48 protein-coding genes (2 of these 48 cut by a window edge) are annotated in these 56,827 nt (G+C 73.8%); 23 read left to right on the top strand and 25 right to left on the bottom strand.

What is annotated here, in order from left to right; genetic code table 11:
- Positions 1–1,399 carry the 5' portion of a glycosyltransferase family 2 protein gene (locus OHS33_RS33765; RefSeq protein WP_330334222.1) on the bottom strand. The gene continues 311 nt to the left of window position 1, outside the view, so 1,399 of the gene's 1,710 nt are visible here — the first part of the coding sequence; its start codon is at positions 1,397–1,399; its stop codon lies off the left edge, out of view.
- A gap of 388 nt (positions 1,400–1,787) precedes the next feature.
- On the opposite strand from OHS33_RS33765, the gene OHS33_RS33760 reads away from it, so the two are divergent.
- The 7 genes from OHS33_RS33760 to OHS33_RS33730 all read left to right on the top strand — a co-directional run bounded on the left by OHS33_RS33760 (position 1,788) and on the right by OHS33_RS33730 (position 12,566).
- Positions 1,788–1,982 carry a thiazolylpeptide-type bacteriocin gene (locus OHS33_RS33760; RefSeq protein ID WP_330334221.1) on the top strand — a complete coding sequence of 65 codons (195 nt, stop codon included), beginning with the start codon at positions 1,788–1,790 and terminating at the stop codon, positions 1,980–1,982.
- Positions 1,983–2,128: 146 nt separating this feature from the next.
- Positions 2,129–4,867: a lantibiotic dehydratase gene (locus tag OHS33_RS33755; RefSeq protein ID WP_330334220.1), complete on the top strand. Its 2,739-nt coding sequence runs from the start codon at positions 2,129–2,131 to the stop codon at positions 4,865–4,867.
- A gap of 47 nt (positions 4,868–4,914) precedes the next feature.
- Complete coding sequence (locus tag OHS33_RS33750; protein ID WP_330334219.1) at positions 4,915–6,099, top strand: lantibiotic dehydratase C-terminal domain-containing protein; 1,185 nt, start codon at positions 4,915–4,917, stop codon at positions 6,097–6,099.
- Positions 6,096–7,937, top strand: coding sequence for a hypothetical protein (locus OHS33_RS33745; protein WP_330334218.1), 1,842 nt, complete (start codon positions 6,096–6,098; stop codon positions 7,935–7,937). Before OHS33_RS33750 ends, OHS33_RS33745 begins: the two co-directional genes overlap by 4 nt.
- Positions 7,934–9,877 carry a TOMM precursor leader peptide-binding protein gene (locus tag OHS33_RS33740; protein ID WP_330334217.1) on the top strand — a complete coding sequence of 648 codons (1,944 nt, stop codon included), beginning with the start codon at positions 7,934–7,936 and terminating at the stop codon, positions 9,875–9,877. The genes OHS33_RS33745 and OHS33_RS33740 overlap by 4 nt, the downstream gene beginning before the upstream one ends.
- 15 nt (positions 9,878–9,892) lie before the next feature.
- Positions 9,893–11,641: a thiopeptide-type bacteriocin biosynthesis protein gene (locus OHS33_RS33735; RefSeq protein ID WP_330334216.1), complete on the top strand. Its 1,749-nt coding sequence runs from the start codon at positions 9,893–9,895 to the stop codon at positions 11,639–11,641.
- A gap of 145 nt (positions 11,642–11,786) precedes the next feature.
- Entirely contained in the window at positions 11,787–12,566 is a 780-nt protein-coding gene (locus OHS33_RS33730) for a class I SAM-dependent methyltransferase (RefSeq protein ID WP_330334215.1), read from the top strand.
- Here OHS33_RS33730 and OHS33_RS33725 read toward each other — a convergent pair.
- Complete coding sequence (locus tag OHS33_RS33725; RefSeq protein WP_330334214.1) at positions 12,520–13,605, bottom strand: glycosyltransferase; 1,086 nt, start codon at positions 13,603–13,605, stop codon at positions 12,520–12,522. The two genes, OHS33_RS33730 and OHS33_RS33725, sit on opposite strands and share 47 nt — an antisense overlap.
- Positions 13,606–13,824: 219 nt before the next feature.
- Here OHS33_RS33725 and OHS33_RS33720 point away from each other — a divergent pair, with 219 nt between their 5' ends.
- Together OHS33_RS33720 and OHS33_RS33715 are read left to right on the top strand one after the other, a co-directional pair.
- Positions 13,825–14,727 (top strand): hypothetical protein, encoded by a 903-nt coding sequence (locus OHS33_RS33720; RefSeq protein ID WP_330334213.1) that lies wholly within the window; start codon positions 13,825–13,827, stop codon positions 14,725–14,727.
- Positions 14,728–14,882: 155 nt separating this feature from the next.
- Entirely contained in the window at positions 14,883–15,293 is a 411-nt protein-coding gene (locus OHS33_RS33715; protein ID WP_330334212.1) for a hypothetical protein, read from the top strand.
- Positions 15,294–15,344: 51 nt separating this feature from the next.
- On the opposite strand, the gene OHS33_RS33710 is transcribed toward OHS33_RS33715, so the two are convergent.
- Together OHS33_RS33710 and OHS33_RS33705 are read right to left on the bottom strand one after the other, a co-directional pair.
- Positions 15,345–18,794: a tetratricopeptide repeat protein gene (locus tag OHS33_RS33710; RefSeq protein ID WP_330334211.1), complete on the bottom strand. Its 3,450-nt coding sequence runs from the start codon at positions 18,792–18,794 to the stop codon at positions 15,345–15,347.
- A gap of 69 nt (positions 18,795–18,863) precedes the next feature.
- Positions 18,864–20,168 carry an MFS transporter gene (locus tag OHS33_RS33705; RefSeq protein ID WP_330334210.1) on the bottom strand — a complete coding sequence of 435 codons (1,305 nt, stop codon included), beginning with the start codon at positions 20,166–20,168 and terminating at the stop codon, positions 18,864–18,866.
- Positions 20,169–20,259: 91 nt separating this feature from the next.
- Between OHS33_RS33705 and OHS33_RS33700 the strand changes: the two genes are divergently transcribed.
- Positions 20,260–20,703: a MerR family transcriptional regulator gene (locus OHS33_RS33700; protein ID WP_330334209.1), complete on the top strand. Its 444-nt coding sequence runs from the start codon at positions 20,260–20,262 to the stop codon at positions 20,701–20,703.
- 34 nt (positions 20,704–20,737) lie between these two features.
- Here the strand turns inward: OHS33_RS33700 and OHS33_RS33695 are convergent, their stop codons facing one another.
- The 4 genes from OHS33_RS33695 to OHS33_RS33680 all read right to left on the bottom strand — a co-directional run bounded on the left by OHS33_RS33695 (position 20,738) and on the right by OHS33_RS33680 (position 22,780).
- The gene (locus OHS33_RS33695) at positions 20,738–21,088 is read right to left on the bottom strand and encodes an ArsR/SmtB family transcription factor (RefSeq protein WP_330334208.1); all 351 of its coding nucleotides are present in this window, start codon (positions 21,086–21,088) and stop codon (positions 20,738–20,740) included.
- Positions 21,085–21,531: an SRPBCC domain-containing protein gene (locus OHS33_RS33690; RefSeq protein ID WP_330334207.1), complete on the bottom strand. Its 447-nt coding sequence runs from the start codon at positions 21,529–21,531 to the stop codon at positions 21,085–21,087. The genes OHS33_RS33695 and OHS33_RS33690 overlap by 4 nt, the downstream gene beginning before the upstream one ends.
- A 135-nt stretch (positions 21,532–21,666) precedes the next feature.
- Entirely contained in the window at positions 21,667–22,071 is a 405-nt protein-coding gene (locus OHS33_RS33685; RefSeq protein WP_330334206.1) for a DUF4440 domain-containing protein, read from the bottom strand.
- Positions 22,072–22,123: 52 nt separating this feature from the next.
- Entirely contained in the window at positions 22,124–22,780 is a 657-nt protein-coding gene (locus OHS33_RS33680) for an HAD family hydrolase (protein ID WP_330334205.1), read from the bottom strand.
- 85 nt (positions 22,781–22,865) lie between these two features.
- On the opposite strand from OHS33_RS33680, the gene OHS33_RS33675 reads away from it, so the two are divergent.
- Entirely contained in the window at positions 22,866–23,636 is a 771-nt protein-coding gene (locus OHS33_RS33675) for a maleylpyruvate isomerase family mycothiol-dependent enzyme (RefSeq protein ID WP_330334204.1), read from the top strand.
- 34 nt (positions 23,637–23,670) lie between these two features.
- Here OHS33_RS33675 and OHS33_RS33670 read toward each other — a convergent pair whose 3' ends face one another.
- Positions 23,671–24,150: a ricin-type beta-trefoil lectin domain protein gene (locus OHS33_RS33670; protein ID WP_330334203.1), complete on the bottom strand. Its 480-nt coding sequence runs from the start codon at positions 24,148–24,150 to the stop codon at positions 23,671–23,673.
- A gap of 271 nt (positions 24,151–24,421) precedes the next feature.
- Complete coding sequence (eno, locus tag OHS33_RS33665; RefSeq protein ID WP_330334202.1) at positions 24,422–25,729, bottom strand: phosphopyruvate hydratase; 1,308 nt, start codon at positions 25,727–25,729, stop codon at positions 24,422–24,424.
- Positions 25,730–25,892: 163 nt separating this feature from the next.
- On the opposite strand from eno, the gene OHS33_RS33660 reads away from it, so the two are divergent.
- Positions 25,893–26,318 (top strand): MarR family winged helix-turn-helix transcriptional regulator, encoded by a 426-nt coding sequence (locus OHS33_RS33660; protein ID WP_330334201.1) that lies wholly within the window; start codon positions 25,893–25,895, stop codon positions 26,316–26,318.
- Positions 26,319–26,364: 46 nt separating this feature from the next.
- Here the strand turns inward: OHS33_RS33660 and nadE are convergent, their stop codons facing one another.
- Positions 26,365–27,207 carry an ammonia-dependent NAD(+) synthetase gene (nadE, locus tag OHS33_RS33655; protein ID WP_330334200.1) on the bottom strand — a complete coding sequence of 281 codons (843 nt, stop codon included), beginning with the start codon at positions 27,205–27,207 and terminating at the stop codon, positions 26,365–26,367.
- A gap of 159 nt (positions 27,208–27,366) precedes the next feature.
- On the opposite strand from nadE, the gene OHS33_RS33650 reads away from it, so the two are divergent.
- Positions 27,367–29,025 carry a lantibiotic dehydratase C-terminal domain-containing protein gene (locus OHS33_RS33650; RefSeq protein WP_330334199.1) on the top strand — a complete coding sequence of 553 codons (1,659 nt, stop codon included), beginning with the start codon at positions 27,367–27,369 and terminating at the stop codon, positions 29,023–29,025.
- 93 nt (positions 29,026–29,118) lie between these two features.
- Positions 29,119–29,694, top strand: coding sequence for a hypothetical protein (locus OHS33_RS33645; protein WP_330334198.1), 576 nt, complete (start codon positions 29,119–29,121; stop codon positions 29,692–29,694).
- Positions 29,695–29,733: 39 nt separating this feature from the next.
- Here OHS33_RS33645 and OHS33_RS33640 read toward each other — a convergent pair whose 3' ends face one another.
- Positions 29,734–30,207, bottom strand: coding sequence for a VOC family protein (locus OHS33_RS33640; RefSeq protein WP_330334197.1), 474 nt, complete (start codon positions 30,205–30,207; stop codon positions 29,734–29,736).
- 228 nt (positions 30,208–30,435) lie between these two features.
- On the opposite strand from OHS33_RS33640, the gene OHS33_RS33635 reads away from it, so the two are divergent.
- The gene (locus OHS33_RS33635; RefSeq protein ID WP_330334196.1) at positions 30,436–31,722 is read left to right on the top strand and encodes an acyltransferase family protein; all 1,287 of its coding nucleotides are present in this window, start codon (positions 30,436–30,438) and stop codon (positions 31,720–31,722) included.
- Positions 31,723–31,750: 28 nt separating this feature from the next.
- Here the strand turns inward: OHS33_RS33635 and OHS33_RS33630 are convergent, their stop codons facing one another.
- The gene (locus OHS33_RS33630; protein ID WP_330334195.1) at positions 31,751–32,158 is read right to left on the bottom strand and encodes a hypothetical protein; all 408 of its coding nucleotides are present in this window, start codon (positions 32,156–32,158) and stop codon (positions 31,751–31,753) included.
- A gap of 65 nt (positions 32,159–32,223) precedes the next feature.
- Positions 32,224–33,693, bottom strand: coding sequence for an MFS transporter (locus tag OHS33_RS33625; protein WP_443065382.1), 1,470 nt, complete (start codon positions 33,691–33,693; stop codon positions 32,224–32,226).
- A gap of 101 nt (positions 33,694–33,794) precedes the next feature.
- Between OHS33_RS33625 and OHS33_RS33620 the strand changes: the two genes are divergently transcribed.
- Complete coding sequence (locus OHS33_RS33620; RefSeq protein WP_330334194.1) at positions 33,795–34,667, top strand: helix-turn-helix transcriptional regulator; 873 nt, start codon at positions 33,795–33,797, stop codon at positions 34,665–34,667.
- Between the two features lie 72 nt (positions 34,668–34,739).
- Here OHS33_RS33620 and OHS33_RS33615 read toward each other — a convergent pair whose 3' ends face one another.
- On the bottom strand, positions 34,740–36,596 hold the full coding sequence (locus OHS33_RS33615) for a serine/threonine-protein kinase (RefSeq protein WP_330334193.1): 1,857 nt from the start codon (positions 36,594–36,596) through the stop codon (positions 34,740–34,742).
- Positions 36,597–36,852: 256 nt separating this feature from the next.
- Here OHS33_RS33615 and OHS33_RS33610 point away from each other — a divergent pair, with 256 nt between their 5' ends.
- Entirely contained in the window at positions 36,853–38,022 is a 1,170-nt protein-coding gene (locus tag OHS33_RS33610; RefSeq protein WP_443065381.1) for a serine hydrolase domain-containing protein, read from the top strand.
- On the top strand, positions 38,019–39,611 hold the full coding sequence (locus OHS33_RS33605; RefSeq protein WP_330334192.1) for an alpha/beta hydrolase: 1,593 nt from the start codon (positions 38,019–38,021) through the stop codon (positions 39,609–39,611). The genes OHS33_RS33610 and OHS33_RS33605 overlap by 4 nt, the downstream gene beginning before the upstream one ends.
- Here the strand turns inward: OHS33_RS33605 and OHS33_RS33600 are convergent.
- The 5 genes from OHS33_RS33600 to OHS33_RS33580 form a co-directional block, all read right to left on the bottom strand.
- Positions 39,595–40,323 carry a HEAT repeat domain-containing protein gene (locus OHS33_RS33600; protein ID WP_330334191.1) on the bottom strand — a complete coding sequence of 243 codons (729 nt, stop codon included), beginning with the start codon at positions 40,321–40,323 and terminating at the stop codon, positions 39,595–39,597. The two genes, OHS33_RS33605 and OHS33_RS33600, sit on opposite strands and share 17 nt — an antisense overlap.
- A 96-nt stretch (positions 40,324–40,419) precedes the next feature.
- Positions 40,420–41,670, bottom strand: coding sequence for a vWA domain-containing protein (locus tag OHS33_RS33595; RefSeq protein ID WP_330334190.1), 1,251 nt, complete (start codon positions 41,668–41,670; stop codon positions 40,420–40,422).
- Positions 41,670–42,914, bottom strand: coding sequence for an AAA family ATPase (locus OHS33_RS33590; protein WP_330334189.1), 1,245 nt, complete (start codon positions 42,912–42,914; stop codon positions 41,670–41,672). Before OHS33_RS33590 ends, OHS33_RS33595 begins: the two co-directional genes overlap by 1 nt.
- A gap of 55 nt (positions 42,915–42,969) precedes the next feature.
- Positions 42,970–44,379 carry a hypothetical protein gene (locus tag OHS33_RS33585; RefSeq protein WP_330334188.1) on the bottom strand — a complete coding sequence of 470 codons (1,410 nt, stop codon included), beginning with the start codon at positions 44,377–44,379 and terminating at the stop codon, positions 42,970–42,972.
- Between the two features lie 165 nt (positions 44,380–44,544).
- On the bottom strand, positions 44,545–45,648 hold the full coding sequence (locus OHS33_RS33580; protein WP_330334187.1) for an amidase domain-containing protein: 1,104 nt from the start codon (positions 45,646–45,648) through the stop codon (positions 44,545–44,547).
- Positions 45,649–46,015: 367 nt separating this feature from the next.
- Between OHS33_RS33580 and OHS33_RS33575 the strand changes: the two genes are divergently transcribed.
- The gene (locus tag OHS33_RS33575) at positions 46,016–47,260 is read left to right on the top strand and encodes a hypothetical protein (protein WP_330335306.1); all 1,245 of its coding nucleotides are present in this window, start codon (positions 46,016–46,018) and stop codon (positions 47,258–47,260) included.
- Here OHS33_RS33575 and OHS33_RS33570 read toward each other — a convergent pair.
- Positions 47,253–48,425 carry an FAD-dependent monooxygenase gene (locus tag OHS33_RS33570; RefSeq protein WP_330334186.1) on the bottom strand — a complete coding sequence of 391 codons (1,173 nt, stop codon included), beginning with the start codon at positions 48,423–48,425 and terminating at the stop codon, positions 47,253–47,255. The two genes, OHS33_RS33575 and OHS33_RS33570, sit on opposite strands and share 8 nt — an antisense overlap.
- An 87-nt stretch (positions 48,426–48,512) precedes the next feature.
- Here OHS33_RS33570 and OHS33_RS33565 point away from each other — a divergent pair, with 87 nt between their 5' ends.
- On the top strand, positions 48,513–49,139 hold the full coding sequence (locus tag OHS33_RS33565; RefSeq protein ID WP_330334185.1) for a TetR/AcrR family transcriptional regulator: 627 nt from the start codon (positions 48,513–48,515) through the stop codon (positions 49,137–49,139).
- Here OHS33_RS33565 and OHS33_RS33560 read toward each other — a convergent pair.
- The gene (locus OHS33_RS33560; protein WP_330334184.1) at positions 49,136–50,323 is read right to left on the bottom strand and encodes a cytochrome P450; all 1,188 of its coding nucleotides are present in this window, start codon (positions 50,321–50,323) and stop codon (positions 49,136–49,138) included. The two genes, OHS33_RS33565 and OHS33_RS33560, sit on opposite strands and share 4 nt — an antisense overlap.
- Positions 50,324–50,657: 334 nt before the next feature.
- Here OHS33_RS33560 and OHS33_RS33555 point away from each other — a divergent pair, with 334 nt between their 5' ends.
- On the top strand, positions 50,658–51,494 hold the full coding sequence (locus OHS33_RS33555) for an undecaprenyl-diphosphate phosphatase (RefSeq protein ID WP_330334183.1): 837 nt from the start codon (positions 50,658–50,660) through the stop codon (positions 51,492–51,494).
- Positions 51,495–51,519: 25 nt separating this feature from the next.
- On the opposite strand, the gene OHS33_RS33550 is transcribed toward OHS33_RS33555, so the two are convergent.
- Positions 51,520–52,461, bottom strand: coding sequence for a M56 family metallopeptidase (locus OHS33_RS33550; protein WP_330334182.1), 942 nt, complete (start codon positions 52,459–52,461; stop codon positions 51,520–51,522).
- Positions 52,458–52,829, bottom strand: a complete 372-nt coding sequence (locus OHS33_RS33545) for a BlaI/MecI/CopY family transcriptional regulator (protein ID WP_330334181.1) — start codon at positions 52,827–52,829, stop codon at positions 52,458–52,460. Before OHS33_RS33545 ends, OHS33_RS33550 begins: the two co-directional genes overlap by 4 nt.
- A 179-nt stretch (positions 52,830–53,008) precedes the next feature.
- Between OHS33_RS33545 and OHS33_RS33540 the strand changes: the two genes are divergently transcribed.
- Positions 53,009–53,587 (top strand): hypothetical protein, encoded by a 579-nt coding sequence (locus OHS33_RS33540; RefSeq protein WP_330334180.1) that lies wholly within the window; start codon positions 53,009–53,011, stop codon positions 53,585–53,587.
- Between the two features lie 322 nt (positions 53,588–53,909).
- Complete coding sequence (locus OHS33_RS33535) at positions 53,910–55,904, top strand: amino acid transporter (protein WP_330334179.1); 1,995 nt, start codon at positions 53,910–53,912, stop codon at positions 55,902–55,904.
- Positions 55,905–55,950: 46 nt separating this feature from the next.
- On the opposite strand, the gene OHS33_RS33530 is transcribed toward OHS33_RS33535, so the two are convergent.
- Positions 55,951–56,827 carry the 3' portion of a transglycosylase domain-containing protein gene (locus OHS33_RS33530; RefSeq protein WP_443065380.1) on the bottom strand. 1,337 nt of this gene lie beyond the right edge of the window, so the window shows 877 of its 2,214 coding nt (coding positions 1,338–2,214); the start codon falls outside the window, past its right edge; its stop codon occupies positions 55,951–55,953.

The raw sequence follows: 56,827 nt of genomic DNA, 5'->3' as shown, positions 1-56,827 counted from the left end.
CGGTGGCCGCCGCGCCGTTGGAGAGGACCAGCCAGAGGAGCGAGACGGCGACCACACGGCGGGCCATGCCGCCCGACTTCTTGGGGCCGCGTACGCCGGTGGGCACCCAGGCGGCGCTGCGGCCGCGCAGCGTGTGCAGGAAGGCGGTCGCCGCGGCCACGCTGGTCAGGACGTTCGCGCGGATCACCTCCACCCGCCAGCGGGTCCGGCTGATGCGCGGCAGCAGCACGTGCCACAGCCACAGCGGGGCGAGCAGCGGCAGCACGTGCCAGGGCCGGATGTCGTCCGGGTACCAGAACATCATCACCAGCGGCGGCAGCGGCGCGGCGAAGGTGTTCACCACCGTGGTCAGATAGCCGACGACGCCTTCGTAGAAGCACAGCCGCATCCGCCAGGGTGCGCGCATCCGGCCCAGCACCGGTGTGCCGACCAGGTGCAGGTTGCCCATCGCCCACCGGTACTGCTGGTTGATGAAGGCGGTGGCCTCGTCGGGCGAGGTGCCCTTGGCGACCAGGACCGGTACGTACAGGGTGCGGAACCCCTGTTCGTACAGGGCGAGTCCGGTGTACAGGTCCTCGCTGTGGTCGAGCCGGGCGAAGCCCCCGGCGAGGTCGATCGCCCGGCGCCGGTAGACGGCGTTGCTGCCGCAGCAGATGGCGGCGTCGCTGGCGTCCCGGGACGGCTGGATCCAGCGGAAGAACCACTCCTGGGCGCTGCCGGCGGCGCGCTGGATCCAGCCCATGGACTCGTCGGTGTCGAAGCACTGCGGGCTCTGCACGATGCCGATGGCGGGGTCGGCGAGGTAGGGGACGAGGTGGCGCAGGAAGTCGGGCCGGGGCGCGAAGTCCGCGTCGAGGATCGCGATGAACTCGGCGCCGCTCAGGGTGAGCGCGTGGTTGAGGTTGCCCGCCTTCTTCAGGTGGCCCCGGTCGGGGCGTACGACGTACTCGTAGCCGTGCGCCGCGGCCAGGGAGGCGACTTCGGGCCGGTCGGCGTCGTCCAGGACCCACACGGTCAGCGCGCCCGGCCAGTCCACCTCCGCGACCGCGCGGTAGGCGTTGGCGAGGACGTCGAGGGGTTCGCCGCAGGTCGGGAGGTACAGATCGACGCTCGGCAGGGCGGCGGGCCGCCAGGCCCGGACGAGTATCTCGTGCGACTGCCGGGTCAGCCGGCGCTGGCGCAGGCTGTTGACGGAGGAGAGGACCAGAGCCACGACATTGAGGCCGAGGACCGCGAGGAACGCCCACAGGGCGGGCGTCCGCAGCGCGAAGGTGAACATCGTCGCCGCGGTGAAGGTGAAGGCGAGGGAGGTGCTGATCAGGACCCAGCGACGCTGCGGGCCGAAGTACCAGTACAACTCGTCGTCGGATGGCGGCTGCGGAAGATGATGCACGGTCATAAAGCCCCCCACGGCTGTTTATGTGCCGGTTTCAGGTGACCCACCCTACCGTCAAAGGTATAGACCACTTCCCCGAAACGGGGTCAACGCGGCGATCGACACATGGATTTGGCGCGAATGAAATGGTCCAGACCTGTTTACGGTCCCATTCGAACGGCTCGTCCGGCCTGTCCGGAAAGCCGCAGGTCACGGGCGGGTGAACAGAGCCCGAAGTCTTGAGGCCGCCGGTCACCCGACCGGTATGCACCCCCAGCGTTCCCGGACCGCGTCCGGACCGCGTCCGGACCGCCTCTCCACCGTTCCTTGAGCGCCGTCGACCAGCGTGGGTACCGCCGCACAAACGGCAGACGGAGACACGAACCCCCACCACACACTCAGGGAGACGCGTATGTCCGACACCACGCACACCTCGCACACCACCGAGTTCGAACTCCAGGACCTGGCACTGGACCTCGGCGACCTCACCGTGACCTCGATGCGCGACACCGTCGCGCTGCCCGAAGGCGGAGCCTCCTGGGGTTCCTCCTCCTGCCAGGGCTCCTCCTCCTGCGCACACCCGCAGGTCGACACCCCCGACGTGTAGCCGGGCCCCGGGCCCCCGCCACCGCACACCCAGGCCGCGAGTCCGCCCGCCGTACCCCCGTACGGCGGGCGGACCGTGGACCGCGAACCGTGATCCGTGGACCGCGCAGGACGACCGACCGACCGGCAGGGCGGGGAGGGAGCACCATGGCGCAGGAACAGACGCAGCCGCAGTCGCGGGGGACCGCGACGGCGACGGCCGAGTACCGGGTGCGCTCCGCACCCGGCGCACTGGTCCGCGCCACCGTGCTCGCCCATCCCGCCCAACTTCCGCCCGCGGCGGCCTTCCGCACCTCGCTCGGCCGCCTGCACCTCATCGACACCCGGCTGCTGCGGATCACCGGGCCCCTCGGTGACGCCCTGTACGCCAGCCGGGACGGCCATCCGCCCGAGTTCCACCGCGACACCGTCCTTCCGCTGCGCCGCGCCCTGCACAACGGCCGCGAACCGCGCGGCGCCCTGCTGGACCGCCTCGGCGGCCTCCCGGACCGGGTGCCCCTGCTCGCCGCCTGGCTCACGCTCCGCGCCCGGCGCGCCGAGGTGCTCGCGGAGCTGGGCGCCGCCGCCGAAGCCGCGCTCACGGGCGAACGTACGTCCCTGGCGGCCCTGTGCCGCGAACCGGCCCTCGGCAAGGCCGTCGCCCTCACCAGCGCCGACCTGCTGCGCGCGGTCGAGCGGGCGGGCACCGGCGCGGCCGACCGCCGGGCGCGCAAGGAAGAACCCACCGTGCTGCGCTACGCCCTGCGGGCCAGCACCAAGACCAGCCCGCTGTCCTGGTTCACCGCGGTCGGCTGGGGCGAACTCACCCCGCCCGAGAGCATGTCCGGGCCCGCACCGGCTCGCCCGGTGCCCGACTGGGGCGCCGCCCCGCTGTTCGACGGCCCCTTGCGGGCGGTCGTGAAGGTCAACCGGACGCTGACGAGCGCCCTCGCGCTCGCCCTCCAGGCCGCGCCGCACCGGCGCGCCGCGCTCCCCCACCGCATCACCAGCACCGCCCGGATCACCGGCGGACGCGCCGCGTACGCGCGCGACCGGACCGCCTTCGCGGGCGGCCGCTTCCTCGTGGCCGAGGAGGACGAGGTGGAACTCGCCCTCGGCGGTCCCCTGCGCCTGATCACCGGGCGCGCCGAAAGCCCCGTACCCACCGCCGAGTTGACAACTCTCCTGGCCGCGGCACTCAAGGGGACGGGCGACGGCCGGGCCGCCGCCGCGGCCTTCCTCGACCGTCTCGTGCGGGCGGGGCTGCTCGTACCGGGCGATCCGGTCGCGCCGCAGGACACCGACCCGCTGGAACGGCTCGCGGCCTGGCTGCGCGGCTTCGCCCCGGCGCACCCCGAGGACGCGGCGCGCGCCGAGCGGATCACCGAACTCGACCGGCTGACAAGGGACTTCGGTGGCACACCCGCCAGCGGGCGCCCCGCCGTGCTCGCCGCCCTGTCCCGGGGCTGGACGGCCGCCCTGGCCGACGCCGGGAGTCCCGTGCCGTCCGTGTCCGCCCCGCTCAACGTGCTCTCCGAGGACGTCGTCGCGCCCCGCCCCCTGGCCGTCGACTGCTTCCTCGACGGCGCCGACCACGAGGCGCTCGGCGAAGTCACCGCCCTGGCGGAGCTGTTCGACCTCGGGCACGTCGTGCGCCGCCTCGTCCGCGACCGCTTCGTCGAGCGCTACGGCTCCGGGGGCACCTGCCGACACCCATGGGAATTCGGGGCGGAGGTCGCCGGCGCGTGGGAGGCCGCCGGACGGCCGGCGGCCCTCGCCCCCGAGGACCGGAGCGCCTTCCCCACGGGGGTCGGGGAACTCGCCGCCCTCCGCGCGGAGGCCGTCCGCACGGTGCGCGGCGACCTGGCGCACGGAGGCACCGCGGACGCCGGGGATGCCCACGAGGCCGTCATACCGCCGGACTTCGTCAAGGGGCTCGGCGAACGGCTGCCCGGCTGGGCCGTCGAACGGCCGCTCAGTTACGCGTACTTCCTCCAGCGCTCCCCCACTCCCCTGCCGGGAGGGGGACCCGGGCCCGGCCCGCTCTGCGTGAACCACGTGTACGGCGGGTGGGGCAGGTTCACCAGCCGCTTCCTCGACGCCCTGGACCCGCGCGCCGCGGACGCCGTGTCCCGGCAGATCCGCACCGGGCTCGGGCCGGGCGCACGGGCCGCCCAGATCCGGCCCGTCGGCGGGTTCAACGCCAATCTCCACCCGATGCTCGTCCCGGACGAGATCGGACCCGACCGCCGCCGGGCCTCGATCGGTGAAGCCGACCTGGACCTCATCCACGACGAGGCCACCGACCAGGTGCGCTTGCGGCTGCGGAGCACCGGGGAACACCTCGACGTCCTGTACCCGGGCTTCCTCGCCCCCGTCCTGCTGCCGCGCCGCATCGGGGCCCACCTGGCCGACCACCCGCACGGCGCCGTCGACTTCGGGCCGCTGGTGCCCCGGCACGCCCTGCCCGCGCCGGGTGGCCCGGTGACGCGTACCGCCCGGCTGCGCCACCGCCACGTGGTGCTCCGCCGCCGCCGCTGGCTGCTGCCGCCCGAGGTGGTGCGGGCCCTGCGCGCCGACCTCGGCGCCGACACCGTCCCGGCCGCGGCCACGGCCCGCTGGCGCGCCCTGCTGGACCTGCCCGAGCAGGTCTTCCTGCACCCGGCCGCCGCCGCGCCCGGCGCGGGGACCACGGCCGACTTCCTGCACCGGCTGAGCCGCCCCAAACCGCACCTCGTCGACCTGGGGAACGCCCTGCACCTGCGCTGCCTCGCCAAGTGGCTGTCCCGGCACACCGACACCGGCGCGGTCCTGGAAGAGGCTCTCCCCGCACCCGGGGGCCGTCCCGCCCCGGCCCGCGCGGTGGAACTCGTCCTGGAGGTCTACCGGTCCGGACGGCTCCGATGAACCCCACTCCCCTCATCGACACGACAGCGGAAGAGAGCGTGTGCACCGTGCGACCCCCCGACGCCGACTTCCCCGCCGCCGACTCACCCGCCGCCGACTCACCCGGCACCGCGGCCCGCGACGTGGTCACCTACTACCACCACCCCGTCAAGGCACCGCTGCTGCGCGAGGTGCTGCTGCCGCTCGCCGAGTCGGCCGCGGCGGACGGGCTGGCCGCCCATGTCGAGCGGCACTGGCTGTACGGGCCCCACCTGAGGCTGCGCCTGGAGGGCCCGGCCGCGCGGGCCGACGCCGCCGCCGCGTCCGCCGCCGCCCGGATCCGCGGCTGGCTCCGCACCCACCCCTCGCACGGCGACCTCACGGACGCGCAGTTGCTGGAGCGGGCCGCCGAGGCCGGACGCGCCGAACTCGTCGCCCCGCCCTACGGGCCGATCGTCGCCGACAACACCGTCCGGGTCGCGCCCGTCGACCGCACCTCGCTGCGCGGACTGCTCGGCGACGACGGCGCCGACCTGCGCGAGGCGCTCCTGCGCGCCGGTCTGGACGCGCTGCGTGCGGGCGCCGGATTCCTGGCCGACCACGGCGACACCCCGCAGGCCCGGGTCCAGCTCGCGGTGACCGCCCTGGCCGCGCATGCCGGCGCCCACCCCGGCGGGCTGGCGGGCGGCCACTTCTCGTACGTCTCCCACCTGGAGGACTTCCTCTTCCACGAGGATCCGGACGGGCGGCTCCGGGACTGGTTCGAGCAGCACGGCCAGCGCGCGGGCGAGGCCGTCACCCGCCTCGTCGGACGGATCCGCGACGGCGGCGCGCAGGGGTGGGAGCGGGCCTGGACCGCCTCGGCGGAAGGCGCCTGGGAGCTGGTGCGCGGGCGGTACGAGGCGGGCGCCGACCTGCACGGCGACCCGGACGCCTACCGGGCGCGCGCCGCGGCCACCGGGGACGCCTCGGCGGCGCGGCGCTGGAACCCCGAGGAGCGGACCGGCTACAGCGCCTTCCACCACCTGCTGCGGCGCTCCGACCCCGGGGGGACGATGTGGAGCCGCCCCGACTACCTGGTGTACCGCACCTGCACCAACGCCCTGTACCGGCTCCTGGCCATCTGCGACGTCCGCCCGCTGGAGCGGTACCTGGCCGCCCACCTGGTGATCCGCTCGGTGCCTGCCCTGACCGGCTGCGACTGGCGTACGGAGATGCACGCGGCCGTCGACGCGGCGGAGGGAAGGTCATGACCGGCGACGCCCCCACCACCCGGCGGCTGCGTGCGGGGGTCGCCGTCACCCCGTTGCGCGGCGGCCTCCATCTGCGCGGCCGGCGCGGAACCCTCACCCTGGAGGGCAGCGCGTCACTGCCCGCGCTCTGGCGGTTGCTGGCGGAGCCCCTGCGCGAGGGGAAACTGGAACAGTTCCTCGACGGCATGGCGGCGGGCCCGTCCCTGCGCTCGGCCGTGGACACGCTTCTCGGGCAACTGGACGCGCACGGGCTGCTGGTGGACGGGATGCTGGTGGACGGGCCCGCCGGCGCACCGGACGGCGGCCCGGTGGCCGACTGGACCGAGGCGACGGCCGACCGTCCGGGAGCCGCGGCCGCCGCGCTCGCCGGAGCGCGGGCCGAGGTGGTGGCCGCCGCACCGGACGAGCCACTGGCCAGGGCCGCCGGGCGCGCGCTGGCGGCCGGGGGCCTGCCCGTCGTCCACACCGCCGACCCGGATCTGCCCGCCGGGCGGGTCCTCCTTTCCGTGCGCGGCACCGGCCCGGAGCGGTGCGTCGCGGTCGGCCGCCACAGCGGGACCGGCTATGCCACGGCACCGGGCAGCCCCGCGCAGGTCCGGTCCGAGGCCACGGCCCTCGCGGCGCGCCTCGGCCGCCCCGGCCCGCCGGGAGAACCCGGGCCGGCGGCCGGGGACGTGCCCGCCGCGTTCCTCCCCCTGCTCGCGGGCGCGGCGGCCCACCGGCTGCTGTGCGCGGCCGCCGAGCTGCCGGACCCGGCCCGCGAAGGGGAGGACGAGCGGCTGCCGCCGGGGCTGCCCGCGGTGCTGCTCGCGCAGGCCCGTCCGCTGCGGGCCGACTACCGCATCTGGCTGGGGCCCGACCGCATCGATGCCGACCGGCGGGTGCGGACGGCTCCCGCCGAGACCCTGGGCGAGGCGCTGCGGCGTGTGAGCGCCCTCACCGACGCGCGGTGCGGAGCACTGCCCGAGCCGCTCCCGGCGGACCTGAGGCAACTGCCCGTACCGCTGGCCCGTTGCGCCGTGCCCCTGGACGGGAGCGGTACAGGCAGGGGAGCTTCGGGCGGCGGTTCCCGCGCCGGGGCGGTGGTACTGGTCGCCGGTGCTGCGCGGCTGGACCTGGCTCGCCTCGACCTGTTCTGCCGCAGCGCCGAACTCCTGCTGGGTGAAGATGACTTCACCGTCGGCGCCACTCCCGGGCACGCCCGGGGGCGCGCCCTGCGCGCGGCCGTCCTGCGGCGACCGGCTCCCGTGTCCACGCATTCCGCCGTGGCCGCCGACCGGTGGTCCGGGCACCCCCAGGTCCGCCACTGGTGGACCACACTGACCGCCCGCCTCGGGGTGGCCGCTCGGCTGGAGGTGTTCCGGCTCGCTCCGCACGAGGAGGTGTACCGGGCCGTCGTACGTCCCACCGCGCCCGGAACCCCGATGTCCCCGATGTCCCCGACGGCCCGGACGGCTCCGGCGCCCGCGCCGCTCGGCGACGCCGTCGAGGCGACCCCCGGAGACGCGGCCGCCCTCGCCGCGCTCGCCGCCGTCGTCCGCGTCCGCGCCGCCACCGCCGAGCCGTCCGCCACCGCCGTCCGCGTCCCGGACGGCGCGCTCGCGCCACTGGCCGCCGCCGGAGCGCGGACGGCCGCCTGGGAGGACACCGGCTGGACCGGCCGCTGGCTGGCCGACCTGGCCGGACGCGAGGAGGCCTTCCAGGACGCGCTGCGCCGGGCGGCCGGAGCCGCTCTCCCCGCGCGGGGGCCCGTACAGCCGCCACGGAACGCGGAACTCGCCTCGCTGTTAAGGGCCTTCGGGTTCACCGTACTGCCCACCCCGCGGGAGGTCCGGTGAACGCGGTGAGCGCGGTGAGCCCGGCCACGGTCACGCTCCCCTTGGGGGCGCTGCCGGTGCCGGTCCTCGACGCCGGATCCGCGCTGGCGCTGCCGTCCGGCCCGGCGGTGGTGCTGCTGACGCGCTGGACGCTCGGGCTCGCCGAGGAGCTGAGCCGCCGTGCGCTCGGGCATCCCGTGACGCTCGTCCCGGTGCGCTTCGACGGCGCCCTGGCCGTGGTGGGGCCGGTGCTCCGGCCGGGGGCGGCGGCCTGCCTGTGCTGCGCGGAGTACCAGCGGCTCGCCACGGCGGGCGGCCGGGTGCCGTGGCGCAGCCCGGAGCTGGCGCTGGGCGGCGTACCGTCTCCGGCCCTGTCGGAGGCCCTCGGTACCCTCGCGGTCGGCCTGCTGGAGCACGCCCACACCCACGCCCCCTCCACCGCACCGGACTCCGAACCGGCCGTCGTGTACGTCGTCCACCAGGGCCGCGGCACCTGGTCCACCCACCACGTGCGCCCGGTCGGCGGCTGCCCGGTGTGCCGTCCCCTGCCGCCGGACTCCGCGTCCGGTGTCGCCCCGCTGCCGTCGGCGCCGCGCCCGCTCCCCGACCCGTACGTCCTGCGGGCCCCCAACTCCCGTACCACGTCCGCCCTGTTGCGCGAGGCCCTGCACGACGAGCGGTTCGGCCCGGTGCGGCGGCTGCTGCGCTCCGAGGACTCGGCGTTCTGTCTCACCAGCGCGTTCGTGAGCGACGGGCGGCCCGTCGACGACGGCGGCTACGGCCGGTCCCTGGACTTCGGCGACAGCGAGCGGATCGCACTCTTCGAAGGCATCGAGCGGTTGGCGGGAATGCGCCCGACCGGCAAACGGACCGCACTGCGGGCCTCCTTCGCGGAACTCGGGCCCGAGCGGGCCGTGGACCCGGAACGGCTCGGCCTGCCCGACCCCCGCCACCACGGACACCCCGCGTCGCCGACCGTCCCCTACACCCCGGACCTGGAGATGGACTGGGTGCACGGCTGGTCGCTCACCCGGCGGCGCGCCACGGCCGTCCCCGAGCACGTCGCGTACTGGGACGTGCCGGGGAACACCGGACCGCGCGTGGTGTACGAGTCCTCCAACGGCTGCGGACTGGGCAACAGCCCCGAAGAGGCCCTGCTCTACGGCCTGTTCGAGGTGGCGGAGCGCGATGCCTTCCTGATGGCGTGGTACGCGGCGACGCCCCTGCGCCGCATCACGCTGCCACCGCGGGACCGGGACACCGCGCTGCTCGCGGACCGTGCCGCGCTGGCCGGCTACCGGCTCGTCCTGCTCGACGCCACGAACGACTTCGGTATCCCGGCCGTCGTGGCGGTGTGCCGCTACGAGGGGTCCCATCCCGACGCACCCCGGATGTTCCTCGCCGCGGGCGCGCACCACGATCCGCGCGCGGCGATCCGCTCCGCGGTGGCTGAGGTCGTCACCAACGTCGTGGAATCGGGCCCCCGTTCACACGCCGAGGGCGGCCCGCGCGACCCCCGTCGGCTGCGGCCGATGCTGGAACGGCCGGAGCTGGTGACGACCCTGGACGACCACGTCGGCCTCAACACCCTTCCCGAGGCGGGCCCGCGCCTGGAGTTCCTCTACGCCGACACTCCGTGCGCGGCGGTCGAGGACGCCTGGCCGGGTGCGCCCGCGCCGGTGGGGGACATCGGCGCCCTGCTCACCGCGACCGTGGAGCGGCTGGCGCGGGCCGGACTGGAGGTGATCGCCGTCGACCAGAGCGAGGCGGGGCTGCGCGACCGGCTCGGGCTGCACTGCGTGAAGGCCATCGTGCCGGGCTCGCTGCCGATGACCTTCGGGCACGTCAACCGGCGCGTCCGGGGCCTCCCCCGACTGCTGGACGTCCCGTACCGGCTGGGCCGCTCGGACCGGCCGCTGCGCGACGAGGACCTCACGGTCCACCCGCACCCCTTTCCCTGACGCGGAGGACCCCAGATGACGACGACCGGCACCGATTCCGACGCCCACTCCGGTGGCTGGCACGGCCATCACCTGTTCCTGCACTCCACGGCCGAGGACACCGACGCGTTCCTGCTGCGGGAGGCGGCGCCCTGCCTCGACGGGCTGGTGGCGGCCGGGGAGGCGGCCCGGTGGTTCTTCATCCGGTACGGGGAGGACGGCCCCCACCTGCGGATCCGGGTCCGCGGCCTGGACGCGGCGGGCGCGGCGCGGCTGTCCGACCACCTCGCGCACGCCGCGAAGGAGGTCCCGGCGGTGGCGGGTCCCTGGCCGTCCGCGCACGGGGAGGTCCGTACCGTGCCCTATGTTCCCGAGACCCAACGCTACGGCGGGGCACGGGCGTTGCCGGTCGCCGAGGAGGTCTTCGCCGCCTCGACCGAGGTGACCCTCGAAGCGCTGCGGGCCCTGGACGGCGCGGGCGGCTCCGCGCGGCTGGCGGTCGCCGCCGACCTGGCGCACGCGACGGCGTACGCCCTCGGCATGGACCCCCTCGCGGCCGCGCGCTGGCTGCGCGGGCACGCGGCGGGCTGGCGGTGGGTGACGGAAGTGCCCCTGCTGCCGGGCGCGCCGGTCCACGCGCGGGTCAACTCGGTCTACGCGGCGCAGCGTTCGACACTGGTGCGGCGCGCCGCGGAGCTGCGGCAGCGGCTCGCCGACGGCTCCGCGGCGCCCTGGCTGAACCGCTGGACGGAGCGGGTCCGCGAGGCCGACGCGGCACTGCGCGCCCTCGGCTCGCCGGACGCGCCGGACTCGCGGGAGGACGCTCCGGCCCCGTACGCCTGGGTATGGGCCTCGCAGCTGCACATGCTCTTCAACCGGCTCGGGGTGATCCCCGACGAGGAACGGGCGGTGTGCAGGCTGGCGGCGCGGACCCTGCTGGAAACGGCGGAGACGGCGGAGGGCTCCGAAGCCGCGCCCTCGTACTTCCCGTCCTCGCACACCGCGCCCGACGTCCAGTACCTGGAGCGGAGCAAGTTCCAGATCGGCCGGGGCGAGGACACGGCGCTGCGGCCGACGGCGCCGCTGCCGCGCCCGGCCGTGCGGCCCGCCGGGCCCGACATCCCGCTGCCGACGGGCCCGTTGCCGGACGTACCGCTGGGCGCCGTCCTCGCGGGCCGGGCCTCGGCGCGCGGCGCGCTCGGCGGGCCGCTCGACGCGGAGACCCTCGGTGCCCTGCTGTGGCACTCCCTCGCCGAGAGCGGCCGCTCCGCCCAGCTCCTCGCGGACGGCTCGACCCGTACCCTCGCCCACCGCCCCTACCCGAGCGCGGGCGCCCTCTACACGGCCCGGGTGCGGCTGCTGGTGCTCGGTACGGACGGTGTCCCCGCGGGGACGTACGACTGCGTGCCCGAGTCCCGGACGCTGCGCCCCGTCGGGCCGCTGCCCCCACTGGAGGAGGTCAAGGCACTGTCGACGTACCTGTCCCGGCCGGCGAGCGACCCGGACTGGATCGGCATCGACGCCGCGCCCGTGGTGCTGGGCGTGTACGCGGACGTCGGCCTGCTGCGGCGCCGGTACGGGCTGCGCGCGCTGCGCCTGGCCCTGCTGGAGACCGGTCACCTGACCCAGACGCTGCTCCTCACGGCGTCGGCGCTGGGCCTGGCCGGGACCCCGCTCGGCGGCTTCCACGACGACCTGGCCCAGGAACTCCTCGGCCTGGACGACCTCGACCAGCCCCTGCAGTACCTGCTGCCGCTGGGGCGGCGCACGGGGAACCCCGGGTGACTCCGGGCGAGTCCGGGTGAGTCCGGGTGAGTCCGGGTGAGTCCGGGCGTGGCACGCCCTGGCCCGTGACCCGTTGTGGAAGGGTCGCTTCCGCCGGATCGGCCGCGGTGAGCCGGCCACGGCGCTCCCGATCGAGGTGATGCGGATGTCGATGCCCCGCGACGACGCGTACGGCGCGTGGTTCTACGAGAGTCAGCAGGACGGCTCGGCCCGCTCGGCCGGGCGGGTGCTGCCACTGGTCTTCGATCTGGTGCGGCCCTCCAGCGTGGTCGACCTCGGGTGCGGCACCGGTTCCTGGCTGGCGGCCGCCCGCGCACTCGGCGTGGAGACGGTCCTCGGGGTCGACGGGGACTGGGTCGCCGAGAGCGCCCTGCGGATCCCGCCCGACCGCTTCCTGCGGCACGACCTCTCGCACCCGCTCCGGCTGGAGGGGACCCGGTTCGACCTGGCCATGACCCTGGAAGCGGCCGAGCACCTGGACCAGGGCCGCGCCGCCTCCCTGGTCGCCGATCTCTGCGCCCTGTCCGACGTGGTGCTGTTCTCGGCCGCGATCCCCGGCCAGACCGGCAGCGACCACCGCAACGAGCAGTGGCCGACCTACTGGCGCGAGCACTTCGGCCGGTGGGGCTACGAACTCGTCGACTGCCTGCGCACACGGCTCTGGGACGACCCGGAGATCGAACCCTGGTACGCGCAGAACGCCTTCCTGTACGTGAGCGCCGACCGCCTCGCCGCCGACGAGCGCCTGCGCGCGGCCGCGGCGGAGACGGGCCGGATGCCGCTGTGCGCGGTGCACCCCGGGCTGCTGGCCCTCTTCTCGAAGCCCTTCGCCCCCGCGGATCCGGCGCCCCCGGTGCGGCGCGCGGCGCCGCTGCGCTTCACCTCGCCGGCACCGCGAGACGCTCCAGGGCGAATCCGCGGTTGAGCACGGTCTGGCGCCGGTAGGAGTCCGGCAGGTCGGGCAGGGCGAGGAGCCGGTCGCAGGCCCGGACCGACTCCGCCGGCTCGCCCACCCAGTACGCGGTGATGGAGTACTCGAAGAGCAGGCCCCACCGGTACACCCAGGGCTGGGTGAACAGGATGTCGTCCGGCGCGGGCCGGTCCAGGCAGGCCCGCACGACGGCGTGGGCCGCCTGGTACCGGCCGAGCAGCCGCAGCCGCGAGGCCAGTTCGTAGCTCGCCTCCAGCCGCTCCGGCCGGGATTCCCAGGCACGGTTCAGCGCGTCCATCGCGGCGGGCCAGTCGGCCGGGTCCGCGCTGTCCCCGTGCAGCACGCCGACCTGGAGGAGCGACTGGTAGACCTCCTCCGGCCAGCCGCCCATGGCCGCGCGCCGCTCGTACAGGCGGATGGCCTCGGCGCGGTCGCCCATGTCCCGCATGGTCTGGGCGAGGTAGAAGACGGTCCGGCCGTTGGAGGGGTCCCGTTCCATCTCGGCGCCCAGCAGCCGGGCGTCCCGTTCGAACTTGTCGTGCTTGGAGCCGCCGTCGCCGTGGTCCTCGATCACCAGGGCGTCGAGGTGGACCACGTTGTCGCTGAGGTCGCAGGTGATGTACTCGTGGGTCACCCCCTCGTACCGCCACGGCAGTCTGCCGCTGACCAGGCGTTTGATGCGGTACTCGGTGGCGCCCTCGTGCCGGAGCAGGTACGAGTCCGCCACGAGCGGCGGCAGCGGCGCGTCCTCGCGCAGCACCAGGTCCGCGTCGAGCAGGAGCAGGTAGTCGGCCCTGCCGCGGGCGCGGGCGATGTTGAGGCTCCGGTTGTGCCCGAAGTTCACCCAGGGCTCCTCGTGGAGCTCGCCGGGGATCCCGTCGAGGGCACTGCGGATCAGCTGCTGGGTGCCGTCGTCCGAACCGGTGTCGGAGATGACCCAGGTGTCGATGTGGTCCCGTACCGAGGCCAGGCAGCGCTCGATGACTGCGGACTCGTTCTTCACGATCATGCAGAGGCAGATGGTCGGCTTCACGGCCGGACCCTACGGATCCCGCGCAGCGTACGGGGCACAGCGCGCCGTGCGACTGACCCGTGTGGCCCGCGGGAACGCACCCGGGTGGCCTCATGCACTGGGCCGAACAACTGATTGTCGGGCGCGGCAGCCGCCGTCGCCGGTGCCGGATCCCCACGATGGCTGCTGTCACCGGGATTCCAGTGACTATCCGATCAAATGCTTCACGAGGAGCGGTGCATGCGTCCTGAGGACAAACCCCGATCCACGCTGGGCCCGCTGCCCAAGCGATCCGGCTGGCTGACCGGCGGAACGTTCGCCTCGATCGCGCTGGTGCTGGCGGGGATCGCCTCGCCCGCCGTCGCGGCGGGCCAGGCGATCCAGGCGAAGGCCGCCGAGACCGCGGCCGTGAGTCCGCCGGGCGGTGGTGGCGGTGACGAGTGCGAGGAGTCGGGGCCGGACGCCGCGAAGACCAACGGGCACGAGCGGTGCCGCGGCCCCGAGGGCCCCCCTGGCCCCCGAGGACCGAAGGGCAATACCGGCCCGACGGGACCGGCGGGCCACACCGGGGCGACGGGACCGACGGGAGCGACCGGAGCGACGGGAGCGACCGGTGCCACGGGAGCGACCGGTGCCACCGGTGCCACGGGCGGCACGGGCGGCACGGGTGCCACGGGTGCGACCGGAGCCACCGGTGCCACAGGTGCCACGGGCGCCACGGGCGCCACGGGCGCGACCGGAGCCACCGGGCCGTGCATCGACATCGACAGCTATGCCCCCTCCAACAGCGAGTCGTACAGCGCCGCGGTCCGCAACGGCATCGCCTCTGCCGGGCGCGCGGCGCCCCGCGGCACCGGGGTCGCCTGGCAGAACCTCTCGACCATCACCGGCTATCCCAGCGGAGGTGACGCCGGTACCGCGTGCAGCATCTCGATCGAGGCCCAGGGCACCACCGCCTACGTCAAGGTCCTGACCACCACCGGCCGGGTCTACCAGCTGGCCATCGACATCACCGGCGGAACCTTCGTCCCCAACACGACGACGGGATGGGTGCTGCAGGCCGGCCCCGTCCGCAGCCACGGCCGCAGCGTGCCCTTCTCCAGCGAACTGTCCCACGGGTTCGCGCCGAACCGGACCGGCTGATCCGAAGTACCGCCCCAGCTCGAACGCCGCCCGCAGCCCCTGCGGGCGGCGTTCGCGCGACGGCAGCGGAACGTTAGCGAAACGCAAGCGGTGAACGGCAGGCTCGCACGAGTCAGCAGGCTCGCCTGCGCATCGCACCGAGGAGCAACAGGAACATGAAGAGGATCAGGGCCGCCGTTCTCGCGGCCACCATCCTGGCGGGCCTCGTGGTCGCGGCCTCGCCGGCCCAGGCCCTGAGCCACTGCAACGGGGAGGCCGGCGCGATCTACATCTGCGAGTACGGGGTCGCCACCCAGACGGCTCCCGACGGCTCCAAGCACCAGTTCCTCATCGGCACCGACCAGGCCGTGTGGACCCGCGACGCCAGCAAGAAGGGCCGGTGGTCCGGCTGGTACTCCATGGGCGGCGTCTTCACCGACAAGATCTACATCATCGACCGCTTCAGCGGGGGCGACCCCTGGGTGTTCACGCTGAGCATCCGGGGCGATGACGGCTACCAGTGGATCAACATCCGTGACCACGACGGCAACTGGGGCGGCTGGCGCCGTATGCCCGACCCGGACTAACCGGTCGCGGGCCGGGCCCCGCTTCGCGCGCGGCTCCGGCCCGGCGAGTGTTCAGCCCCGGTGGATCTCGACGGCTCGCGCGGTGGCCGCCGCGGCTTCTTCGGGGCGGCCCAGGCTCCGCAGGGCCGCGCCCCGGGCCGAGAGCGCCATGGCTTCCTCGGCCCGGTCCCCCGACTCGCGGGCCAGGCGCTCGGCCTGGTCCAGCGGGGTGAGGGCCTCGGCCGGGCGTCCCGCCCGGAGCAGCGCGGTGCCGAGTTCGGTGAGCGCCGGCGCGAGCAGCCTCGGTTCCCGGGTCTCGCTGAGCACGCCGACGGCGCGGACCGCGGCCGCGACCGCCTCCTCCGGCCGTCCCGCGAGGCCCAGGCAGGAGGCGAGGACGAGCCACGCTTCGCCCTCGCCGGACCGGTCGCCGAGCCCGTGGCGGAGGTCCACGGCGCGCTGGTACACGGCCACGGCCGCGCCGGAGCGTTCCGTGATGCACAGGGCCAGCCCGAGGCTCTTGCACGCCTCCGCCTCCCGGGCGGGGTCGTCGCACTCGCGCAGGATGTCCGTGGCCTCCCGGAGCACACTGACGGCGTACTCCGCCTCGTCCGTCTTGACCAGCGCGCTACCGAGGTTGACCAGCGCGAGCGCCCTGCCGTGGACGTCTTCCCTCCTGCCCAGGGTCACCGCGGCGTCGTGCAGTGGCCCGACGGCCTCACCGAAGCGGCCCGCGGCGTTCAGCACCGTGCCGAGCACGCTCAGCGCGCCCGCCCTGCCGTGCTCGTCCCGCAGCTCTGCGAAGAGGAGGACGGCGTGGCCGGCCGATGCCTCGGCCTCTCCGTAGCTGCCCGTCGCGACCAGGGAGTTGGCGAGATTGCACAACCCCCGGGCCTCGCTCCGCCGGTCCCCGTGCGCCCGTGACAGCGCCACCGTCTCCCGCTGGACGGCGACGGCGGCCTCGTACCGGCCGAGCTGGCGCAGGGCGATGCCGAGGTTGCCCAGGGCCATGCCGAGGAACCGGCCGTCACCCCGGTCCCGGCACAGGCGGACGGACTCCGAGAGGACGGCGATGGCCTCGTCGTACCGGTGCGCGTGCCGCAGGGCGACCCCGAGGTTCGACAGGGCGTTGCCCTCGCCGCCCGTGTCCCCCAACTCCTGGAAGATCGCGATCGCCTCACGGTGGCGGGCGATCGCCTCCGGGAACCTGCGGCTCAGCCGCAGGCAGTTGCCCGACTGGTCCAAAGCCCGTGCCTCAAAGCGCCGTTGTCCCGCGCTCCTCGCCGTGTGGACCGCGCTGTCGGCCACGACCGACCAGTCGTCGAGGTAGCGGTGCCGCTCGAACCATTCCCCGAGGTTGAGCCCGAGCATGAGCGTCCCGTCGGCCGGGCCGAAGGCAGTGCCGGAGGAGGCCACCAGGGTGACGTTGTGCCGTTCGTCCTCCAGCCAGGCCTGCGCCTGCGCGGGCGTGTCGAACCTGTCCGTGAGCGGGCCGTCCGGATCGGGGCGCAGCAGGGTGACGGCCGTCAGTGCCGTGATCCAGTAGTGGTCGAACAGCCGTCGGCGTACGGCGTCCCGCTCGTCCTCCCCCGCGCTCCGCTCCCCCGTCTCGTCGGCGTACAGGCGCAGCAGGTCGTGCATCCGCCAGCGGCCCCACGTCCGGCCGGGCTCGATCAGATGGGCGCGGCCCAACTCCTGCAGGAGCACCGCCGTTTGTTCCTCGTCCAGCGCGGCGAGGCGGGCGGCGGTCTCGGTGGACACGTCGGGTCCGGGATTGACGGGCAGCAGCCGGAAGAGCCGCGCCTGCTCCGCGGTCAGGTGCCGGTAGGACAGGTCGAAGGCGGCCCGCACGGCCCGGTCGCCCAGTTCGAGGCGGTCCAGCCGGGTGTGTTCGGCCTGGAGGGCGCGGCCGAGGTCCGCGGGCGGGCGGGTCGGGAAGTCCACGAGCAGCGCCGCGACGATGTGCAGCGCGAGCGGCAGCCCCGCGCACAACTCGGCGATCCGCAGGGCGGCTTCGGGGTCCGACTCGATCCGGGTGTCCGCGGGGCCGGCGTACCGCAGGGCCTCGCGGAGGAGGTCGACCGAGGTCGGCCCGTCCAGCACCTGGACCGCGAACGGGCGTGCGCCGACGGCCAGTTTGGTGCGCGAGGTGATGAGTGCGGGCGTCGCCGGATCGCCGGGCAGCAGGGGCCGCACCTGCTGCTCGCCGCCCGCGTTGTCGAGGAGCACGAGGGTCCGCAGGCCCCGCGCGGCCCGGGCGGCCAGGGTGCTGCGCAGCAGGGCGGAACGGGCGTCCGTACCGGGCGGGATGCCCTCGGCGGGGACGCCGAGGGTGCGCAGGAAGTCGTCGAGGACGTCGGCGGGGGTGGCGCGGCGCGCGGGGTCGGGGTCGTAGCCCGCCAGGTCGGCGAAGAGGAACCCGCCGGGGAACCAGCCGGGTTCGCGCAGCGCGCGTTCGGCGCTCTGCAGCACCAGCTCGGTCTTGCCGACCCCGGGCATCCCGACCACCACGCCCACCGTGGCCGCTCGCGCGGGGGCGGTGGGAGCCACTGAGGCTTCCGGTTCGGCCGGGGCCGGGTCGCCTCCGGCCGGGGCCGGGTCGCCGAAGGGTGCGAGCAGCGCGAGCAGGGCCTCGACGGCCGCCGCGCGGCCGGTGAAGGTCGTCGAGCGCGCGGGCAGTCCCGCCACGGTCTCTTCCACGGACGGCGGGGGCGGCGAGGACGGCGGGGGCGCCGATGGCGCGGCCTCCCCGGCGTCACCGGCCGTCCCTGCCGCCCCCGCCGCTCCGCCCACCGAGGGGCCGCCGGGGCCCGGGCCGGTCCGGGTGCGCAGGATGAGGCGACGCAGGGTGGTGAAGGTCCGGTGGTCCGCCGTGGTGGCCTTGAGGATGCCGGAATGGTCGCCGGGCAGGGCCGCGGCGTCGGGGAAGACGCTCTGCGCGGAGGCGGGCGACACGACTCCGTCGCTCTCTCCCGCGTAGACCGCGAAGGGGATCGGGCAGGTGCGTTCGGTGACTTCCCGCGCCCCCACGACGTCCCGCAGGACGGTCCTGAGGGTACGGGTGACCTGCTCGTTCAGCGGCCGCAGCTGGCTCTCCTGCGGGTGACCGGAGCCGAACAGTCCGCGGCGCAGCGACAGCATCAGCTCGGAGCCGTTGTTGGGGCAGGCCAGCATGACGACGGCCCGGATCCGGGCCAGTTCCCGCCCCCGCCCGTCGCCGAGCATGCGGGCCAGCAGCCGCTGGGCGACCAGGCCGCCCTGGCTGTGGGTGACCAGCATCAGTTCCTCGAAGCCGCCGGCCTCCGTGGCCAGGTACTCCCCCAGGCTGTCCGCCGCGGTGTCGATGCTCGGGTTCACCCGCAGCGGATGGAGCCGCCCCAGCCCCGTCGCGTACCCGAAGGGGAGCGTGTCCACGAACCCGAGGCCGTCGTCTCCGGCGATCAGCGCCCGGAGCGGATCCCAGGCGCCGGGACCCGACCGGAACCCGTGTACGAGCACCACGCCCAGCCGACGCTCTCCCACCCCGCGCACCCCTCCCCGAAGCCACCGGAGCACTCACGGTAACGGCCGGTGGGGAACCCGGTGCGCGGTTCACCGGAACCCGGTCTCCAGCGGGCCGGAACGGCTCCCCCGGGCCCGGCGGGCGCGCCGTACCCGCCGGTTCGCCCCGAGACCGAGCACGGCGGCGGCCACCGCGGCGAGGACCAGGGTCGCCATCCCCGAGGCGGCCAGGACCAGCCGGGGACCCATGACCGCGGTGAGGGGGCCGCCGAGGGCGGTGCCCACGGGACCGGCGGTGAGCAGGGCCGCGGCCCGGAAGGCCAGGACACCGGTCAGCCAGGGGGCCGGTGTGCGGTCCTGGAACAGGGTGAAGGACAGGGCGGTGAAGGGTCCGTAGATCAGGCCGCCCAGGCCGAAGCAGGCGAGGGAGACCGCCACGGGCACGCCCAGGCCGAAGGGCAGCAGGATCAGACCCCACCCGGCCACGATGGCCAGGGTGACGGGCCAGTGGGGAAGCCGGCGCAGGGCTCCGGCCGCCAGGGTGCCGAGCACGGCGCCCGCGCCGAAGGCGGTCCAGTACAGCCCGAGCGTGCTCGCACCGGCCCGGAGGTCGTCGGTGACGTGCAGCGGGAGGGCTACCTCCACCGGTCCGTAGAGGAAGTTGAAGAACCACGTCAGGGCGAGGGCGCCGAGGAGTTCGGGCCGCCCGCGCAGCATGCGCAGGACGCGGTCGCCCCGCGGGCGGCCGCCGTCGGCCGGGGGCTCCGCCGCCTCGGGCACCTCCGGGATCCGGGCGACCCGGACGGCGAGGAAGGCGAAGGACAGCGCGTCGAGACCGATGATCCAGGCCGGGCCGACGGCCGCCGCGAGGAACCCGGCGAGCGCGGGCCCGACGATGACGGAAGCCGACGTACAGGCGCTGACCAGCGCGTTCGCGGCGAGTCGCTGATCCGGGGGCAGCATGCGGGCGAACAGGGAGTACTTTCCCGCGCTCCCCCAGGCGTGCAGCACCGAGGAGGCGGCCAGGAGGCCGACGTACAGCACCGGGTGCAGCATCCCCAGCGCCCAGGCCAGGGGCACGGCGCCGAGGAGCAGGGCACGCAGGCGGCTGTCCACGGCCATCAGCCGCCGGGGATGCATCCCGCGCAGCCGGCGGCCGAAGAGCAGGGCCCCCGCGGCCCCGGGGAGCGCGTAGGCGGCGAGGGCCGCGCCGACGACCCAGGCGGACCGGCCGGGCGGCGCGATCAGGAGGGCCAGCCAGGCCACGGCGACCATGCTCATCCCGTCGCCGAGGTCGGAGGCCGCGAGTGCGGGCAGCAGGCGCCGGAACCCGGCGTGGGCGAACAGCGGCCGGTACGTGGGGGGCAGCAGGCGGGTCAGCGCGGGAGAGGTCACCCGCGCAGGCTCGCGGTTCAAGCCCGCTTGAAGTCAAGTGACGTCAAGAGGAGAGGATCAGGGAGGATCAGGAGCAAGAAGAGGGGGATCCATGGGGGGATTCGTGGAGGGATCCGCGGCGGGCCCGCTGCGGGGGCCGGTACGGGAGCTGGGCATCGGTGACCTCGCACGGCGGGTCAGGATGCGGGCGTCGGCCCTGCGGTACTACGAGGGCCTCGGCCTGCTGCCACCGGCCCGGCGGGTGGCGGGCCGCCGGGTCTACCCGGTGGGCGCGGTACGGCGGATCGCGCTAATCAGAATGGCGCAGCGGGCCGGGTTCACCCTGGCCGAGATCCGCCAGCTGCTGGACTCCGGCGCCGACCGCGGGGCCACCCGGCAGTGGCGGGCCCTCGCCGAGCGCAAGCTCCCCGAGCTGGACCGGTTCATCGAGGACGCGCGAGCGCTGCGCGATGCCGTCGCCGACTGTCTGGCGTGCGGGTGCATGAACTTCGACGACTGCGGGCTGCTCGCCTCCGGGACGGCCGCCGACGCCTGAGCCCCGGAGCCCCGGAGGGGCCCCGGGGCGGGTTTCAGGCGTCCCGCTCCGCCGCCTCGGCGATCCGCTTGACGTTCGCCAGCCGCCGGTCCCAGTCCGCGGCGAGCGTGGCCATCCAGCGGGCCGTGGCGTCCAGGGCGGCGGGCCGCACCGCGTAGCGCACCTCGCGTCCGACCCGCTCGCCGGAGACCAGCCCGGCGGCGTCCAGGACGGCGAGGTGCTTGACCACCGCCTGGCGCGACACGGGCAGGCCTTCGGCGAGGGTCGTCGCCGTGACCTCGCCGCGCGCCGCGAGCAGGTCGAGCAGTTTGCGTCGCGTGGGGTCGGCCAGGGCGGCGAGGACGCTGTCGACCGCCTCGTCGCCGGTGCGGCGCTCCTCCGTCACGCGGAGGGCTGCTCGGCGCGCTTCCTGAACGCGTCGAGCACCTGCGGCCAGCCGCCGGTGTTGTCCTTGAGCGCGCGGGCGCGCAGTTCTTCGGACCCGGCGAGGGCCGCGAAGCCGCTCTCGACGACGCGGAGCCGTGTCTTGTCGCCTTCGCGGCTGAGCGTGAACTCCACGAGGGTGCTGTTGTCGTCGTTCAGGTCCTGCCCCGGGAAGGCACTGGCCCAGCGGTACGCGAGGTAGGTCGGCGGTTCGACCTTCTCCACCCGTACCGGGAAGTCCCCGTACTCGGCGTTCCTCGCCACGGTCACCTCGCCCTCCTGCGCCGGGCCGCCGGTCGGCTGCGCCTCGTCCGCCACCCAGAAGCCCGGTTCGGCCACGAGCGACCAGACCCGTTCCAGAGAGGCTTCGATCAGGGTTTCGCGTTCGATCCGGTTCTCACTCATGAGTGCATTCCTCACGTCGTCACCAGTAGATGCAACTCCAGGGTTGCACGTGAGCCCGCAGCGACGCAACCGGAGAGTTGCACGAGAGGGTGGACCGGCGGCGGTGGGAGGTGCGGTGGAGGAGTGCGGAGGCGGCTACGCGGCGGGCTGGTCGTACCAGGAGAAGGCCGCGATGCGCCAGCCCTCGGTGGTGCGGACGAACTGGATCGTCTTCGTCCCGCCGCCTTCGAACGGCTCGCCGTCCAGGACTCCGGACTTGCGGTACTCACCGAACCTCGACGCGATGTCACCCGTGATGTCGGTCCGCTCGGAGGTCTCCCACTCGCTGAACTCGACCAGCCGGCCGCCCGTCAGCAGTCGGCGGCGGGGTTCGATGAACTCGTCCACGCTGTAGACCGTGAAGTCCGGTCCGGTCATGACGATCACGCCGCCCGGCAGGACCAGCCGACGGAGACGCTCCAAGTCGGCGGTCTTTCCTGCCCTGTTGTCGAAAGCCCCGAAGAACTCAGCGGTCACCACGTCGATTTCAGCCTTGGACATGGCGCGACACTAACACGGCCGCACGCCCCCTCCCCTGGTCAGGCCACCGCGGTCACCGGCCCTCCCCGGCGATGAGGACGGGCAGCTCGCGCATGTCGTCGAAGACGATGGTGCCGGGGCCCTCCAGCCGTTCGGCCGGGGTGAGTCCGCCCACGTAGCCGAAGGAGCGCATCCCGGCGGCGCGGGCCGCCTGGACGCCGGGCCTGCTGTCCTCGACCACCACACAGGCCGCGGGGTCGACGCCCATCCGCCGCGCCGCGTGCAGGAAGAGGTCGGGGGCGGGCTTGCCGCGCGAGACCTCGGTGGAGCTGAAGATGTGGCCCGCGAAACGCTCATAGAGCCCCGTGACACCGAGGGTGTGGCGCATCTTCTCGTGCGAGCCGCTGGAGGCGACGCAGACCGCCTCCGTGATCCCGGCCAGCGCCTCGGGCAGCCCATCGACCGCTTCGAGCCCGGCATCGACCGCCTCCCGGTGGCGCAGCATGAGCTGCTCCCACCAGAGGTCGGCCGTCTCCGCGCCCAGCCGCTGCGCTATCTGCTCGCAGATGGACTGCTTGGAGCGGCCGATGAACCGCTCGACGACCTCGTCGGGGGTCAGCGGCCAGCCCAACTCCGCACCGAGGTCGACCTGGAGGCGCTGGGCGATGCGTTCGCTGTCGACGAGCACCCCGTCGCAGTCGAATATCACGAGTTCAACCGGCTTGATCATCCGCGCATCATACGGTCGCCCCCGTCCATGACCTGGGCGCCAGGTGGGTTAGCGTCGACGACGACACGACCAGGAAGGACCAGATATGAACCCCACCCAGCACGTCACGGCCGTCGCGGCGGAGAGCGCGCGCTTCGTCGCCGCGGCCAAGGGTGCCGACCCCGCCACCCCGGTGCCGTCCTGCCCGGGCTGGACCCTGGCCGACCTGACCCGGCACACCGGGAGCGTGCACCGGTGGTTCAGCGTGCTGCTGAGGCAGCGCATCCAGCAGCCGCCGACCAGCCGCGACGTGGAACTGTCCCTGCCGGAGACCGCCGCCGACTATCCCGACTGGCTGGCCGAGAGCGCGGCGCGGTCCGCGGAGGTGTTCGCCGCCACCGACCTGGACGCGCCCATGTGGGCCTGGGGACTCGACCAGCACGCCCGGTTCTGGGTCCGCCGCATGCTCTTCGAGACCCTCGTGCACCGGGTCGACGCCGAACTCGCGCTCGGCCTCACACCGCGCATCGATCACGCGCTGGCGGTGGACGGCATCGACGAGTTCCTCACCAACCTGCCGTTCGCCTCTTTCTTCGCGCCCGGGACCGCGGCCCTGCGCGGACCCGACCGGACCCTCCTCTTCCGCTGCACGGACGGCGATGACGGCTGGCTGGTCCGCCTGCGCCCCGACGGCTTCGGCCTGGTGCCCGGGGGCGCCGACCTCACCGACCCGGTGAAGGCGGACGCCACGGTCGAGGGGACGTCCGCCGATCTGCTCCTGCTCCTCTACGGCCGCCTCGACCGCACCAGCGAGGCCTTCCAGCAGCTGGGCGACGAGGACCTGCTCACCCTCTGGTTCACCCACTCGGCCTTCTAGCGCCGAACCGGCCGCGGCGGGGCGGGGCGGGCGGTCAGGCGGCGGCGAGGCTGATCTGGTCGTTGAAGATCACCCAGTGCTGGCCGCGGTCGGCGGTGTCGCACGGCTTGGTCGAGAGGTTCGGGGTGTTCCAGGCGTTGGCGAAGCAGTAGGCCGGAGCGTAGGTGAGGGAGATCTGCTGGCCCGAGACGGTCCAGTACTGGCCCTGGTCCTTGGGGTTGCACGGCTTCACCGAGACGGCCTGGGCGTTCCAGGTGTTGGCGAGACAGTAGCCCCGCGCGTTGCTGAGGGAGATCTGCTGGCCCGAGACGGTCCAGTGCTGGCCTCGGTCGGCGGAGTCGCACGGCTTGGTGGAGATGTTCGGGGTGTCCCAGGCGTTGGCCAGGCAGTAGAGGCCGGGAGCGCGCAGGGACGGGGTCGCGGTCTCGGCGGCCTGCGCCCCGACGGCCGGCAGGACGGAGGCGGTCAGGGCCAGCGTGGCGAGAGCGAGCGTGTGACGCAGTGCGATTGCCATGGGGCGGGATCCATTCGTTCTGCGGGTGGGTGATGCGCGCACGACCACGAGGGGATTCCCCCACTCGGGTTCGAGCGCAGGGCAATTGGTAGCACCACCCGTGTATGGGCCAATGGTTTCTGCGCGGCGCGTTCATTCCAACGAGTTCGTATGAACGATGATCGGACGGGCGTCCCGGCCCTTCCCTCCGCCCGGCGGGCGGACCGCCCCCGGCACGCGAGCGGGCCCCGATCGTGATCGGGGCCCGCGTGGTTCCGCTTCCGCCTGCCGGTTACGCCCGGCGCAGTGCGGAGCGGCCCGCGTAGCGGGCCGAGGCGCCCAGTTCCTCTTCGATCCGGATCAGCTGGTTGTACTTCGCCGTGCGGTCGGAGCGGGAGAGCGAGCCGGTCTTGATCTGACCGCAGCCGGTCGCCACCGCCAGGTCCGCGATGGTGGTGTCCTCGGTCTCGCCCGAGCGGTGCGACATGACGGCCGTCCAGCCCGCCTGGTGGGCCGTGGCCACCGTGGCCAGCGCCTCGGTCAGGGTGCCGATCTGGTTGACCTTGATCAGGACCGAGTTGCCGACGCCGGTACGGATGCCCTCGCGCAGCAGCGTCTCGTTGGTGCAGAACACGTCGTCGCCGGTGAGCTGGCAGCGGTCGCCGACGCGGGCGGTCAGCTCGCGCCAGCCGTCCCAGTCGTTCTCCGCCATCGGGTCCTCGATGGAGACGATCGGGTAGGCGTCGATGAGCTTGGTCAGGTAGTCGACGTTCTCGGAGGGGGTGCGGCGCACGCCCTCGCCCGCGTAGTCGTACACGCCGTCGCGGAAGAACTCCGAGGACGCCGGGTCCATGATCAGGCCGATGTCCGTGCCGGGGCGGTAGCCGGTGCGCTCGATGGCGGCCATCACGAAGTCGAGGGCTTCCTCGGCCGTGCGCAGCGCGGGCGCGAAGCCGCCTTCGTCGCCGACGCCCGTGGAGTGGCCGGCGGCCAGCAGGTCGCGGCGCAGGGTGTGGAAGACCTCGCTGCCCATGCGGACGGCTTCGGCGAAGGTGTCCGCGCCCACCGGCGCGATCATGAACTCCTGGAAGTCCAGCGGGTTGTCGGCATGGGCGCCGCCGTTGACGATGTTCATCATCGGCAGCGGCAGGAGGTGGGCCTCGGCGCCGCCGAGGTAGCGGTAGAGGGGCTGGCGGTGGGCGGCCGCGGCGGCCTTGGCGGCGGCGAGGGAGACGCCGAGGATCGCGTTGGCGCCGAGCCGGGACTTGGCTGCGGTGCCGTCGAGAGCGACCAGAGCGGCGTCGAGACCCGCCTGGTCCGCCGCGTCCCGGCCGCGCACGGACTCCGCGATCTCGCCGTTGACGTGGGCCACCGCGCGGTCGACACCCTTGCCGTGCCAGCGCGCGGAGTCCCCGTCGCGCAGTTCCACCGCTTCCCGGGCGCCGGTGGAGGCGCCGGAGGGGACGGCCGCGCGCCCCAGGGAGCCGTCCGCGAGGACGACGTCCACCTCGACCGTGGGGTTGCCCCGGCTGTCGATGATCCGGCGGGCGGTGACGGTCTCGATGGTGGCGCTGACGGTTCCCACTGCCTTTTCGGACATGGTGGTTCCTCCCCGTTGTCATGTGCCGTGGCCCCGGCTGCGACGACGCTGGCGCTGAGCCCGACGAGACCAAACCTTACAGCAATGCTGTTCAGTTCTGCTGTACAGCATTGCTGTACTGGTCAGGTGCACAGCAATGCTGCACAACGGGGTAAAGTGCCGTATGCCCACCTCGGAAGCCGCCGCCGCCATCGCCGCCGAACTGCGCACCGCGATGGGGAAGCTCACCCGACGCGTCACCCACGAGGACCGCATCCCGCTGGGCCAGGTCGCCGTGCTCGGTGTGCTCGACCGCGACGGCGCCATGACCACCAGCGATCTCGCCACCGATCAGCGCGTACGCCCGCAGTCGATGGCCCGGGCGGTGGGGCTGCTCATGGAACAGAACCTGATCACGCGCCGGGCGCACCCCACGGACGGCCGCAAGTCGCTGGTCGAGCTCACGGACGACGGCCGGGCCGCGCTCGAAGCGGAGCGCGGCCGCCGGGTCGGCTGGCTCGCCCAGGCCATCGAGGCCGAACTCACGGATGAGGAACGGGCGTTGCTGGCGCGCAGCGCCGCCCTGCTGGAGCGGCTCGCCACCCGCTAGCGGAGTCCGGTGAGGGGCGGGGTGCGCGGCTGCGGCTACCGGTCGGTCAGTTCCGCCACCAGTCATCGAGCGGAGTGACCGGGACGGTCCGCTTGTGCCGGGTCGCGAGGAAGATCGACTCCAGCTTCGCCGCAACCCCCGGCGCGACCTCGCAGCCCTCCAGGTAGTCGTCGATCTGCGCGTACGTGAGGCCGAGTGCCACCTCGTCGGGCAGCGCGGGCCGGTCGTCCTCCAGGTCGGCGGTCGGCACCTTCTCCCAGGCACTCGGGGGTGCGCCCAACTCCTGGAGCAGGGCCGCCCCCTGACGCTTGGTCAGACCGGTGAGCGGGGTCACGTCGACACCGCCGTCGCCGAACTTGGTGAAGAAGCCGGTGACCGCCTCCGCCGCGTGGTCGGTGCCGACGACGAGCATGCCGAGCTGTCCGGCGATCCCGTACTGGATCACCATCCGTTCGCGGGCCTTGATGTTGCCGCGCACGAAGTCCCGCAGGGTGGGCTCCTCGCCCAGCAGCTCGCGCAGGCCGAGTGCCGCCTCGGCGGCCACGGCGTCCGTGCTCGGCTTGACGTTCACCGCGATCGACCGGTCCGGCCGGATGAAGCCCAGCGCGATCTGCGCGTCGTGCTCGTCGGCCTGGACCCCGTAGGGCAGCCGCACGGCGACGAAGGTCGCCTCGTGCCCCTCGGCGCGCAGCTCCTCGGCGGCCAGCTGGCACAGCCGGCCGGCGAGCGTACTGTCCTGGCCGCCGCTGATCCCGAGGACGAAGCCCTGGGCCGGGGTCGACCTCAGATAGTCCTTGAGGAAGTCGACCCGCTGCCGGATTTCGACTTTGGGCACGACGTTCGCCTTGACCCCGAGATCGACGAGGATCTGCTCCCTTAGGTTCACCATCCACGTACTGTACTGGCCTGAATCCGGCCGCGGAAAACCGGTCGCCCCGACCACTGAGGGCTCGTACCGGCTCGGCAGGACCGCCGCTCCACCGCGCCACGAGAACCTGCACCTGCGCCCTGACCACTGTTCGCCCGCTCGCCGCCGAGGAGATCCTCCGTGCCGTCCACATCCGGTCCCGAACACCCCTGGCTGAGCCTGCACTTCGTCCTGCGGACCGAGCCGGGGGCGGCCGACGCCTTCCTCGTGGAGGAGGTCGCGCCACTGCTGGACGGCCTCGTCCGTACGGGCGGGGCCTCGGCCTGGTCGTTCACACGCCGGTACGCGGGCGGCGGCGGCCCGCACCTACGAGTACGGGTGCACGCCGCGGAACGGGGCGCGGTGGCGGAGCTGAAGCGATCGAAGTGGGTGTTACCGGGCACGGACGTCCAGGACGTCCCCGAGGCCTCGGAGGTCACCGAGGACTCCGTGGCCGAACCGGACGGGATCGCCGTGTGCGCCTCCCGGATCGCGGTCGAGGTGGTCTCCGCGACGGAGCGCGGCAGCGGGCGGCTGGCCGCGGCGGCCGATCTGACGCACGCGACGGCCTGGGCCCTGGGGATGGACCGCTTCGAGAGCGCGCGCTGGCTGCGCGGGCACGCGGCGGGCGACGCGTCCGGAGAGGTGGCCCGGCTGCCCGGAGCGGTGGTGCACGCGCGGGTGAACGCGGTCCACGCGGCGCAGCGCGAGAGCCTGGCCCGGCGGGCCGCGGCCCTGCGCGAGGACCTGGGGCGCGGCGCCGCCGCGGGTCCGGTGGCGCGCTGGGCGGCGGCGGTACGGGAGACGGACATCCGGGAGACGGCCGTCCAGGAGGCAGCCATCCAGGAGGCCACCGTCCGGGAGGCCGGTCCGGGCATCGGCGGCGGCGCCGACGGCGATGCCCGGGCGCGGGAGCGGGTGTGGGCGGCCCGGCTGCACCGGCTGTTCGACCGGCTCGGCGCGGCGCCCGACGAGGCCCGGGCCGTGTGCCTGCTCGCCGCCCACGCCCTCCTCGATTCCGGGCAGCCGGGCTCGTACTTCCCCGAGGGGCATCTGGCCGCCGACCGTCAGTACCTGGAGCGGAGCGCGTTCCGGATCGGCCGGGAGCACGAGATCGTTCCCCGCCACGCGCCCCCGGAGGAACTGCCCGCCGGGCCCGAAGTGGCGCTGCCCGCCGGGCCGCTGCCGGACATCGCCCTACGGGCCGCCGTCACCGGGCGGCGCACCGTCCGGGGGAGGCTGACCGGGCCGCTGACGGCGGCCGGGCTCGGCACGCTGCTGTGGGGTGCCCACGCGGTCAGCCACACGACGGGCTCGGAGCCGCCCGTCCCGCACCGCCCCTATCCGAGCGCGGGGGCCCTGTACACGGCCGGACTGCGGCTCTTCGCCCTCCGGGTGGACGGGCTGGCTCCGGGCACCTACCACTGCGTGCCCGAGCGGCGTGCGCTGCGGCGCGTGGCGGACGTACCCTCCCTCGACGAGATCAAGGCGCTGTCGGCTTACACGTCCGCGCCGCCCGACGACCCGCGCACGGTGGTCGTGGACGACTCCCCCGCGGTCCTCGGCCTGTACGTGGACCTGGGCCGGCTCCGGCAGCGGTACGGTCTGCGGGCGCTGCGGATGGGGCTGCTAGAGGCCGGTCACCTGGCACAGTCCCTGCTGCTGACGGCATCGGCGCTGGGGCTGGTGACGACCCCGCTGGGCGGTTTCCGCGACGACCTGGCGCACGAGCTGTTCGCCCTGGACGGCCTGGACCGGCCCCTCCAGTACCTCCTCCCCCTGGGCCGCGCGTCCCGATAACGGCTCGCGCCGGGTCGCGCGCGGCGGCTACCGTACGCGGGCCCGTGGCAGGGCCGCGGGGGGGTGCTTCATTCACGTGGAGGGGGACGCGCGGTGAGCGGGGAAACTACGGAATCCGAAGAGACCGAAGAGACCGGGGAAGCCGGGGAAGCCGGGGAAGCGGAAGAGGCCGGGGCGTCCGGCGGACAGCCGGAGCCGGTGTGGCTCGTGGCGGCGAACGTCGTGTGGTGGCGGCGGTACGGGGCGGGCGGGCAGCAGTTGCGGCGCGGGACGAAGTCCTTCCGGGGCGGGGCGAAGGTGTACGTCATGGACTCGCACTGGGGTCCGGGCAGCGAGCAGAGCACCGTCATCGGACGGGAGCGGAACACCGGCCGGTGGATCGTCATCGACATGGCGACCCGGAACCTGCACAGCTTCCGCCCGCGGTACGTGCACACGCCCCGGGTGCTGGAACGCTTCCACGGGTCGAGGCGCCGCCCGCCGTGGGACCAGGAGCGGGCGGCCCAGGTCGCCAAGGCCCTGGAGGAGTGGGCGCGCGAGTACCGGGCCGAGGGGTGGCGCGGCTCCGAGCACCCCGAGCGCTGTCTGTGCCACGCCTGCCTGACCGGCGAGCCGAAGGTGTTCGTGCCCGCGCCCGCCGGGGAGGGCGGGAGCGCGTCGTCCGGCTGATCTCCCCGGCGCGGGCGGGCGGCCCGTCGGCGCGCGCCCTCAGTGCGCGCCGTCGGCGAAGCGGCGCTCCAACTCCCCTTCGGGCAGGTCCTCCAGATGGGTCAGGAAGACCCACAGGTGCCCGAACGGGTCGCGGAGAATGGCGTTCCGGTCTCCGTGGAACTGGTCCTCGGGCTCCCGCACCAGCTCGGCGCCCGCCGCGACGGCCGCCGCGGTGAGCGCGTCCACGTCCGGGACGAAGACGTGCAGCGCGACCGTGGTGCCGCCCAGGCCGTCCGGCGCGACGAACGGTCCTTCGGAGGTGTCGCCGAGCATCAGCACGGCCCCGGCGATCCGGATCTCAGCGTGCAGGACCCCGCCGTCGGGGCGGTCGAGGCGGAACTCCTCGACCGCGCCGAAGGCCCGTCCGTAGAAGGAGAGCGCCGCGGCCGCGTCGGACACCATGATGTGCGGCACCACGGCGGTGCGGTAGCGCTCGGGGATGACGGTCTGTGCTGCCTCGTGAGTGGTCATGTCCGAGACCGTAGGACCTCGACTTTGCTTGAGGTCAAGGGCTGTTGGCGGATGTGGCGGGACCGCCCCGCGCGCGGTCAACCGGCGGAACCGGCCACGCCGGACTTCTTGAGCGGTCCACGAGCGGCCGACGGTACAAAGGCGCTGTACCTGCCGACCAGGGCTGGGCCGTCCCAGGCCGCACCACGCCGGATGCACCGCAGGACCACATCCCAGAACGGAAGCCCCATGGCCACTGACCACGTACTGCCCGGTTCTGCGCCGGCCCGCACGAGCGCGGCGCCACCCCGCGGGAGCACCGCACCGGCCCCCGCGGGCACCGCTCCCGCCCGCGTCACCGCCCCGGCCGCCGCCGCGCCGCAGCGCCCCCGGACTCCCCGGCTGGACTCCCTCACCGGCCTGCGGTTCCCGGCCGCGCTGGCCGTGTTCGCCCACCACGCCTTCCTCCCCATACCCCCGCTGCGGCTGCTGGGCGACGACGGCACCGAGAACCGGCTGGCCCACTGGTTCGCGCAGGCGGGCGGCCTCGGCGTCTCGTTCTTCTTCGTGCTCAGCGGGTTCGTCCTGACCTGGTCGGCCCGGGACCGGGACACCACGACGGCGTTCTGGCGGCGCAGATTCGTCAAGATCTATCCGACCTACGTGGTCACCTGGGCGCTGGCCCTGTCGCTGTTCGCCCTGTACTACACCTCCGCGGGCGTCGCGGTCGCCAACCTGTTCATGGTGCAGGTGTGGTGGCCCGAGTACATGACCAACTTCAGTGTGGACGCCCCGAGTTGGTCGCTCGCGGTGGAGGCCGTCTTCTACCTCTGCTTCCCGATGCTGCTCAAGGCCTTCCGCCGCATCGATCCCGGCCACCTCAAGTACTGGATCACCGGTGCGATCGCCGCGGTGGTGGCCACCCCCGCGCTCGCCTACGCCCTGTTCCCGAGTGACCCGCGGATCCCCAGCGGTCACGACAGCTCGGTCTCCCAGTACTGGTTCAGTTACGTGCTGCCCCCGGTCCGGATGGTCGACTTCGCGCTCGGCATCCTGGTGGCGCTCGCCGTGAAGCACGGGCGCTGGCGCAACATCGGCATGATCTGGTCGAGCCTGCTGCTGGCGGCCGGGTACTGGCTGACCTTCCACGTGCCGTACCTGTACGGGCAGCGCGCCGTGATGATCCTGCCGATCGTGCTGCTGATCGCGGCCACCGCGCTCGCGGACGTCGAGGGCCGCACCAGCCTGTTCCGCAACCGCACGATGGTGTGGCTGGGCGAGATCTCCTTCGCCTTCTACCTGCTGCACTACATCACGATGTGTTCGCTGCGCTGGGCGCTCGGCGCGGACGCGATGTACTCCCTTCCGGTCACCCTCGCGATGCTGGCGGGCGTGGGCGTGGTCACCGTGCTGATGTCCTGGGGGCTCTTCGCCTGGGTCGAGAACCCGCTCGTACGCCGCTTCAGCCGGTCGCGGTCGAAGTCGCAGTCGCAGTCGCAGTCGCAGTCGCAGTCGCAGGGCACGAAGGCGGGCTGAGCCGGCCGGGGCCCCCGCGGCCCTGGCCTCAGGGCATCTCGTCCGGGTCGCAGCTGGCCCGGCGCAGGCCGATGGTCCGCAGGGCGCGCATCAGCCCGTCGGTGTCCCCCTCCCGGACCACGTGCACGGCGCCGTCCACGGCGAGGGCCGCCAGCGTCCCGCCGGCCGATGCGCCCGGCGACGTACGCAGGACCACTCCGCTCGGCGGGTCCAGGGCGCGGACCCCGTGGAAGACGTCCAGGGCCCCGGGATCGGCTTCGAGGCCGGCGGGTACGGCGAGCACGGTGATGTCGGGGAGCAGGACCCGGGCGTGGGCGAGGGCGACGGCGGGGGCGTGGGCGTGGGAGATGACCTGGAAGTGCGGGTTGCTCTGGATCCGCGACCGCAGCCGCTCCAGTTCCGCGCCCTCCGGTACGCCCACCACCAGGACCGTCATCACAGTCCCCATCCTCCGTCCGGGCGCCGCCCCCGGCCAGGCAGGGGCCGGGGCCGGGGCGGGGTTCAGCGCATGACGCGCGGCAGGCGCAGGCTCAGCAGGCACGTCAGCGCGACCATCCCCAGCTGTACGGCGAGGGTGACGGCGAAGGCGTCGCGCATCCCCAGGGACGGGGTCAGGGCGAGGAAGAGGCTGCCCAGGGTCGCGACGCCCAGGGCGAGCGCCGACTGCTGGGTGGTGACCATGACCCCGCCGCCCACACCGGCCCGGTCGGCCGGTACGTCGGAGAGCATCAGCCGCATCAGGACGGGCAGCTGGAGGCCCTGGCCGAGGCCCGCGACGGCGACGCCGGGGGCGATCCCGGCGAGGCCGAGGTCCGGCCAGTCCCGCAGCACCGCCAGGAGCAGCAGCCCCATGCCGACGGCCTGGAACACGCCGCCCGCGGTGACGACGCGGGTGCCGAAGCGGCTGACCAGGCGGGGTCCGGCGAGCGAGGCCGCGAAGAAGGACACCGCCATCGGCACCAGGGCGAGTCCGGCCGCCACCGGTCCCATCCGCAAGCCCTGCTGGAGGGCCACGGCGACGACGAACATGAAGCCGCTGAATCCGATCGAGAACGGCACGACCATCACCAGCCCCCGCCGCAGCGAGTCGAGGCGCAGCAGGCTCGGCGGCACCAGCGGGGTCCGGCCGAGCCGGTCCAGGCGGCGCTCGGTGCGGTAGAAGGCGGTGGCCGCGAACGGGAAGACCGCCAGGGAGACCCACGTCCACAGCGGCCAGCCGGTCGCGCGGCCCTCGGTCAGCGGCAGCAGCAGGGACACCAGCGAGAGCGCGAGCAGCAGGGTGCCGCGCACGTCGACGGAGGCGGGGCGCTCGGAGCGGGTCTCCGGTACCGCGCGGACCGCGAGGACCAGTCCGAGGAGCACGACCGGCACGTTCACCAGGAACACCGACCGCCAGCCGGAGCCCGCCACGTCGGCGGCGACCAGGACGCCGCCCAGGATCTGCCCCGCGACCATGGACAGCCCGGCGGTGGCCCCGTAGAGGCTCATCGCGCGGGCGCGGCGCGGTCCCTGGGTGGTGGCCTGGATGGTGGCGAGCACCTGCGGCAGCATCATCGCGGCCGCGGCTCCCTGGGCGACCCGCGCGCCGACCAGGGTCCAGGCAGTGGGCGCCAGTCCGCAGGCGAGCGAGGTGAGGCCGAAGGCGGCCATGCCGATGAGGAAGAGCCTGCGCCGCCCGGCCGTGTCGCCGAGGCGGCCGCCGAGGACGAGGAGGACGGCGTAGGCGACGCCGTAACCGCCGACGACCAGCTCCAGCATGGCGGGACCGGCCGCGAGGTCGGTGTCGATGGCGGGCAGCGCCACATTGACGATGAAGAAGTCGATCAGTGGCAGGGCGGCGCCCAGCAGCACCGTGAACAGCCCGAGCGGGCTCATGGCCGCGGGGCCCGGGGCGCCCGGGGAGCCGGAGGGGTCCGGCGCGGTGGCGCGGGGGGAGGGGTGGGTCGTCGTACGTACCGTTGTGTCGCTCACGCAGGAGACGATCCTCCGGTCGTGAGCCTGGTACCAGAGTCTCTTTATCCTGGTACCAGGAGCACCTGGCAACCGGATGAGCGGTGCGGCACCCTGGGACCATGACCACTGTGGCCCCCGATACGGACGTACGCCGGCACGAACTGGCCGAATTCCTGCGCAGCCGCCGGGAGCGCATCACCCCGGAGCAGGTCGGGCTGCCGCGCGGCCGCCGCCGTCGCACGCCCGGGCTGCGCCGCGAGGAGGTCGCCCAGCTCTCCGCCGTGGGCGTCACCTGGTACACCTGGCTGGAGCAGGCCCGCGAGATCCAGGTCTCCCAGCAGGTGCTGGACTCCCTGGCGCGGGCGCTGCTCCTGGACGCGAGCGAGCGGACGCACCTGTTCGCGCTGGCCGGGAGCCCCGATCCGACTCCGCACGCGCCGTGCCCGACCGTCACCCCCGCCCTGCGGGCGCTGCTCGACCAGCTGGGGCCGGTGCCCGCGGTGGTGCAGAACAGCCGGTACGACATCCTGGCGTACAACGCGACGTACGGGCGGCTGCTGTGCGACATGGACCGGGTGCGGCCCGAGGACCGCAACTGCATGTGGCTGGCCTTCACCAACGAGGAGTGGCGGGCGACGGTCGTCGACCGCGCGGAGGTGAACCGGGTGATGGCGGCCAAGTTCCGGGCCTCCATGGCGGAGCACCTGGCCGAGCCCGCCTGGAAGACGCTGCTCGCGCGGCTGGAGGCGGCGTCACCGGAATTCCGCGAGGTGTGGGCGCGGCACGAGGTGGTCGGCCAGGGCGGCCGGTCGAAGTACCTCCGCAATCCGCTGGTGGGGCTGCTCCACCTGGAACACACGAACCTGTGGCTCGGACCGGCGGCCGGATCGCGGCTCATCACCTACACGCCGCTGGACCCGGAGACCCGCGAACGGCTGGAGCGCCTGGAACGTGTGGCGTCGGCCGCGCCGGTCCTCGCCGGGCGGAGCTGAAGGGGCTGAGCTGAAGGGGCTGAGCTGAAGCGGTGGTCGAGGGGCCGGGGGGGACGCCCCCGGCCCGGCCGCTCAGCGGTCCTTCGGGTCGTCGGCGTTGCGCCAGACCGTCAGGTCCACGGTGATGTACTTGCTCGGGTCGTCCGGTCCCGACTTGCCACGGTAGGTCGCCACCGCGATGTGCCCCGCCTTGCTCAGCACACAGATCTGCGATCCCTTGGTGAGCTGGTCGAGCCCGATCTTCTCGGTGTAGCGGGTCTCGGCGCGGCAGGTCTCCAGCGAACCCTGCTGCGTGTTGTTCAGCAGGACCAGCTTCCCGTTCGCGCTGCCGAGCTTGTCCTCCCCGAACAGGGTGTCGCTGTAGTAGTAGAGGTCGCCCTTGCCGTACATCACGCCACCGCCGTGGTCCTCGGCCGGGCGCGGCGGGTTGTCGGCGAGCATCAGCGCGTAGTTCCCCGTCACGTCGACGCCCTCGTACGCGGCGGGCTGCGGGTCGGCCCGCTTCTTGGGCGAGGCCGAGGAGCCGCCCGCGCTCGCGCCCGGGCCGTTGCCCGCCTTGGCGTCGCCGCCCTTCCCGGTGGTGTCCGGGAGCAGGTAGCCGATGATCCCGAGCCCGACGACCGCGGCCGCGACGGACCCGGCGACGATCAGCCCGGTCCGCCGGGGGCGCCGCGCCGGCGGCGGGTAGGCACCGGGGTAGGTGTGCGGCCCGGTGGGGTAACCCGGGTTGTGGGCCTGCGGGTTGTACGGCTGCGGGTGGTGGCCGGGCTGCGGGGTCTGGTAACCGGGCGGCGGCCGGTAACCGGGCGGGAGCCCCGGGGCGGCGGGTGCGGCCTGGACACCCGGTGCCGCCTGCGTCGGGGCGGCGGCCACCGCGTGTGCGGGCGGCGTGTGCGCGGGCGGTGCGTACGGGTGCGCGCCGCCCGGCGGCGGAGTCTGCGGGGAGTACTCGGTCGGCGTGGGCAGCGGCGTCGGCGTCGGCGCGGTGGCCGGCTGCTGCGGGGGCGGAGTGGGCGCGGGGGCGGGGAGCTTCAGCCGCTCGGTGATCGAACCGGCGACCGTCCGGGGCAGCCAGTCCTCCCCCTGGCGCAGCGGCTGCGGCGAGATCTGCTGGCACAGCTCGATGATCTCGGTCAGCGCGGGGCGCGCGGCCGGGTCGCGACTGAGGCACCGCGTCACCAGCGGCCGCAGCTCGTCGGGCAGGCCGCTGAGGTCGGGGTCCTCGTGGACGATGCGGTAGAGCACCGCGTGTGAGGGACCGTCACCGAAGGCGGGTGCGCCGATCGCGGCGAAGGCCACCAGCTGGCCGAGGGCGAAGACGTCGGTTGCGGGGGTGATCGTACCGGCCGACGCCTGCTCGGGCGCCATGTACGCGGGGGTGCCGACGCTGACTCCGGTGCTGGTCAGGGAGGTGCTGTCGGCGGCGCGGGCGATGCCGAAGTCGATCACGCGGGGGCCGTCGGCGGCGAGGAGCACGTTCGCGGGCTTGAGGTCGCGGTGGACGATGCCCGCGCCGTGGATGACGTGGAGGGCCTCCGCGACCCCGACCGTCAGCAGCAGCACGCTGCGCAGCGGCAGGGCTCCGTGCAGGGCGACGGCGTGGGCGAGCGAGGGGCCGGGCACGTAGGCCGTCGCCAGCCAGGGCTGCGCGCCCTCGGTGTCCGAATCGATGACGGGGGCCGTGTACAGGCCCTGCACCCGCTCCGCGGAGCGCACTTCCTGCTGGAAGCGCCGCCGGAACTCGGGGTCCTCGCTGAACTCGGAGCGGATCACCTTGAGGGCGATGGGGCGGCCGCCCGGTGTGTACGAGAGGTACACCTTGCCCATGCCGCCCGCGCCCAGGACGGCCGCGAGGCGGTAGCCGCCCACGACGGCCGGGTCGTCCGCCTTGAGCGGTTGGAAGAACTCTGCCGAAGGCGCACTGCTCATGATCAACCATCCCTTGCCTGCGGCGGTTCAGCCCCTGCCGAGGCCGCGAAGTCAACCGAGAGCGTATCCAATCCCGGGACCCTCCCCGGTCATGACAAGGCCCTGGTGGTGGAGTTGACCCCACCACGCATCGGGGGGACAGCCACCGTGAGTAAAGACGGCCGTACTCATAGCGTCTGACACCATGAGATATGTACGGAACAAAGCGAAGAAAACCGGTTTTGGCGGGTGCCGGCCCGGGCGGTCCGTCGCGGCGTTGGCCGTCGCCTCGGCCTTACTGACGCTCGCCGCCCCCGCGGCGCACGCGTCGGCCGCCCCCCGGGCGGCGAACGGCGGGCCCGCGTCGGCCGGTTGCGGCGGGGCGCGGGCGGCGGTCGCCGCCGGGCTGGACGGCCTGGTCACCCGGCACGGCATCCCGGGTGCGGCGGCCGAGGGGAGCGACCCGGCCTGCGGCCGCTGGACCGCGGCCCGCGGCGTCGCGGACCTGGCCACCGGCCGCCCGATGAACGCCGGGGACCGGCTGCGGATCGGCAGCGTCACCAAGACCTTCACCGCCACCGTCGTCGTGCAGCTCGCCGCGGAGGGCCGGATCGGGCTGGACGTCCCGGTCGAGCGGTACCTGCCCGGGCTGATCCGGGGCAACGGCTACGACGGCGGCTCCATCACCGTGCGCCAGCTGCTCCAGCACACCAGCGGCCTTCCCGATTACGTCGAGGCCATCGCCGTCACACCGGTCGACGACTGGCGGCTGCGCCACTTCGAGCCCCGCGAGCTGATCGCGACCGCGCTCCGGATGCCGCACCCGGACAAGACCTGGCACTACGCGACCACGAACTACCTCATCGCCGGTCTCATCGTCGAGAAGGTCACGGGACACGGGGTCGAGGCGGAGGTGAACCGCCGGATCCTGGCGCCCCTCGGCCTGCGCGACACCTACTGGCCGGGCGACAGCACGGACATCCGGGGCCCGCACTCGCACAGTTACTTCCCCACCGGCCCCGGCCCGCTGGCCGACGGAACCGAGTGGAACACCACCTTCGGCGGCGCGGGCGGCGCGCTGATCTCCACGCCCGCCGATGTGAACCGGTTCTTCCGCGCCCTGTTCGGGGGCGAGTTGATGCCCGCGCGCTGGCTCGCCGAGATGCGCCGCACCGTCCCCGCCGACCCCGAACGCCTCTGGCCGGGGGCCCGGTACGGGCTCGGGCTGATCGCCTCGCCGCTGTCGTGCGGCGGGATGTGGTGGGGGCACGGCGGGACGGTGCCCGGCGGCCACCGCGCGCTGGGCGCGACCGGCCCGGGCGGCCGGAGCATCGCCCTCGCCCTCACGAAGGTGCCGGACGGCGATCCGGCCGAAGCCGACTACCGCGCCGTCGTGGACAGCGCCTTCTGCACCACCGACCGCACCCCGCCCCAGGAGGGCTCATGACCATGCCCAGCCCGTCCACGCTCCGCGTCTCGGCCGCCGGCCTCGCCCTCGCCGCCGCGCTGACGGCCTGCCCCACCCTGGCCTCGGCGGCCCCGGCGGTCCCGGCGGCCGGGGCGCCCGCCGGGACCGTCCCCGGAACCGGGCTCGACCGGTTCCACCAGCAGCGCCTGGACTGGGGCGGCTGCGCCAAGGGCCCCGACGACACGGTGGGCCGCGACCTCGACCAGGCCGGGGTGCGGTGCGCGGAGGCGACCGTACCCCTGGACTACGCCGATCCCCACGGCCGGACGATCACCGTCGCGCTGTCCCGGCTCAAGGCGACCGACACCCGCCACCGCATCGGCTCGATCCTCCTCAACAACGGTGGGCCCGGCGGCACGGCCGTGGAATCGCCGCCGGACGTCCGCAAGTCGATGAAGGAGGTCGGCGCCCGCTACGACATCATCGGCTTCGACCCGCGCTTCGTCGGCCGCAGCACCCCGCTGGACTGCGGCTGGCCCGTGGGCAGTTCCTGGTTCTCCTCGGGCGCCGGCCGGGCGGGCTTCGACCGCCAGGTCACCCTGCAGAAGAGCCTCGCCGACAAGTGCCGCGCCACCAACGCCGCGGTGCTCCCGTACATCAGCACCCGCAACACGGCCCGGGACATGGACGTCATCCGCGGCGCGCTCGGCGAGCGGAAGATCTCCTACCTCGGCTACTCGTACGGCACCTATCTGGGCACGGTCTACACCCAGATGTTCCCGGGCCGCTACGACCGGGTGGTCCTCGACGGAGCGCTCGCCCCCGGCGACTTCGTCCCCCGGTTGCTGAAGGGCACCGAGCCGGAGAACGAGCGGGCCCTCTCCGACTGGGCCGCCTGGGCGGCGGGCCGCGACGACGCCTACGGTCTGGGCCGCACCCGGGCCGAGGTGCTCGCCACCGTCGACTCCGTCATCGCGGCGGCCGCGCGCGGCCCGCTGACCGTCGGCGCCGCCCCCGACGCCTTCCGGCTCGACGACACCCAGGTGCCGTTCCTCCTCTTCATGGGAAACGCGGACGACACCGGTCCCGCGCGGGCCGCGCTCGCCGAGCAGATGTCCGTGCTGGCCAAGGCGGCGAAGGGAGAACCGACCCGGCTGTCACCGCAGTTCGCCGCGACCCTCCGGTTCGCGCTGCGCGGTGAGCACGCCCAGTCGGGCGCCGTCCAGGCCGCGATCATCTGCGCGGACGGGACCGCCCCGCGCGACCCCGAGGTCTACTGGCGGGACATCGAGCGCAGCCGCGCCACGCACCCGCTGTTCGGGCCGATGAGCAACAACATCGGGCCGTGCGCCTTCTGGGACCGGCCGCGGGAGGAGCCCACCCGGGTGAGCAGTGACGCTCCGATGCTGATCGTGGCCGCCGAGGGCGACCCGCGCACCACGTACAAGAGCAGCCGCAAGCTGCACGAACAGCTGCCCGGCTCCCGGCTGCTCACCCTCCAGGGCGCCAACCGGCACGCGGTCTACGGCCTCTACGGCAACACCTGCGTGGACGACGGTGTCAACGCCTACCTGGCCAGCGGCCGGCTGCCCGCGACGGACCCGACCTGCGTCAAGCAGGCCGGCTAGCCGGGTCCGGGGCGCCTCCCTGGAGGGCCGCGCGCAGGGCGGGGTCGGCGTCGTCGTCGAGGGTGGTGCCGAGGTGGCGCAGCGCGTCGCGGCGTTCCGGGTCCCCCCGGGTGGTCAGGTCCGTGGCCCAGGCCACCCGGTCCGCGTCGGCGACCCCGGCCGTCTCGTGGAACAGCGCGTACACGGCGTACCAGCGGACGTCGGCATCCTCGTCCTCGGACAGCCGGAGCAGGGCGTCGACGACCCGGTCCTGCGTACGGTCGGGATCGGCCAGGCGGGGAAGGGCGGCGGCGACGGAGAAGCGGACCGGCTGCGCGGGGTGGGAGAGGTGGCCGAGCACGAGGTCGAGGGTCTCCTCGGCGATGTGGTAGCCGAGGACCGAGATCAGCCAGCCCAGCACCCCGGGGTCCGGTTCGCTGGGCAGCTCCGCCAGGACGACCGCGATGGTCTCCCGGGTGAACGGCCGTCGGCCGTCGTCGTCTCGGGGGCCCAGCTCGCGCAGGATCTGCGCCCCCAGCTCGCGCTCCTCGGGTTCGTCGTGGGCCAGCAGGCGCGCCGCCCGGCCGAAGACCTCACGGGTCGGCCGGGCGTGCAGCGCGAGCAGTGCGGGGGCGGGGCCGGCGTCCGCGCGGACTTCGGCCAGGGCCCTCACGAACAGCTCGTCCGTGGACGTGCCGTTCGGCTCGTACGGCTCGTTCTCCCCCACGTCCACGCGGCTTCCCCCGTTCCCCGAATGCCGAATGCGAATGCCGAAAGTATGGGGTGGCGGCCGGTGTGCGGGCACCCGCTTTACGGGGGGCCGACTCGTCTACGCGGCCGACCCGATGGTCACCACTCGCGCCCACGCGGGCGGCGTGTCGGGCTCGTAGTCAGGATCATCCTCGTCCCACGATCCGCCGGACCGCTGCCGGGGGAAGAGCCCCACCACCGTCCGGCACGGCGGCCGCGCGTCCGGCCAGGGCGTCTGCCCGTCGGTCAGGACCACGATGACGTCGGGCGGGGCTCCCGCGCGCAGGGCCTTGGCGAAGCCCGTGCGCAGATCCGTGCCCCCGCCGCCCAGCAGCGGGATTCCCCCGGCCGCGCACAGCGAGTGCGCGCTCTGGGCCGCGGCGTCGCAGGCGACCACGGTGATCAGGTCGCGGCGGCCGCCCACCGCGCGGGAGATCGCGGCGACCTCGTGGAGGGCGCTGCCCAGTTCGGCGTCGCTCACCGACCCGGAGGTGTCGATGATCACGCAGACCCGGGGCGGCTTGCGGCGCAGGCTCGGCAGCACCACCCCGGGCAGCCCGGCCGAGCGGCGCGACGGGCGGCCGTAGGTGTAGTCCTCGCCCGCGCCGGAGCCGGACGCGGCCGAGCGGACCGCCGCCCCCAGCAGGTCCCGCCACGGCTGCGGCGGTTGGAACGCCTCCTCCGCCCACCGCTGCCAGCCCTTCGGGGCGTCGCCCGGGCGGGCGTTGATGCCCTGCGCCACCCGGAAGCGCACCGCGTCGCGTTCGTGGGCGGCGAGCCCGTGCGCGCCGTCAGGTCCCAGGTCCCACGCGCGGTCCAGACCGTCGGCGCCGCTGCCGCAGTCGAGCCAGATGATGCCCTGCGTCCGCGGGCCGAGCCGGAACTCGCGCAGGTAGTCCTCCATCAGCTCCCCGGGCGTCAGCCCCAGGGTCCCGGGCACGACGGCGCCCTCGGGCTCGACCAGTCCGTCCCCGAACGCGTCGTCGTTGATCTCGCAGTCCGCGGCGATGTTCATCCGCAGCCGCTCCCCCGGGCCGGTCAGGCCGCGCTCGCGCGCGACCCGGTCGCTGCGCCCGTGGTGGTCGCGCAGCAGGTGCGAGACCTCGTGCACCCAGACCCCGGCGAGTTCCTCCACCGGTGTCCGGTCCACGAACGCCGCCGATACGTAGCACCGCCAGTGCCGGTCGACGGCCATGGTCGGCACCCGCCGTGACTCCACGACGTGCAGGGCGAACAGCGCCGTCGCGAGGTAGGGCCGGACCCGGGTGGCGTGCAGCCGGGCGGCGTAGAGCTTGCCGAGATCCAGCGCCCCCGGCGCCGCGCCGTCCATCAAGGCCGCCCGGTCTGCGTCGCGGCCGCGGCGCGGGCCGTCGCCCGGTCCGCCCTGCGGGACAGGGACACCGCTCCGGCGAGCCGCTCGATGGACGCCGGTACGTCCCACTCGTCACGGCGCAGTGCGGCGAGGGCGGTCGCGGGGACGACCACGAGGTCCGGGGCCCCGGTGTCCAGCGCCTTGACCAGGAGTTCCCACGCAGCGTCCCAGCGGGACTTCTCGGGGCGCGTGCGGACCGCCGCCACCACACCGTCGAGGACGGCCTGGCGCAGGTCGCCGCGTTCGGGGAGGGTGGCGCCCGCCGGGTCGGCGAGGAGGGTCTCGGGGTCCGGCAGGTCCATCCGGTCGACGCTCGCGAGCAGTTCCAGTCCGGGGCCGTCCCCCACGGTGCCCCGGACCAGCAGGGAGAGCACCTCCCGGGAGGATCCGGCCGCGGTCGCGAAGGCGGTCAGGGTCAGGGCCATGTCCCAGCTGCGCGGTGACGGCCAGGGGCCGCCCCGGCGCGCCTCGTTGCCGGGCAGCCGGTGCACCAGCGCGGGGCGCGCGGCCAGGAGTCCGCAGACCGCGCGCCGGGCGAAGCCGACGGCGCCCGGCAGCCGTTCCGGGTCGAGCCGGGGCAGTGTCGCGCGCGGCCAGGTCCCGCCGAGGCCGCGGACCACGACCTCGTGGTCGTGGGTCCATTGCAGGTGGACGAACCGGTTGGCGAGCGGTGGGCTCAGCTCCCAGCCGTCGGCCGCCGAGGAGCGCGGGTTGGCGGCGGCGACGATCCGGACGCCGGGCGGCAGTTGGAGCGCGCCGATCCGCCGTTCCAGTACGAGCCGGAGCAGGGCGGCCTGCACGGCGGGTGGCGCGGTGGAGAGTTCGTCCAGGAAGAGCAGCCCCCGCCCGGCGCGGACCAGGCGCACGGCCCAGTCCGGCGGGGCCATCGGAACTCCCTGTTCCGCGGGGTCGTCCCCGATGACGGGCAGGCCGGAGAAGTCGGACGGTTCGTGGACGCTGGCGATCACCGTGGTCAGGGGCAGGTCCAGGGACACGGCGAGCTGGGTCAGGGCAGCGGTCTTGCCGATCCCCGGCTCGCCCCACAGGAGGACGGGCAGGTCGGCGGCGACGGCCAGGGTGAGGGCCTCCAGCTGGATGTCGGGACGCGGTTCGGTGGTCGTGTCGCGGAGCAGGGCCAGCAGCTCACCGGCGACGTCGAGCTGCGGAGCGGACGGCATAACAAAGGGCGTGGAAACGGACATTCTTCATCACCTTTGAGGTTTTTTTGGGGGCCGGTGGGACGGCGGTCCCCGCGATTCAGCGAGTGGTGGCGTGCCGTGGACGCGTACGGGCGTCACGCGGGCGGCGGTCGCCCGGGCGGATCCGGCCGGGGCCGGGTCCCAGCAGCCCCGCCGTGAACAGCCCGTAGGTGATCCGCCGGTCCACGGCCGCTTCGAGCGCGTCCCGCAGCGGGCCGTCGAGCAGCTGCGCCCCGGGCCCCAGCAGGCCCTCGACCACGCCGAGCGCACCGGCGGTGTCCCCGTGGTCGAGGCGTTCGCGGACGCCGGTGAGGCAGTCCGGGCGCCGGTGCGCCGTGTCGATCTCCCGCAGGCAGGGCAGCGGAGTACCGGTCAGGGCGACGAGCAGTTCCTCCCGCCGGATCTCGGCCGGGTCGTGGTCGAGGGCGGCCAGCACCCCGTCGACCAGGCCGATCCGGTGCAGGGACCCGCGGCACTCCACCAGGCGCGGCGCTCCGGGAGCCACCGGGTCCGGTGGCGCCGCGGGCGGCGCGTGGCCCGGTACGAGCGCCGAGGCGACCAGCGGGTGCAGCCCGTCGGCCCCGATCAGCCCGGCCCGGAGCAGCTCCAGGTCGGGCGGCACCCAGGTCGCCGCATCGGGCAGGACCGGCGCCGCCGGTCCGCCGCCGGGCCCGGGCTTGGCCAACTCCCGGTAGCGGTAAGGGGATCGGCCCGGGTCGCCGGGGTACAGGTCCAGCCGGTCCCGGGAGCCCAGCCGGACCGTGACCGGCCCGCTGGCCCGGCCCTCGGCGCGCAGCAGGATGGCGGCCTCGGCCGCCCACCGGTGGGCGGCCCAGGGTTTCCCCGGGGGCAGGGACCCGAGCAGCTCGGGATCCGGCTCGGCGGGAGGGCCATCGGCGGACAGGAGACCCGCCCCGGAGCGGATCCGGAACTCCTCGGTCCGGCGCGCGTCCCACAGGTGCCGGTGCAGGTCGAGCCGGAAGCGCGGGTGGGGCCGCGGGTGCGGATGGGGAGGCGTCCCGGCGGCCCGGGAGCGCGAGCCGTCCCACAGCGCGAGGCTGATCCGCTGACCGCCGTCGGCCCAGGCGGGCGCGGTCCGGGCCACCAGGTGCACCGGGTACGGGCCGTCGCGCGCGGTGGCCTCGTACCGGGCCAGGGTCACGGTCAGGCCCGGGCGCAGCAGCCCGTCGGGGGCGACCCTCGGCAGGTGCCAGCGCAGCAGGTCGGGAGCGAGGTGACGGAGGTCGGCCCGTAGCCGGGCGGCGAGTTCCGCGCCGTGGACGCGGGCCACGGCGCGCGGCCGGACACCGGCGTCGACGTCGGTGTTGGCGGCGGCGCAGGCCCCCGCCCAGTCCCCGGTGCGGCGGCGGGCGGTGGCGGTCTCGATCATGGAGGGCGGCACGGCGTACGCACGTACGCGGAGCCAGCGGGAGAGGCGGGAATCGCCGTTCGCGGTGTCGGTGGGCATCAGCACTCACCTTGCGCGGACGGGTCCCCCGATCTGTGAGTCGTTTCGGTGATCATCGCGGTGAGCGTACCGCTCCCCGGGCACCGACCGCCAGGTGTTTCCGTCCCCGCCCCGGCGGACCGGCCGGCGTCGCGCCGGTCCGCCGGTCCGCCGGAGCGGGACCCGTCAGGTGCGGTAGGCGAAGTACACCGCGTTGGGGTACGAGGCGATAAGGCTCGCGACGGACTTCCGGTAGGTGTTCGTCGAGTGGTACGTGACGTAGGGCGTTCCCGCGCTGCTCCGGTACGTCACGATCATCGAGTGGTCCTTGGAACCGTCCCGGTTGAAGTCCATCTGCAGGATGTCACCGACATCCAGCTGGTAGACGTACGCCAGGTTCGGCGCCCGGTTGTTGGAGTTCGTGAACCAGGCCCATTCGTTGGCGCCCGCCCAGGAATCGGTCTGGAGTGAGCCGTCGTACCACCAGTCGCGGTAGTCCGAGGTGGACCCGGGGGCGTTCTTCCAGCCGCCCGCCTTCAGGGACTGGCTGATGAAGTTGGTGCAGTCCCCTCCGGCTCCGTTGAACTGCCGGTACGCCGGGTTGTAGTTCTTCCAGTACTTCTCGGCGTACGTCGCCATGGCGGCGTAGTCGTAGGCGCCGCCGGTCTTCGCCTTGGGCTTGGCCGGCGCGGGGTACTTGGTGGACGCCGGGGTGCCGTCGGGGTAGGTCTGGCCGTCGTCCTGGACGACGGCCGCCTTGGCGAGGGTCGGCTCGTTGACCGCGACCGGGCCGTTCTCCTTGGAGGCGATCGAGGTCAGCTCCCAGGCACCGCCCGGCTTGCCGACGAGGTTCATCTCGTAGCGCGTCTTGAAGCCGGTCGTCGTCGGCTCGTCGCCGTGGACCTTCTTGTAGGTGAGGGTGGTGTCCTCGGTGACCTGCACGGTCGCCTTGCCCTTGGTGACCGTGGCCTTGTCCACGACGACCTTGGTGTCGGCGGCGCTGTAGGCCTCGCCGAGCGCCTGCAGGCGGGTCTTGCGGGAGCGCAGCGACGAGAGCGCGTCCTTCTCGTCCTTCTGCAACTGGGGCGACATGCGCGTCTTCTGGCCCGAGGTGGCGGGGTGGTGCCCCGGCTGGTCCTCGACGAGGGCCTCGGTGCGCTGGGACAGCACGTCGTCGGCTATGCGGGCGAAGGTCTTCAGACTCGCGCTGTCCGCGGTGTGCTTCTGAGGAGCCTCGCTCGCGGAGGAGGAGGGCAGGAATGCGTACGACAGGACTGCGGCCAGAGCCACGACGCCGACGGCGGCGGGTCTGAACGTCTTTGGTATCACAATAGTTCCCCTTGTCACCGATCCACACGAACCGGCGGCGGAATCCTCGCACAGCCGACGACCCCGCTGAATTCCCCCGGCACAACCCGTCCGGAACCGCTCTCCCTGTGTCCCCGCTGTGAGACGGCGCGCGCCGAGGGTCCGGGGTGAGGTAGACATGCAGACAAGTTCTATATTCGTATGAACAATCCATGCGCGGCGGGGGCTGCGGTGACCACGGGGGAAGACAGCTGCCATGCCCGACACCGACGACGCCCCGGACTTCGCTTCCCGGGCCGCCCACAAGGCCGCGCGCAAGGCCCGCGCCAAGGCGCTGAACCGCAAGCGCATGGGGATCGGCTCCGCCGCGGTCGCCCTCGTCGCGGCCGCCGCCACCACCTACGCCTTCACCCTCGGCGGCGCCCCGGCGTCGGGCGGGGACGAGAAGTCGGCGGCCGCCGCGCTCTCGGCCGGCCAGAAGAACGGCAAGTCCGCCGCGGACCGCGAGCAGGACAAGAACTGGGACGGCAAGGTCAAGGTACTGGGCGACGGCTCCACCTCCTACACCGGACCGCAGCCCGGCCAGCTCAAGCCCGAGCGGCTGAAACCGGGCGAGAAGCCGCCGCAGTTCGTGGTGTTCTCCTGGGACGGCGCCCTGGAGGGCGACGACCACCTCTTCTCCCACTTCCGGCAGGTGGCCCAGGAGAGCAAGGCGCACATGACCTTCTTCCTCACGGGCATCTACCTGCTGCCGGAGAGCAAGAAGATGCTGTACAGCCCGCCGCAGCACAGCCCGGGCTCGGCGGCCATCTCCTACCCGACCGTCCCGCACGTGAAGAGCACGCTGGAGCAGCTGCGCGGCGCCTGGGGCGACGGGGACGAGATCGGCTCGCACTTCAACGGCCACTTCTGCGGGCCCAAGGGGGGCGGGGACTGGAGCCCCGCCGAGTGGAAGAGCGAGATAGACCAGACGTACTCGTTCATCAAGGACTGGAAGACGAACACGGGGTTCACGAACACGGCGCCGCTGCCCTTCGACCCGGACCGGGAACTGGTCGGCGGCCGCGCCCCCTGCCTGGAGGGCCAGAAGAACCTGCTGGAGGCGATCAAGCCGTACGGCTGGCGCTACGACGCCAGTTCCGCGGGGGACTTCCAGCTCTGGCCGTCCAAAATGAACGATATATGGAACTTTCCGCTGCAACTCGTGCCGTTGCAGAACAAAGAGGTACAAGTCCTCTCCATGGACTTCAATTTCCTCTACAACCAGTCCGGTGACAGCACCAAGGGCGACCCCACCAAGTACGCGGCCTGGCTCGAACAGACCCGGATGTCGTACATGAACGGCTTCAACCGCGTCTACAACGGCAGCCGGGCCCCGATGTACATCGGCAACCACTTCGAGGACTGGAACGGCGGCATCTACATGAAGGCCGTCGAGGACGTCATGAAGGACGTCTGCCCGCGCCAGGAAGTGCGGTGCGTCTCCTTCCGGGAGCTGGCCGACTGGCTCGACGCCCAGGACCCGAAGGTGCTGGCCCAACTCCGCCTGCTCGACCCCGCGCAGGCCCCGGACTGGCAGAACGTGATCAAGTAGCCCGGCCGAAGAGGTCGTCCATCGCGCGCCGCGCGGCGCGGGCCGGGGTCGCCCGGACGGCGAGGTCCCGGGCGGCCACCGCGAGGGGGTGGGTGAGGGCGCCGATCCGGCCCGCCCGGCGGGACCGGATCCGCAGGGTGTCGGTACGGGCCCAACGGGCCTCGGTGTAGGCGGCCAGCGCGGCCGGTACGGCGGCCGCCCCGGCGTCACCCAGGAGACCGGCCAGGACCACGGCGTCCTCGATGGCCTGGCAGCCGCCCTGGCCGAGGTCGGGGGTCATCGCGTGGGCGGCGTCGCCCAGCCAGACGAGGCGGCCCCGGTGGTACCGGGGAAGCGGGGCGGCCAGGTCGTGGAGGTCGTGCCGCAGCACGGCCGCCGGATCGAGCCGCCCCAGCAGCGCCGGGATCGGGTCGTGCCACGCGCCGAACCGGCGCAGGAGTTCGGCGCGGAGGTCCGCGGGGTCTGCGGGGTCTGCGGAGCGGCACCCGTCGGGAACCACGGCGGTCGCGTAGACGTAGACCCGGCCGTCGGCGAGCGGGACGACGCCGAAGCGTTCGCCGCGGCCCCAGGTCTCGGCCGCCTCCGCCGGGGCCGGACCGTCCGCGGGCAGGACGGCGCGCCAGGCCGTCTGGCCGGTGTGGCGCAGGCCCGGGTGGGCGGGGAAGTACCGTCCGCGCAGCGGGCTGCGGATCCCGTCGGCGGCGATGACGAGGTCGGCGGCGAGTTCGCCCGACGCGGTACGGACCACCACCGCCTGGTCGGCGTCGCTCACGTCGGTGACCTCGGCGGCGTAGCGGACCGCGCCCTCGGGGAGCGCGCCCGCCAGCGCCTCGGCCAGGTCCGCGCGGTGCACGGCGAGCGGGGGCGAGCCGTACCGGGCCGTCATCGCGGCGGTGTCGGCGCGCTTCAGCCACCGGCCGTCGGGGCGGCGCAGGCCGAGGGCGGCGGGTGCGGCGCTTCCCGCGGACCGGGTGATGTCGAAGCCGATGGAGCCGAGGGCGCGCAGGGCGTTGGGGGCGAGGACGATCGCGGCGCCCACGGCGGTCGGCCCGGGCGCCCGTTCGCAGACGGTCACCCGCCAGCCGCGGCGGTGCAGGGCCACGGCCGCCGTGAGCCCGCCGATCCCCGCTCCGGCCACCACCGCACGAAGCCGAGTCTCCGACATGTCACACCACGCCCTTCCCACCCCGACCAGTCCTCTACAGCCGTAGAGGAGACGACGGGCGTCACTCTACAGCTGTAGAGTGGCGTCATGTCCACCCCTGCCTCCTCTCTTACGTCTCCTCCGTCCGCTCCGGACCGGCGCACGCTGATCGCGGACACGGCGATCGGCCTCGTGGCCGCCGCCGGGCTGCGCGGCCTGACCCACCGCGCCGTCGACGGCGCGGCAGAGCTGCCCGCGGGCAGCACCTCGTACTACTTCCGCACGAGGACCGCCCTGATCGGCGCCTGTTACCAGCGGCTCGCGGAGCTCGACCTCGGCGACCTCGACGTCGGCGGCGCCCCCGCCGCGGCGCCCCCGGACCGGGAGGCGGCCGCGGTGCTCCTGGCGGGGCTGCTCCACCAGTGGCTGACGGTGGGGCGCGCGCGCCAGCTGGCCCGCTTCGAACTCAGCCTGGAAGCGGCACGCAATCCCGAGCTGGAGCCGGAGCTCCATCGGGCGGGGCAGGGCGCGCGCGGCCGGGCCGCCGTGATCCTGGCCGGGCTCGGCGCGGACCGGCCCGAGGAGGCCGCCGGGCTCCTGGCGGCGTGGATGGACGGGCTGCTCTTCGACCGGCTGGCCGGGGCCCTCGCCCGCTCGCGGCCGGCCCCGGATCCGGCCGAACTGACCGCGACCGCCCGCCGGATGCTCGACGCGGCCCTTGCGGGGGCCAGCTAGGCCCAGGTGACCGGGAGGCTCTTCACCCCGTGGATGTCCGCGCTCTCCGGGCGCACGGCGACCTCTTCGGCCGGTACGGCCAGGCGCAGCGCGGGGAAGCGGGCCAGCAGCGCGGAGAGCGCGACCCGCATCTCGATGCGGGCCAGCTGCTGGCCCAGGCACAGGTGGATGCCGTGGCCGAAGGCGAGGTGGCCGCCGGAATCCCGCCGGAGGTCGAGCGCGTGGGGGTCGGCGTAGCGCTCGGGGTCGCGGTTGGCGGTGTTGTACGACAGGACGACCGTCGTCCCCGCCTTGATCGTCTGACCGCCCAGCTCGACGTCCACCAGCGCGGTCCGCATGAAGGACTTGGCCACGCTCAGGTACCGCAGCAGTTCCTCCACCGCCTGGTCGATGAGCGCGGGGTCCGCCCTCAGCGCGGCCAGTTGCTCCGGGTTCTGGAGCAACGCGAAGACCCCGAGGGCCAGCATGTTCGCGGTGGTGTCGAAACCGGCCGCCAGCAGGATCAGGCTGATCCCCTGCAGCTCCTCGTCGCTCAGGTCGCTGTCGGTGAGTTCGCTGAGCACGTCGTCGGTGGGGTGCGCGCGCTTCGCGGCCACCAGCCCGGCGAGGTACTCCTGGGTCGCGGTGTAGGCCGCCAGCAGGTCCTCGTCGCCCGTCTCCCCGTTCATGAACTTGTCGATCTGCTCCTGGAAGGAGTCCCGGTCCTCGTAGGGGACCCCCAGCAGCTCACAGATGACGATGGTGGGGATGGGCTTGGCGAACGCGGTCACCAGGTCCGCCCGCGGCCCGGACCGCTCCATGGCGTCGAGGCAGTCGTTGGTGATCTGCTCGATGCGCTCGGTGAGCAGCCGCATCCGCCGGGCGGTGAACTTGCCCACCAGCGGTTTCCGGTAGCGCCCGTGCTGCGGCTCGTCCATGAGGAGGAACTCGCCGGGCGGCGCCGGCGGGAGTTCGAAGTCGACCACGTTCAGCAGGTCCTTGCGCGAGCTGAACCGCGGGTCGGCCAGGACCGACCGGACCAGGTCGTATCCGGTGATCAGCCAGCCGGGCCTGCCACCGGGGTGCGTGAAGGCGCTCAGGGGGCCGTGCCCCTGGGCCTCGGTCAGTCCGGCCGGCGGGTCGAAGGGGCAGCCGGACCGACGCTCCGTCGGCAGTGCCGTGACGGTGTGGAGGGATTCACTCATGACCGTTCCTCTTCTCGCGACATCACATGTTTGAACAATGCCGAAAGCTACGTTGCGTTCATGAAGTCGTCAATCAACATAAAGCCGTTTCCCCAGGCAGGAGACGGTAAATTGATGCAATGACGCGAAGGCTGAATGCAACGGAGCGTTGCAATGAATGACATCGAAGGCAACGTCGGCGGGGGCACCCCGGAGCGGACCGTCCAGGGCAAACACCTCCACCCGGCCCGAGGTTGGCCCCGCCGCACCCATCCTCTAGAGTCGTACTCGACGTCTACATTCATGTAGACGAGTGCGGGGCCACCCGATCGAACCCACGTCAGGGACGGACCAATTGAGCGCCATCGGTATCGGACAGGCCGTGATCCTCGGCATCGTCGAAGGGGTCACCGAATTCCTGCCCGTTTCCTCCACGGGCCATCTGAAGATCACTGAAGGCCTGATGGGCATTCCGGTGGACGACAAGTCCGTCGTCGCCTTCACCGCCGTCATCCAGGTCGGCGCCATCGCCGCGGTCCTCGTGTACTTCTTCAAGGACATCGTGCGGATCATGGCCGCGTGGGGACGCGGTCTGGCCAACCGCGAGGAGCGCCACCACCACGACTACAAATTCGCCTGGTGGGTCATCTACGCGACCATACCCATCGTGGTCGTGGGACTCGCGGCCAAGCCGCTCATCGAGAGCACGCTGGCCTCGCTGTGGATCGTGGCCGGCTCCCTGATCGTCGGCAGCGGCCTCATGTGGGCCGCCGACCAGATGGGCCGCCACCGGCGCGGCGAGCAGGACACCACCCTCAAGGACGCCATGCTCGTGGGCTGCTCCCAGATCCTCGCCCTGCTCTTCCCCGGTTTCTCCCGCTCCGGCGCCACCATGTCCACCGGCCTCATCCTCGACCTCGAACGCGTCGCCGCGACGCGCCTGTCGTTCTTCCTCGGCATCCCCGCCCTGACCGGCGCGGGTCTGTACGAGCTCAAGGACGCCATCGGCGCCGGTGTGGACCCCCTCCCCCTGATCGTCGGCACCCTGGTCTCCTTCGTCGTCGCCTACGCCTCGATCGCCTGGCTCCTCAAGTTCGTCGCGAAGCATTCCTTCAACGCCTTCGTCGTCTACCGCATCGCCGTGGGCGTCCTGCTCCTGGGCCTCCTCGGAACCGGCGTCCTGACCGCCTGACGGCCGGGCACGAGGCGGGCGGCCGTCAGGCGGCTGAGGCCTCGCCCTGGGCGATCTCGACACCGTGGTGCAGCCAGACCGCCCCGGCCACCGAGGAGGCCCCGGCCGCGGCGCACAGCAGGGCCATGGCCAGCAGGGCGGGGGCTACGCGCCGGGCGGGCTCCTGGGTGAGCAGGGCCCGTACCCGGGCCGGGACCGGACCGGTGACCGCACCCGCCGCGAGCACGGATCCCCCGGGCCGCTCGCCGCCGCGGGTGACGGCCAGTGCCGCCCGCCCCACCGCGTGCGCGGTCAGCGTCCGGCTGCCGGTGGCCCGGGCGGCGGACTCGTCGGCCGCGCGCTCGGCGGCGTACGAGACCTGCGGGACGGCGGCGGCCAGTGCCGGGTGGCACCATCCGGCGAGCTGGGCGGCGGCGAGGAAGAGGTGGTGGCGCGCGGCGAGGTGCGCGCGTTCATGGGCCAGCAGGGCTTCGCGTTCGCGCGGCTCCAGCGAGCGCAGCATGCCGGTGGTCACCACGATCCGGCCCCTGCCCCGCGGACCGCCGGGCAGGGCGTAGGCGTCCGGGCGGGAGTCGCGCAGCACGCACAGCCCGCCGACGGCCGGCAGGTGGGCGACGTCGCCGTGGGCGGAGCGCAGGCGCCTGGCCTCGGACAGGCCGCGCCGGGCCACGGTGGCGGCGATGACCGCGACGGTCCCGGCGGACAGCGCGGAGACGCCCAGCGTCAGGAACGCGGGACCGGCCCGCAGCGGCTGGATGAGGTGCGCGAGGGCGGCCAGGGGCCCGATCGACAGGGCCAGTGGCAGCAGCAGCGCACCGAGGCAGGCCACGACGCCGACGGCGAGGGCCAGGGTGGCGGCGGTGATCGTCCACAGGGCGGCCTCGGGCCGCACCCGGGCGGCCGTGCGCCGGGCGAGCGGCGGCAGCAGCCAGGGCAGCAGCAGGGGGACGATCAGCAGCCCGATCACTGCCCGCCGCCCTCCAGCAGCCGCCTCAGCTCCGCCTCGTCGTCGGAGCTGAGGCCTTCGACGAAGCGGGCCAGGACCACGCCGCGGTCGCCGTCCTGGTCGAGTTCGCGGTGCATCCGGCGCGCGGTGAGCCCGTGCGCGTCCTCCACCGGGAAGTACAGGAAGCCCCGCCCGCCGGGCCTGCGGTCTATGACGCCCTTCTCCTGCAGCCGGGCCAGCAGCGTCGCGACCGTGGTCCGGGCCAGGTCCTGGGGTATCGCGTCCCTGACCTGCGCCGCGGACCGGGGCCCGCGCGCGGCCCACAGGGCCGCCAGGACGCTGGCCTCCAGCTCACCGGCCGGGCGGCGTTCGCCCGTCTTGTCGGTCATGGAACCTTCCTCTCGGGGAGATCGTCTGCGGACACCATTATCGGGGACCTGGGTCGAGGGCGGAGCGTACGCCGCCCCCGCCGTGGCGTGCGGACGGCGGGTGCCGGGGCTCCCGTACTCACCGGCGCCTGAGTACGGGAGCGCTGCCGGGCGGCCGACGCGCCTGCTGGGATGGGCCCATGACCCGAACTCCTTCTCCCACCGCACCCGCACCGCTCCGCCGCCGCCCCGCCAGGGTGCTGGTCCGGGGCGGCGCGGTGCTGCTCGTCGCCGTACTCGTCCAGGGCTGCGCGCTGGTCCAGGGCCACGTCATGTCGGAGACGGAGTTCCGCACGCATCTGGAACGGACGCAGCGGGCGGGTGACGAGGCCGCGCGGCAGCTGGGGCTGAACCCCTCGGCGGTGGTGGACCGGCACGACATGTCCAACTCCTCTTGCAAGGACGACCTCGGTCTCGACGCGGAGGGCGTCAGCCGCGACCAGCCGAGCGTCACCTGGACCCCCGACTTCGCGAGCCCCGCCGCATACGCGACCGCGGTCGCCACGCTCCGCGAGGCGTGGTCCGCCAAGGGCCTGACGGTGCGGGACATCCCCGCCCCGGACGCGGGTGAGCGGGGAGCGGGCCTGCCCGGTATCCGGACGACCGATGACCACGGCGTCGAACTGTCGCTGCGCCCCGGCTGGTTCTCGGGCAAGCCGGAACTGGTCGCCGACGGCGGCTGCGTACGGCACGAGGGCGCGCTGGTCAGCTGGAAGTAGGCCACCGCGCACCGGGTACGGAAAAGCCCCGGTCTCCCTGAGGAGACCGGGGCCTTGATCGAGCGCTGGGCAGGCCTTGCACCTGCATCCCCCCACGGGAAGTGGGGTGCCTTTCCTTGGACCACCAACGCGAGCCCCACCACCGGGAATCCCGGCCGCGAGTACGAGGTCAATCGTATCCCACGCCGACCCGTGCCACGGACACGTGGGGGCGCGCATACCCCCTCCGCAAAGGGGTACGGAAGCGAGGTCGCATACTCGGTGGTCGTTGCCGTGAGTGCGGTGGCGGCCGGGCCCGGTGGACTCGGCGAGGGAAGGGTTGATGGGGGACATGAAGCAGGCGAGCGACGAACTGGCCGTGCCAGAAGTGATGGAGAGCCCGGCGTTGCGGGCGCAGCCGAACGGCGGCCTGGCGCGGTGGCTGCTCCGGCACCGGGTGCAGCCGATCGGGCCGGGGGCCGGCGAGGGGCACACCGAGTCGCACGCCTGGTGGAAGGTGATGTGCCTGACCGGAGTGGACTACTTCTCCAGCCTGGCCTACGTACCGGCGATCGCGGCGCTCGCGGCCGGGGCGGTGTCACCCCTGGCGACCCTCGTGATCGTCGCGCTGACCCTGCTGGGCATGCTGCCCATGTACCGCCGCGTGACGCACGAGAGCCCGCACGGCGCCGGGTCGGTGGCCATGCTGGAGGACCTGCTGCCGTTCTGGCGGGGCAAGTTGTTCGTCCTGGTCCTCCTCGGCTTCGTGGCCACCTCGTGGATCATCACGATCACCCTGTCCGCGGCGGACGCCTCCGTGCACGTGGTCGAGAACCCCTTCTTCCCGCAGGCACTGCACGGCCATGAAGTGGCCATCACCGTGACGTTGCTCCTGCTGCTCGGCGGGGTGTTCCTGCTCGGGTTCAGCGAGGCGGTCAGCGTCGCCATCCCCCTGGTCGCGGTCTTCCTCCTCCTCAACGCGGTGACCATCGGCGTGGGCGTGGTGGACGTGATCACCACGCCGGGCGCCTGGTCGGCGTGGACGGACGCGCTCTTCAACGGCGGAGGCGGCCTCGGCGGGCTGCTCGGTCCCGCCCTGCTCTCGTTCCCGCTGCTCGTCCTCGGCCTCTCCGGATTCGAGACGGGGGTGAGCATGATGCCGCTCGTCGCGGCCGAGGGCGCCGATCCCGAAGAGCGGCTGCGGGAGCGCATCCGCAACACGCGCAAGCTGCTGAGCACCGCCGCCCTCGTCATGAGCGTCTACCTGCTGGCCGCGAGTTTCGTGACCACCGTCCTCATCCCCCACGAGGCGTTCGAGCCCGGCGGCGCGGCCAACGGCCGCGCCCTGGCCTGGCTCGCCCACGAGCACGTCGGACAGACCTTCGGCACCGTCTACGACATCAGCACCATCCTGATCCTCTGGTTCGCGGGTGCGTCGGCGATGGCGGGCCTGATCAACATCGTCCCGCGTTACCTGCCCGATTACGGCATGGCGCCCGAATGGGGACGCGCCGTTCGGCCCGTCGTCTTCGTCTACACCGTCCTGTGCGTCGGCATCACCATCGCCTTCGACGCGGACGTCAACGCGCAGGCCGGCGCCTACGCGACGGGCATCCTCGCCATGATGGTCTCCGGGGCCTTCGCCGTCACCGTCTCCTCCTTCCGGCGCCGCCGGCGGGCCGCCACCGTCGGATTCACCCTGCTCACCGCGGTCCTGCTCTACGCGCTGGTGGCCAACATCGTCGACAAGCCCGACGGGATCGCCATATCCGGCCTGTTCATCGCCGGCATCGTCGTGGTGTCCCTGGTCTCCCGGGTCTCCCGCACGACCGAACTCCGCGCGGACCACCTGGTCTTCGACCCGGCCGCCCGCCAGTTCATCACCGACACCATCGTGTACGACAACGCCATCAACATCATCGCCAACCGCCGCCAGACCGGCGACGGCCCCGAATACGCCGACAAGGAGCGCGAACAGCGCGGGAACAACCCGGTGCCCGGCCCCGCCGACGTCATGTTCCTGGAAATCGACGTGGTCGACCCCTCCGACTTCAGCGAAGTCCTCACCGTCCGGGGAGTCGAGGTCGACGGGTACCGGGTCCTGCGCGCCGCGGCGCCCGCCGCGCCCAACGCGATCGCCGCCATCCTGCTCGCCCTGCGCGACACGACCGGAGTCCAGCCGCACTGCTACTTCGCGTGGGCCGAGGGCAGCCCGCTGACCCACATGTTCCGCTACTTCCTCCTCGGCCGCGGCGACACCGCACCCGTCACCCGCGAGATCATCCGCAAGCACGAGCCCGACCCCGCCCGCCGCCCCGGCATCCACGTCGGCGGCTGACCGCACCGCCCCCGCGGGCGGGTTGACCCGCCCGCGGGGGCGTACCTCAGTGCACCGCCTTGATGTAGTCCGCCCACAGCTTGACCGCCCGGTCGCTGCCGGGGGTGCCGGGGGCGTCCTCGCCAAGGCCGGTCAGCGGCAGGGGGATCAGGTCGGTGAGGGACATCCGGTAGACGACGACCGCCGTGGATTCCTGCCCGGTGCTGGCCACGAACCAGCCCGCGGTGTTCCCGGCGGTCGTCCCGGTCTTGCCCGCCGCGCCCGGGGACGCCTTGCTCGCGGCCTTCGCCGATCCGTCGGTGACGGCGTCGCGCAGGGCGTCCGTCACCGCGCCCGCCGCCGTGGCCGACATCGCCCGGGCGGGCTTGGGCGCCACGACCGGCAGCGCGCTGCCGTTGCGCGTGATCGCGCGCACCGAGTAGGGCTCGGTGTGCATCCCCGCGGCGGCGAAGGTCTCGTAGGCGCCGGCCATGCGGATCGCGCTGGGGGTCGAGTTCTCCCCGAGGGCGAAGAGGGGGACCTGGGGGCCGAGGCTCGGGCCGAGCAGCCCGGCGCGCTGGGCCAGGGCGTCCACCCGGTCGAGTCCGACGTCGAGTCCGAGCTGCAGCATCGGGGTGTTGACGGAGTCCGCGACGGCCTTGCTCAGGGGGATCTGTCCCCAGCTGCGGCCGCCGTCGTTGTGGCCCTTCACCACCTTGCCGCTGCGGTCCCAGTAGGGTCCGTCGGGCGTCTGTACGGTGACCTGGTCGTTGCCGTCGTACATCGCGGTCGGGGAGACCTTGGTGCGGGGCTTGCCGCGGTCGCGCATCACTCCGTCGTCCAGCGCGGCGGCGTAGACGAACGGGGTGAAGGCGGTGCCGACCGGGATCGTCGTCGCGTTCGACTCGTTGAAGCCCTGCTTGAGGTAGTCGGGTCCGCCGTAC

The organism is Streptomyces sp. NBC_00536 (genome assembly GCF_036346295.1).
In the GTDB taxonomy this organism is placed as follows: Bacteria; Actinomycetota; Actinomycetes; order Streptomycetales; family Streptomycetaceae; genus Streptomyces.
This window is presented reverse-complemented; position numbering and strand designations above follow the sequence as displayed.

What these genes read in the sequence shown, in the direction of transcription:
- OHS33_RS33700 (WP_330334209.1), top strand. Translation starts at nt 20,260, where the DNA reads ATGGGGGGATTCGTGGAGGGATCCGCGGCGGGCCCGCTGCGGGGGCCG.
- OHS33_RS33595 (WP_330334190.1), bottom strand. Translation starts at nt 41,670, where the DNA reads ATGGACGGCGCGGCGCCGGGGGCGCTGGATCTCGGCAAGCTCTACGCC.
- OHS33_RS33540 (WP_330334180.1), top strand. Translation starts at nt 53,009, where the DNA reads ATGACCCGAACTCCTTCTCCCACCGCACCCGCACCGCTCCGCCGCCGC.
- OHS33_RS33735 (WP_330334216.1), top strand. Translation starts at nt 9,893, where the DNA reads ATGACGACGACCGGCACCGATTCCGACGCCCACTCCGGTGGCTGGCAC.
- OHS33_RS33585 (WP_330334188.1), bottom strand. Translation starts at nt 44,379, where the DNA reads ATGCCCACCGACACCGCGAACGGCGATTCCCGCCTCTCCCGCTGGCTC.
- OHS33_RS33620 (WP_330334194.1), top strand. Translation starts at nt 33,795, where the DNA reads ATGACCACTGTGGCCCCCGATACGGACGTACGCCGGCACGAACTGGCC.
- OHS33_RS33760 (WP_330334221.1), top strand. Translation starts at nt 1,788, where the DNA reads ATGTCCGACACCACGCACACCTCGCACACCACCGAGTTCGAACTCCAG.
- OHS33_RS33685 (WP_330334206.1), bottom strand. Translation starts at nt 22,071, where the DNA reads ATGTCCAAGGCTGAAATCGACGTGGTGACCGCTGAGTTCTTCGGGGCT.
- OHS33_RS33615 (WP_330334193.1), bottom strand. Translation starts at nt 36,596, where the DNA reads ATGAGCAGTGCGCCTTCGGCAGAGTTCTTCCAACCGCTCAAGGCGGAC.
- OHS33_RS33565 (WP_330334185.1), top strand. Translation starts at nt 48,513, where the DNA reads ATGTCCACCCCTGCCTCCTCTCTTACGTCTCCTCCGTCCGCTCCGGAC.
- OHS33_RS33745 (WP_330334218.1), top strand. Translation starts at nt 6,096, where the DNA reads ATGACCGGCGACGCCCCCACCACCCGGCGGCTGCGTGCGGGGGTCGCC.
- OHS33_RS33545 (WP_330334181.1), bottom strand. Translation starts at nt 52,829, where the DNA reads ATGACCGACAAGACGGGCGAACGCCGCCCGGCCGGTGAGCTGGAGGCC.
- OHS33_RS33640 (WP_330334197.1), bottom strand. Translation starts at nt 30,207, where the DNA reads ATGACCACTCACGAGGCAGCACAGACCGTCATCCCCGAGCGCTACCGC.
- OHS33_RS33670 (WP_330334203.1), bottom strand. Translation starts at nt 24,150, where the DNA reads ATGGCAATCGCACTGCGTCACACGCTCGCTCTCGCCACGCTGGCCCTG.
- OHS33_RS33675 (WP_330334204.1), top strand. Translation starts at nt 22,866, where the DNA reads ATGAACCCCACCCAGCACGTCACGGCCGTCGCGGCGGAGAGCGCGCGC.
- OHS33_RS33635 (WP_330334196.1), top strand. Translation starts at nt 30,436, where the DNA reads ATGGCCACTGACCACGTACTGCCCGGTTCTGCGCCGGCCCGCACGAGC.
- OHS33_RS33630 (WP_330334195.1), bottom strand. Translation starts at nt 32,158, where the DNA reads ATGACGGTCCTGGTGGTGGGCGTACCGGAGGGCGCGGAACTGGAGCGG.
- OHS33_RS33755 (WP_330334220.1), top strand. Translation starts at nt 2,129, where the DNA reads ATGGCGCAGGAACAGACGCAGCCGCAGTCGCGGGGGACCGCGACGGCG.
- nadE (WP_330334200.1), bottom strand. Translation starts at nt 27,207, where the DNA reads ATGGTGAACCTAAGGGAGCAGATCCTCGTCGATCTCGGGGTCAAGGCG.
- OHS33_RS33605 (WP_330334192.1), top strand. Translation starts at nt 38,019, where the DNA reads ATGACCATGCCCAGCCCGTCCACGCTCCGCGTCTCGGCCGCCGGCCTC.
- eno (WP_330334202.1), bottom strand. Translation starts at nt 25,729, where the DNA reads ATGTCCGAAAAGGCAGTGGGAACCGTCAGCGCCACCATCGAGACCGTC.
- OHS33_RS33575 (WP_330335306.1), top strand. Translation starts at nt 46,016, where the DNA reads ATGGGGATCGGCTCCGCCGCGGTCGCCCTCGTCGCGGCCGCCGCCACC.
- OHS33_RS33730 (WP_330334215.1), top strand. Translation starts at nt 11,787, where the DNA reads ATGTCGATGCCCCGCGACGACGCGTACGGCGCGTGGTTCTACGAGAGT.
- OHS33_RS33680 (WP_330334205.1), bottom strand. Translation starts at nt 22,780, where the DNA reads ATGATCAAGCCGGTTGAACTCGTGATATTCGACTGCGACGGGGTGCTC.
- OHS33_RS33690 (WP_330334207.1), bottom strand. Translation starts at nt 21,531, where the DNA reads ATGAGTGAGAACCGGATCGAACGCGAAACCCTGATCGAAGCCTCTCTG.
- OHS33_RS33590 (WP_330334189.1), bottom strand. Translation starts at nt 42,914, where the DNA reads ATGTCCGTTTCCACGCCCTTTGTTATGCCGTCCGCTCCGCAGCTCGAC.
- OHS33_RS33560 (WP_330334184.1), bottom strand. Translation starts at nt 50,323, where the DNA reads ATGAGTGAATCCCTCCACACCGTCACGGCACTGCCGACGGAGCGTCGG.
- OHS33_RS33570 (WP_330334186.1), bottom strand. Translation starts at nt 48,425, where the DNA reads ATGTCGGAGACTCGGCTTCGTGCGGTGGTGGCCGGAGCGGGGATCGGC.
- OHS33_RS33660 (WP_330334201.1), top strand. Translation starts at nt 25,893, where the DNA reads ATGCCCACCTCGGAAGCCGCCGCCGCCATCGCCGCCGAACTGCGCACC.
- OHS33_RS33720 (WP_330334213.1), top strand. Translation starts at nt 13,825, where the DNA reads ATGCGTCCTGAGGACAAACCCCGATCCACGCTGGGCCCGCTGCCCAAG.
- OHS33_RS33535 (WP_330334179.1), top strand. Translation starts at nt 53,910, where the DNA reads ATGGGGGACATGAAGCAGGCGAGCGACGAACTGGCCGTGCCAGAAGTG.
- OHS33_RS33715 (WP_330334212.1), top strand. Translation starts at nt 14,883, where the DNA reads ATGAAGAGGATCAGGGCCGCCGTTCTCGCGGCCACCATCCTGGCGGGC.